Genomic DNA, 57671 nt, shown 5'->3' on the forward strand with positions numbered 1-57671 from the left:
TTTTTTTCTAGTATGGTCATGCGGATTTCCTTAAGTCTCTGTGATATCTAAATTGATTTTATTGTTTTTTTCACTAAAACGATACACCAAGCCATCACAAGGGTAGCTTATGCTTTTGTTTTTCCATTCTTTTTTAGAATCAGATTCAGATAAAACTTTTTCAAGTATACAAGGAAGTTCTTTGGAAATCAAAGTTTTTATAGACATTCCCATACCATGATCTAAACTTTTGATAAATTTACCATCAATTTGATCTGGATTTTTTATCATATGAAGCTCGGCATCAAAATCAAATTGTTTTAAATATTTATAAAGTTCTAATTTCTCATCAGGTGGAGCTATTTCCTTATCATAAAAAGAATGGTAGCTTACATAATAAGGTTTTGGATAATTTGCTTGATTTTCTATATGATTTAGCTCTAATATATATCTTATCATTCTCCTTGGTATGGAAAAAAAGTTATTTGAGCTCGAATTGCTCGTCCAAAAAGTTTTATCTGAACAATAAATATGGATATGTTTAAAAAAGATACCCGTTCCAAAACAATAGTATTTTGTAAAATCAATTTCCTTGCCAAAACCTATAAGACGCCAAAGAAACTTAGCATAACTAGAATTATCTATCACTCCATTTATAAGCCAAGGTGCAAATTTAGCTGCTAAATGAGCCAAATATCCTCCATGAGAACTACCTATCATGATAACGGGTATACCCCCCCCCATAGTATCAAAAGGTGCATGAGCCTTAAGATAAAGAGCTGCATTTAACAAATCTTGCGCCTGCATTACTCCAAAATTTTGATATTCGTTTTTTGTTGGTTGCAAACTTAGATGAATGCTTAATTTAAAATTTGGATTAATTAATTTTTGGTTTTTTTGTTCTTCTAAGATGTGATCAACTTCTTTGAGTGTTGAGCTTAATTCTTCTAAAGAATTTAACTTATCTAAATTAACTTGTATATTTAAAGCTTCACAACTTGTTTTTAAAATAAGTTTGTCTATATCATCCATAAAAAAGCTTGATCCAGTTTGCGGGCGATTACCTATACAATGATAATTCACACTTACTACAGCCACATTAAATTCGCCTGCTACAAATTCAGCTAAGTGTTCACGGTAATTTTCATCCACATCTCCACCAAGCCCAGGGATGATAAACACTAAAGCTTTTATTTCTTTTTCATCATCAAAACAAAGCTTAAATTCAAGCTTTGATTCTCTTTTTATATCAAGTTCTACATCATCACAAGAGTCAATCTCATAAGTTTTACTCACTATCATTACATTCCCCCTATTAAAAGATAAGTTTTACTCGCTAGGTTTTTAAAATTTTCATTCTTACTTAAGATCACGCAAGCTTTATTACTAGAAGAGCTTGTAAAGTCTATATTTTCTAAATCTTCATGGCTTTGATTGGCTGCGTTAATGATAGCATTTTTACTTGCTTCATTGCTTGAAATTCCCATGAGTATAAAATCAGCTTTATTTATAAAAACAAGTTTTAAGCATTCTTTATCATCGCCTACGCGAAAATTTACTTCTTTTGTGCCATTAAAATTGCCAAGATCGACATTTTCAACCCCACTTACATTACTCATCGTTTTTATAGAGCTTAAATGATCATTTTTTAAAGTATAAATGCTTATATCATTAATCAAAGTTTTAAGGTTGTTTAAAGACTTACTAACTTCAGCTTCATCCTTGCTTGAACTCATTTTTGGTAAAGCAATAGCGGCTAAAATTCCTAAAATAACAATCACAAAAACAAGTTCTAATATAGTAAAAGCTTTTTTCATCTATATCCTTGAAAAATTTTTATTTTTAGGGCTTAAAATATCTTCTTCTATGCTTACAAATTCCTTTTTTTCATAAGCATCAACCGCAGCTCTTGCTATCATCAAAGCATTATCAGAGCAGAATTTTAAAGGAGCTAGTTTTAAATTTGCATTATATTTTTGACATAAATTTTGCAAACGCGAACGCAAGTTAAGATTTGCACTAGCTCCTCCTACAACGCCAAAATTTTTAAATTTATAAAGATTAAAAATTTTTTCTAATTTATCCATGATATGATCACAAGCTGTATTTTCAAAGGCATAAGCTATTTCTGCTTTTATATCATCGCTTAAATTTTCATGCTTTAAAATTTCCAAACGCACTGCATTTTTAAGTCCTGAAAAACTATAAGCGAGTTCTTTAGAATGCTTTAAAGGTATGTTAAAAGAGATATTTTTAAGTTTGGCGTTTTTTGCTAAATTTTCTATGATGACCCCACCAGGATAACCTAAATTCATCATTTTAGCCACTTTATCAAAACTTTCTCCAAAGCTATCATCATTTGTACTTGCTAAAAGCTCTAAGTTTGCATCATCTTTAAGATAAAGCACCATAGTATGCCCACCACTAACAAGTAAAATTCCCATATCTAAAGAAATTTTTTCTTCTAAAAAAAGACTATAAATATGACCTTTAAGATGATTTATAGGGATTAAGGGTAAATTTAGAGCACTTGCTAAGGTTTTTGCCATAGAAATTCCACTGAGCAAAGAAACGCTAAGCCCAGGTTCATTTGTCACAGCTATGGCACAAAGATTTTTAAAATGCTCTTTGCATTGCTTAAGTATCTTTGGCAAAGCCTCGATATGAAGTCTTGCAGCAAGTTCAGGTACCACTCCCCCATAGATGCTATGATCTAATTCTTGGGAAATTTTTTTATGAAATTTACATTCTAAGGTATTTTTATCAATGATAGCTATAGAACTATCATCACAAGAACTTTCTATAGCTAGGATAAGATTTTTCATTCAAATTCCACTAAAATAGAACCTAAGAATTTATCTTTTGATCTTGCCATTTTAAGAGTATTTAAATCCAAATTTTTAGCGTTTTTGATCAACTTGCTATTGATATTTGCCTCTAAAAGTTGTTGCAAATTCGCCCCTCTTAACTCATAAAATTCCACTCTATAAATTTTACCTGCCATGTCTAAAGAGTATTGTGTTTGCATATTTTTTTTATGAACTAAAATACCACTTTCATCTTTTCCATGATCAAAACCTATGATATTTACGCGCACATTAGCTATCTTTGGAATAAGAAAATTCTCTTTTACTTTTACCTTGGTTCCAAAAGGAACTGTGGTTTCATTGCCATCAACTTGAAAAGTTACTTCATTAAAAGCATCGCTAAATTCTAAATACTCAGGATATAATCTTGTTTGAAAACGATTGCCATACTGGATATAAAAAGAATTTCCTTCTGCGATAACAGCCGTAAGTTCATTGCTTGTGTTATAATTTAACTCTTTATTTACCGGAAAAGGCACATAGTTGATAACCTTTCTTGGATTTTTTAAAGAAAGTAAAATTCTATCATCAAAAAGTTTTACTTCAAGCTCTTTATTTATGGCTTTATCAACTCCTTGCGGAGTGAGTTCGAAATCTCTGCTAAATTCAATTCCTGCAGTTTTTAAATAATTTTCAATTGCCAAAAGATGATAATAAGCTCTTAAATTTACAGGCAGATTTTTACTTGCTTCATTTGCAAAAGCGGCTTTGTGATTTGAAATCACAAAATAAGTTAAAGCTTTAAGCATTTCCGTATCGCCAAGCTCTTGGGTTTTGGTGTTTTTAAGATGATAAGCATGCTTTGGATCAGCAAGCGAAGAATTGACACTATTTACGGTTTGAGTGGCGATATTTTCAAGATCAGGGTATTTGCTTGCATTGATTTCGCTTGTATCAATCACGCTTGAATTTCCCCAACGCTTAGGATTTTGCATCGCATCGATATAAGTGGGTTTATAAAAACCCCAACCATCGTGAAGATTGATCACCATACTAACTTCAGGAAGTAAAATAAGCTCTTTAATGCGTTGAACGGTTTTATAATCAGGATCTTTTGGGCTAATGTTTGCAAATTTACGGTTTAAATCCCCATTATTCCCACGAGAACGCTTGATAATGCTATCAAAAGCTAAATTTGGAGCCACTATAATCTTACCCTTAGTGATATTATAATCACTCAAAAGCAAACTTGCCGCATGAAATCCACCAGGCTCATCGCCTTGAATTCCACCAAAAATTAAAACTGTATTATTATCATCTAGACTTTTTCCATTTTCTCCTACGCTAAAGTCTAGCTCTAAAGCAAAAATGCTTGTTATAAAAAATAAAATTGTTAAAAAAAATTTCATTTTAACTCCTTAAATACTCTCTTGTTTTAAAATCATACTCAAAAACTTCTTCTATGCTTGAAATTTTAGGTACTCCAAAATGATCAAGGGCTTTAAAAATGCATTTAGCAATGTCTAAAAATCCACTTTTATTTTCTAAAAAATTATAAACACCAACTTCATTAGCAGCATTGATGATAACACCTAAATTTGGCTCTTTTAAAAATGTATTTTTAAGCTTAAAAATAGGATATTTTTTTGTGCTGATTGGATGAAATTTTAAAGCAGGCATTTTACTAAAATCAACAGCCTCTAAAATAGGCGTATCTTGTTTTTCAAATATAGCATCTGAAATAGCTAGTTTCATATCTGCTTTTGAAAAATACGCCGTGCTAGCTCCATTTTTAAATTCACACATTGCATGCACTAAAGATCTTGGTTCTATTAAAGCATCAATTTCTTTAAAATCATATAAATGATAAGCCTCTATAATCTCAAAAAGCTTATTTGCCATAGTCGCACTATCTATAGTGATCTTTGCTCCCATGTTCCAATTAGGATGTTTTAAAGCATCTTTGAGACTGACTTGATTTAAATCTTTGATTTTATACTTATAAAAAGCTCCGCCGCTTGCTGTGATATAAAGTTTTGCTATATTTTTTTTACCTTCGAGTAAAAATTTTAAAGCTGCATGCTCACTATCAACGGGTAAAAATTTAGCGCCTTTCAAAAAACTCCCAGCTACTACAAGACTTTCTTTGTTAGCTAAAGCTATGTTTTTGCCAAGCTCTTTAGCCTTTAAAGTGCTTTTAAGTCCTGCAAAACCTACAATGGCATTGAGTAAAAGCTTATCTTGACATTCTGTTAAAATTTGCTCTAAACCTTCTTGCCCTATAAAAACTCTATCGTGTTTAACTAAATGCTTATTTTTTGAATCTTTTATGGCAACAAATTTAGGTTTAAACCTTGCGATTTGCTCATTTAAAAGAGCGATGTTATCCCCACAAGCTAAAGCAGAAATGGGAATGTTTTTTAAAGCAGCAAGTTTAAGAGCATTTACTCCTATACTGCCCGTACTTCCAAAAAGTATCATAAAAGAGCAACCATCACAAAAGCAGCAATGATCACCGCATCGATCCTATCGAGCACGCCCCCATGACCAGGGATAAGATCTCCACTATCTTTTACACCTGCTTCTCTTTTAAAATAACTCTCAAGCAAATCTCCAATCACTGCAAAAATCGCTACAAAAAACGAACAAAGCAAAGAAAGCCAAAAACTATAAACAAAAACTCCCAAAATAGTTCCAATAACACTCGCACAAATCAAGCCACCTATAACACCTTCTAAGGTTTTGTTTGGACTTGTTGGAGAAAAAGGAGTTTTACCCATAAGTTTTCCGATAAAATACGCCCCACTATCACAAGCTGCAACGATAATGATAAGCCAAAAAAGTGCAAACATACCCTGATCTAAATACACTTGCCAAAGTGCTAAAATAGGCAAACCAGGATAAATATAAATAAGAGCTGGTTTTAAGGAAGCCTTTTTATAAACCAAATATCCAACGACTAATAACAAAGCTAAAATCCCAAAAAGCAAAGCTTTATGCGATAAACTTCCCAAAATAAAAGCTATAGCCAAAGGGATAATAGAGATATTTTCTAAAGCAAAAAGTTTTTTTGCTTCACTAAAAGATAGATACAATAAAACCGCAAAAACGATAAAATTGATAAAAAATTGATCAATCAACGCGATAATAATAATAGCCCCTATCATCACAAGAGCTGAAATAATTCTAGTTGTATTAAACATATTTTTCCTTATATACTAATATCTAAGCGATGAATGCTTTGTGCGTCTTTAAAATTTGGATCTTTAGACTCATCTTCTTCATTTTTCTCATCATCGCTGGTTTTAGCTTCTTGATTGTGTTTTTTCTTTTTTTCTTCTTGTTCGGCTTTTTCTTTGATCTCTTCTTTGATTTCATGAGTCTCATTGACTTTCTCAAGCTTGTTTAAAGTTTTTTCTTTTTCATTAAATTCAGCCATATTTAGCGTAGCTGCAAAACCTTCTTTTGCAAGCTCATTGCTTGCTTGTGTAGCTGGATAAGCCATATTCTGATTTATATAATTGATATTTCCTAAAGGGCTAACTGGCATTTTAATCCTTTGTGATATTAATACTTTTAAAATTTGTATAATTTACAAACGCCTTTTGCTGAACCTTGACAAAATTTTTTAAGGTATAATCGACCCAATACGAACCTTTCTTTAACTTAGAAAAGCTTACACAAAACCTTGCAGCAAATTCTATCACATCGAGGCTGATTTTTTGCTTGTTTGATACAATCAAAGCATGTGCGCTAGGAATATCCCTTACATGAAGCCACAAATCATCTTTTTTAGCATTTTTAAGTAAAAATTCATTGCCTTTTTCATTTTTACCCACGCAAATTTTAAACTCGTTAAAATAAAAATTTGCCACAAGATCTTCTTGCTTATGATCTTGATTTTTTTTGCTATTTTTTTTAGGTAGTAAAATTTCAAGCTCTATCTCACTCTTAGCTTGAAGCAATAATTCTTTCAAACTCAAGGTAAAATCTAACTTTTCTTTTAAATTTTGTCTTTGTATGTTTAAATTTTTAGCTTTTTGTTCTAATTTTTTAGCATTTTTATAATATAAATTAGCGCTTTGCTTAGGATTAAATTCAAGCTTAAATTCAAGCTCTTTGCCTTCAAAATCATCAAGCTTAAACTCCCTTTCATAATCTTTTAAAACACTCAAATTTGCAAACAATACATCAGCCCTTTTTCTGTATTCTAAAGCTTTTAAGAGTAAAGAATTTTCTTCATCTAAACTAGAAAAAAGTTCTTGTAAATTTTGTATTTTTTTATCCACTTGTGCAAGTTTTAAATTTTTTATTTGTTTGATTTTACTCTCATAAATGCTTGTAAATTTGCGAGAAAAATAATCTGCAAAGTCTTTAATTTCCTCAAAATTTTCATCCATTTTATAAGGCTTTAAAGACTCTAAAATCACATTAGGTTTTACAACACGATAACTTTTATCAATGTGTCTTAAAGCCTCTATGATCAAATCTTTTTCATCTGTAAGAATAACATTGGTATTTTTACCCGTAAATTCAAAATAAATTTTGCTCTCATAGCTTTTATAAGCCTTATTAGCTTTTACACTAAAACATAAAATACGATTGCCTTCAAGGACTTTAACTTCCTTTATAAAAGCATTGCTAAAATACTTTTTAAGCATAAAATCAAAAGGTGCATTATAATTTTTTGCATTAAATTTAGCTGTATAAATCGCACTCATTGCACGAGTAAGATCAAAAATAAATCTTTCTCTATCAAAGCTTAATTCCAAAATATTGTCATTGATACGCTTGATAAAATCGATTTTTTTAAACTGAGAAAAAAAAGTTTGTAATTGTAAAAGTTCTGTGTATTTCATAAAAGAAATTATAAAATATTTTGGCGAATTTTGTGGTAGAATTACATTAAAAAGGAAATTTGTGCAGCTTAATGAGCTAAATTGCGTGATTTTATGTGGTGGTAAATCTAGCCGTATGGGACAAGATAAAAGCAAATTGATTCTTAAAAATCAAAATTTAACTCAATTTCAAGTAGATAAATTTTCTAAAATTTTTAAAAATGTCTATGTGAGTGCGAAAGAAGACAAATTTGAAAACCATTTTAGCTTGATAAAAGATTCTTTAGAATTTGAAGTTTACTCTCCTATGCTTGCGCTTTACTCTATACTTTCAAATTTTAAAAATGAATTTGTTTTTGTTTTAAGTGTAGATAGTCCTAAAGTAGGTGAAAATGAACTTTTAAAAATGCTTCCTTTTTTAGAACAAAACTATAAAATAATCATAGCAAAAACCCCTTTGCATAAACATCCCTTATGTGGCTTTTATCACAGCTCTTTAGCTCAAACTTGTAAAAATTTCTTAGAAAAAAATGAACAAAAAATAGGACTTTTATTTTCTGAGATTAAAACCAAAATTGTAGAATTTGAAGATGAAGATGCTTTTTTAAATCTTAATTTTTATGAAGAATATGAAAAATTTAAAAGCAAGTTAAAATGAGAAAAATTGCTTTATTTTTAAGCTTATGCGTTTTTATATGGGCTAGTGATTTACAACAAGCTTTAGAGTATGAAAAACAAGGCGATTATAAAAAAGCTATGGAAATTTACAAAAAACTCGCTTTAAAAAATTCATCTGTTTTGATTTCTCAAGAACAAAATAACTCAAGTGAAGCAACACAAATGCAAAATTCTATCACTATAAAAAAAGAAGAAAAACAAGACTTTTCTCGCTTAGCTTTGGCTAATTATCTTGGTGAAAATGAAAGCTTTAATCCCCTTGGCATTAGCTCTTATAAGATGAATTATTTTTTACCTTTTGCTTATAGTTTTAATTCTTTAGGAGTAAATAATAATAAGAGTGAGGCGAAATTCCAACTTAGTGTTAAAAAAAGACTTTTTGAAAATTTACTAGGACTAGATGAAAAATATTATATAGCCTATACTCAAACTTCTTGGTGGCAAATTTATGAGCATTCTTCTCCTTTTAGAGAAACCAACTATCAACCAGAATTTTTTATAGATCTTCCTTTATATCTTAAAGATTATGAATTTTTTAACAATCTACGCGTAGGTATATTGCATGAAAGCAATGGCAAGGGAGATGAGAATTTACAATCTCGCTCATGGAATAGAATTTATGTATCTACTGCTATTTTATATAATAAATTTTTATTTGTTCCACGCCTTTGGTATAGAATTCCTGAAAACAAAAAAGATGATGATAATCCTGCCATCTTGCATTATATGGGAAATTTTGATGTGAATTTAGCGTATTTAGGTGATGATTATTTTATCAATCTTATGCTAAGAAATAATCTTAAATTCCACAATAACAAAGGCGCTATACAAGTTGATCTAGGATATGATATTTTTAATAACGGAATTTATTGGTATTTACAATACTTTAATGGCTATGGAGAAAGCCTTATAGACTATAACAAACACTTGCAAAGACTTTCCACTGGATTTTTGATTTCTTACTAAAATATCCTTTGTAGTTTTATCATTTCTTAAAACAAATTTCATTACAATTTCATTTTTGATAATTATTATTACTATAAGGAAAGATTTGTTTTTTAAGCATATATTGAGTTTAAAAGTGCTTATAGCTTTACTTTTATTCTTTGGAATGATAAGTTTATTTATAGGAGTTATCAGTATCAATGTAAAAGATATTCTTAATCTTAACTCCACTCAACTAGAAATCATAACTCTCACAAGAATTCCTAGACTTATAGCAATTTTACTCACAGGAATGAGTCTTAGTATATGTGGGCTTATCATGCAACAACTCACGCAAAATAAATTCGTTTCTCCAACTACAGCAGGAACTATGGATTGTGCTAAATTTGGCATACTTATTTCTTTAATATTTTTTGCTGGAGCGTCTTTTTTCACTCAAGCTATCATTGCTTCTATATTTGCACTTTTGGGTTCTTTTATATTTATCCAAATTTTAAGAAAAATCAAACTCAAAGATGTGATTTTTGTACCTTTGATAGGCTTGATGTTTGGAGGTATTATTAGTGCTATAACCACTTTTTTTGCCTATGCTTTAAATTATATACAAAATATCCAAGGTTGGCTACAAGGCAGTATGGCAAATGTTATGCAGGGAAATTATGAATTGCTCTACATTTCTTTACCACTTTTTATACTTGCTTATTTTTTAGCTCATAAAATCACCATAGTTGGCATGGGCGAAGATATAGCTTTAAATCTTGGAATTTCTTATAATGGGATATTATTTTTAGGCTTGATGATTGTAAGCATTATCACTAGCTTAGTGATTGTAAGCGTTGGAATTATCCCTTTTTTAGGGCTAATTATCCCAAATTTAGTAGCTCTTTATCTAGGTGATAATCTTAGAAAAAATCTTATCTATATAGCACTTTGTGGAGCTTTGTTTTTACTTGTTTGCGATATCATTTCAAGACTTGTCATCTTTCCTTTTGAAATGCCTTTAAGTATCACTACAGGTGTTTTAGGATCTTTAATCTTTATCTTTCTTTTGCTAAAAAGGAAAGCTTATGCGTAAAAAAATGCTGATTTTAAGCTTTTTAACACTTGGTATGATAGGGATTTTTATACTTGTGGATTTAAATGGCTTTGATGAGTATGCCTTAAAAAGTCGTTTTTTACAAATTGCAGCTATTATCATAGTAGCTATTTGTATCGCTGTTTCAACAGTAATCTTTCAAACTTTATGCAATAACAAAATTCTAACCCCTGCCATCATAGGATTAGATTCTTTATATATGTTACTTCAAAGTGCTCTTATCTTTTCTTTTGGTGCAGCTAATTTAAGTGTTTATAAAAACGATATCAATTTTTTAATCACTCTAGTTTGTATGGTGGTTTTTTCACTAGGACTTTATAAAATTTTATTTAGTAGCGATAGAAGTATTTATCTTATCATGCTTTTAGGCTTAGTTTTTGGGACACTTTTTAGCACTTTAAGCTCTTTTTTTGAAGTGCTAATCGACCCTGATGAATTCATGGTAATACAAGGAAGAATGTTTGCTAGTTTTGATAATATTGCTTTTGATGTTTTAATTCTTGCTTATATTATTAGCTTTTTAAGTTTTATATGGATTTTTCGCTATATGAAATTTTTAGATCCTTTAAATTTAGGCAAAGATTTAGCGATAAATTTAGGGATAAATTATCAAAAAATTTCAAAACAATTAATGATTATTATAGCTATTTTAACTTCTATTAGCACCGCACTTGTAGGTCCTATAACCTTTTTAGGGCTTTTGGTGGTAAATATCACTTATGAGCTATTTAAAACTGCAAAGCATAGTATTTTGCTAAGCGCTTGTATACTTATTAGTATTTTGGCTTTACTTGGAGGGGTGTTTTTTGTCTCTAGAGTTTTTGATTATAATGCCACTATAAGCGTGGTTATTAATTTCTTAGGTGGGATATATTTTATCTATCTTGTATTAAAGGGTAATAAATTATGATTAAACTAAAAAATATCACCAAATTTTATGATAATAAAGTCATTATTTCAGATCTTAGCCTTGATTTTCATAAAGGCAAAATCACTTCTATAATAGGAGCCAATGGCGCTGGAAAATCCACTCTTTTAGCTCTAGCAAGTCGTTTGATAAAACCTAGTAGTGGAGAAATTTATATCGATGGAATGAATTTAAAAAATTATAAAGAGCAAATCTTAGCACAAAAAATTTCCATTCTCAAGCAACAAAACAATATCAATTTAAGATTAAAAGTTGAAGAATTAGTCGCTTTTGGGCGTTTTCCGCATTCTCAAGGAAGACTTAATACAAACGATAAAATCAAAATCAATGAAGCTTTAGAATACATGGAACTTAACAACTTAAGAAATGAATTTTTAGATACATTAAGCGGGGGACAAAAGCAAAGAGCTTTTATAGCCATGATCATCGCTCAGAATACTGAATTTATAATGTTTGATGAACCTTTGAACAATCTTGATATGAAGCATAGCGTACAAATCATGCAACTAATGAAAAATTTAGTCAAAGACTTTAACAAAAGTATAGCTGTTGTATTACATGATATTAATTTTGCTTCGATTTATTCTGATGAAATCATAGCCTTAAAAGATGGGAAGCTTTTAAAACAAGGCTCAAAAGATGAAATCATCAATCAAGAAAATTTAAAACAAATTTATGATATGGATATACCCGTAAGTCAAATTAATGGTAAGAAAATTTGTATTTATTTTTAAAAAGGAGAAAATATGAAAAAATCTTTAGTTTTTGCATTTTTTGCATTTTTTTTAAGTCTAATCTTAACAGCTTGTAATTCAAACTCAAATGAAAACAACGCAAGTTCTACAACAAAAACCAACACTGCTACGGTGAAAGTTTTGCCTATTAGTATGAGCGATGAGGGTGATAGTTTTTTAGTGAAGGATAGTCTAGGAGAAAATAAAATCCCTAAAAATCCTTCTAAGGTAGCGATCTTAGATCTTGGAATTTTAGATACTTTTGATGCTTTAAAATTAAATGATAAAGTCGTTGGCGTTCCTGCTAAAAATTTACCAAAATACCTACAACAATTTAAAAACAAACCTAGTGTAGGTGGAGTACAACAAGTTAATTTTGAAGCCATTGATGCTTTAAAACCTGATCTTATCATCATTTCTGGACGCCAAAGTAAATTTTATGATAAGTTAAAAGAAATAGCTCCAACTTTATTTGTAGGTCTTGATAATGCAAATTTTTTAAGCTCTTTTGAAAACAATGTCTTAAGCGTTGCAAAACTTTATGGTTTAGAAAAAGAAGCTTTAGAAAAAATTTCAGATATTAAAAATGAAATTGAAAAAGCCAAAAGTATAGTTGATGAAGATAAAAAAGCTCTTATCATTCTTACAAATTCTAACAAAATTTCAGCCTTTGGTCCTCAATCTCGCTTTGGGATTATTCACGATGTTTTAGGGATTAATGCAGTAGACGAGAATATAAAAGTAGGCACACACGGAAAAAGTATCAACTCTGAATTTATATTAGAAAAAAATCCTGATTATATTTTTGTTGTTGATAGAAATGTCATCGTAGGCAACAAAGAACGCGCTCAAGGCATACTCGATAATGTGCTTGTCGCTAAAACCAAAGCAGCACAAAACAAAAAAATCATCTATCTTGATCCAGAATACTGGTATTTAGCAAGTGGAAATGGACTAGAGTCTTTAAAAACTATGATTTTAGAAATCAAAAACGCTGTAAAATAATATAACTTCGCAAGGGCTAGTCTCTTGCTTCGATACTTAATAAAATACTTGGGATTTTCAAGAAAGTTTTAGTGGCGGACAGAGAGGGATTTGAACCCTCGAGACCCGTTAAGATCTGCACCCTTAGCAGGGGTGTGGTTTCAGCCACTCACCCATCTGTCCAATAAAGTAAAGTATGATTATACAAAAAAATAAATAATACCTAGCTTAAAAAGCTAGGAAAAATCAAAGGCTAAGATAAGCCAAAAGCAAAGTTACAACAACCCCTACTCCAAGAACTGCAAATTGCTTACTTCTATCTTTTTTATTTGCAAACAAAGTAATCATAAGCCCTGAAATATAAAGCATAAATAAAGTAATACCAAAGCCTACACTAAGCACAGAAAAATACCAAGCACCCTTATCTTTATGAAGCATAATCATATCGCCAAGTAAAGATCTTGTTTTTAAGGTAATATTGTATTCATTAGTAGATTTTTGAGTTATATTAGCACTATAATGAGTTCCACCTATTGTTATACCTTTATCTTTACTTTTAATGATATCTGTATTAGATGGTACTTTTAAACCATTTGTTTTTAAAAACTCTATTAAAGCTTCTCTTTCTTTACCACTTTCTATAACTTTTGACAATTGATACTGCTCAACTTTTAAGCCCACATCTTGATTAATACCAAAAATATACGCTATACCCGTTAAAGCAAAAAGCAAAGCACAAGGCAAAAAGAACAAACTAAGATAGATATGAACCTGTCTAAACAATTTATTTTTATTGATCATTTTAACTCCTTTTTGATTATCAAAATTTGTGATATTTTGACAAAACAAAGTGAAGCAAAAGTGAATTTTAAATAAAAAGTTTATATTTTTTAAAACAAAGAAAAGAAAAAGCCCTATGATTATAGGGCTTAAGAATTATTTTTTATCAATCACTTGATAATTATAAGGAGCAAGCTCTTTATCATGCTCTAAAAGTTCTTTTGGAGGATTGCCATTAACATCTTTTTCATCTGCATAGTAACGCTCTCCAGCTTTATGATTATTAACATCTACTTTATAATAAAGCTCTCCTGGATTAAATTTTTGAATATCTTCAAAACCTAAATTTGAAGTTTTAAAATCTTTAATTCCATTTGCCGCTGCAATTTCTACAAGTTTAGTTTGTCCCATTCTTGCCATATCAACAGCTTGCAATAACATTCTTGAAGCTTCGCGAGGATTATGAAAACCAGTTGAGTTTTCAGCATTAACAAAATCTGCTCTCATTTGAGCTTTACGATGAAGTTCTAAAACTTCTTTTAGCTCTTCGCTAATTTTTTTCGCATCAGCTTTTCCATCGCTTTGGAATTTTTCCATATTGCCTAGTTCATCGCGTAATTTTTTAGTATCCATAATCAAACTAACAATTGCATACTCTGCCGTTCTTTGATCATGCGCAACGCTATTTTGTATGTCAAGCACTTGAGCTTTTAAATAATCTTCGCTTTGTTTATGACAAGACTTGCAAGCAGAGTTAATATCTCTTAAAGGAGAGGTGATATTGTGTTGAGTAACCTTTTTAGCCCCTTCTCTAACATAAGGCATATGACAATCCACGCAACTTACTCCATTTACAGCATGCACACCGCCACTATAAAGTTCACTTTCTGGGTGTTGAATTTTAATAATTTGTGCCCCTGTTAATTTATGAATAAAATCAGCTCCAAATACTCCACGAACTTTATCATAATAATCATCTAACATTTCAATTCTAAATGGTTGCCCTTTTTTCCACTCACTCCAAGGAAAAGTTAAAACTATACCATCGGTTTCAATCTCTTTAGCTTTATTACCATCTCTCCAAAATTCATACTCATCATAATTTTTCTGAGTTCCATTCCACCATTTTTTAGAACTATCATCTACAATAGTTTCACCCATTACTTTTACTTTTTCCCCTGTTGGTTTAAAATAGTATTCAACATGGCATTGAGAGCAAACTAAAGTTCTCATTTCTTCTCTTGTAGCTTTTACGCCTTGCACTGGATCTTTTTCATATCCTCTAGAAACTAAAGCATTAATAGCTGCTGGACGAGTAAGTCTTAAACTCATATCATTTGGATTGTGACAATCTGCACAAGTTACACCCATTCTTTTACCACCATGTGGACCTGCATGTTCAGGTGAATTTTCCACTATACCATCAACGGCTGGGATATTTTTAATCATAGTCCAATAATTTGTAGAGTTAAAAGCAGTAAAATCTCCTTTAGCAACATTTTTTATAAGCCATGGAGTCCATCCACTATGACAATTCATACAAGCTGCGGGCTGGCCTTTAAAAGCAGCAAGGCCGTGAGCATTAAGAAAATCTTTGTTGTTTCTTGCTGTTTTCATTTGATCTACTTGAACCCAAAAATGCCCTCTTTCTTCATTGAAATCAAGACTAAAAGGATATCCTGCCCAAAGTATGGTTAATTGAGGAAAGCGAATTAATTTTGAATAAGCTAAATTACCACCAAATTCAGTAGCTTTAGGCTCTTCTTTTTCAACTGTTAAATACATTTTTAGCTGCTCTGGAAAAACCTTACCCCATTTTTCAAAATTTGGATCATCATCACTAAGCAAAGAAAAATCAGCATTTGCTGCAATGGCATTTTTATTTGCTTCATCTTCTTTTTTTTGATTGATATCATTATTTAGCCATAAAACTCCCACTATAAGTAAAACCAAAACAACAATACCCAAGCGTAAAATATTTTTTTTCATTCATCTTCTCCTTATTAAATTCCGTGTTTATGTCCAACATCTTTATGACAAGAAGCACAATTTAATGACTTGTCTGCATGTGGATTTGTTGTAGCATTGATAGCTGTTTGAGCAAAATCTGCATGACAGCGTATGCAGTTTTCTTGCACCATTTTTCTGCTTTTTTCAGTCGCACTCAAATTTGTAGGCAACTTATCAAGTTTAAAAGTAAAAGCATAAGCATGTCCTAAACCACTTTGCGCTTTAGCTATCCACTTAGCTACAAAATTATGTGGCAAATGACAATCCACACAAGTTGCTCTTGGTTCGCCTTTGACTTTTTGAGAGTGTGGTCCTGCCATGTATTCGTTATAAACTTCATTCATAATATGGCAGTTATTACAAGATTCACTTGCATTGCTTAAATAAGATGTGCCCTTAGCGTTATAAAAAGTATAAAACCCAACCGCAAAGAAAACAAAAAGCAAAACAAGAAAAATAGTAAAAAGATTCGAAGTTTTCTTCAAAATTTTCCTCCTTAAAATTATCATTTCTTAAAATCTTCAATGAAACAACAATGTCACAGAATTTCCCAGAAATAAATTTTTTAATTTTAACATAGATGAATTTAATATAATTTTAAAGATATATTTACTCTTAATTAACCTAAAAAATTTAAAACTTTTATTCAATAATTTCAAAATAAATGATAAAATACAACTAAAAAAGGAAAAATTAATGCAAACAAGTCCTGATATGTTTATCAATCGCGAACTTTCTTGGCTTCGCTTTAATTCTCGTGTTTTAGACCAATGTTCTAAAAATTTACCCTTGTTAGAAAAATTAAAATTTATAGCTATATATTGCACTAATTTAGATGAATTTTATATGATACGCGTCGCAGGCTTAAAACAACTTTTTTCAGCTGGAGTTAATGCAAGCAGTAGCGATGAAATGACACCGTTGCAACAATTAAAAGCCATACGCAAATACTTACACCAAGAAAAAGAGCTTTTGGAGCGTTATTTTAATGAAATCACAAGTGAATTAGAAAAAGAAAATCTTTTCATAAAACATTATGAGAATTTAGATGAAAATTTAAAACAAAAATGTGATGAGTATTTTTTCTCCAATATTTTTCCTGTTATTGTTCCAATAGCTGTTGATGCTACTCACCCTTTTCCGCATTTAAACAACTTATCTTTTTCACTAGCGGTTAAAATTTGCGATAAAGCGCATCCTGAACTTGTAAAATTTGGAATGATTAGAATTCCAAGAGTTTTACCTCGTTTTTATGAAGTAAGTGCAAATATTTATGTTCCTATAGAAAGTATAGTCCATCAACACGCAGAAGAAATTTTTCCAGGCTATAAACTCTTAGCTTCAGCAGCATTTAGAGTGACTAGAAATGCAGATATGGTAATAGAAGAGGAAGAAGCTGATGATTTTATGATGATTTTAGAACAAGGCTTAAAACTTCGCAGAAAAGGAGCTTTTGTAAGATTGCAAATTCAAAAAGATGCAGATGAGCAAATCGTAGAATTTCTTAATACTCACATGAAAATTTTTCATAAAGATGTTTATGAATATTCTATTTTACTCAATCTCCCTAGCCTTTGGCAAATCGCAGGAAATAAAACCTTTACGCATCTTTTAAGCCCACTTTACACGCCTAAAACTTTACCACCTTTTGATGAAAATTTATCTATTTTTGACGCTGTAGAAAAAGAAGATATACTCATCATACAACCTTTTGAAAGTTTTGATCCAGTTTATAAATTTATCAAAGAAGCAAGCAAAGATCCTGAAGTAATTTCCATAAGAATGACACTTTATAGAGTTGAAAAAAATTCCAATATAGTTCAAGCTTTAATTGATGCTGCAAGTGATGGAAAACAAGTAACTGTGATGGTAGAATTAAAAGCACGCTTTGATGAAGAAAATAATCTTCATTGGGCGAAAGCTTTAGAAAATGCCGGAGCTCATGTTATTTATGGCATTACAGGTTTTAAAGTCCACGCTAAGGTTTCTCAAGTCATACGCAAACAAGGAGATAAACTTAAATTTTATATGCATTTAAGCACAGGAAATTATAATGCAAGCAGTGCTAAAATCTATACTGATGTGAGTTATTTTACAAGCAAAGCAGAATTTGCAAGAGATACGACAAGCTTTTTCCACATCTTATCGGGCTTTAGTAAAAATCGTCGCCTTCAAACTCTTTCAATGAGCCCAAATCAAATCAAAGAAAAAGTTTTAGAAATGATACGCATTGAAACAAGCAAGAAAAATGAAGGTGTGATTGTAGCTAAAATGAATTCTCTTGTGGATAGTGATATCATACAAGCGCTTTATGAAGCAAGTATGGAAGGAGTGCAAATCGATCTTATCATACGCGGAATTTGTTGCTTAAAACCTGATGAAGAATACAGCAAAAACATACGCGTTAGAAGCATCATAGGAAAATACTTAGAACATGCTAGAGTATTTTATTTTAAACATAGTGAGCCAAATTATTTTATATCGAGTGCAGATTGGATGCCAAGAAATTTAGAACGCCGTTTAGAACTTATGACTCCTATATATGATGAAAGAAGCAAAGCTAAATTAGCTCAATTTTTACGCTTGCAACTTAGTGATAATGTTTTAGCTTATAAGCTTAAAAATAATGGAGAATATGAAAAAATTCCTTCTTCTGAAAAAATCATAGATTCTCAACAAACCTTAGAAGAATATGTAAGTAAAATTTATAAAACACTTAAAAAAGATACAGATCAAAGTCGTGCAACGCACTTAGCTTCCAAACTTTTCAAAGAAAACTAAAAGTTTTTAGGGTTTTTTAGTCTAAAGACTTATTTACTTGTTTGTTATAAAAAAGGGCTTTAAGATAAAGCCCTAGGAGATTTCCCATAGAAATAAACAATCATTTCTAAACTATAAAAAGATTTAGAAATGATTTTTAAGATTAAAATTTATACTTAAGTCCTACTTGACCACTTAAGTAAGTTTCATTTTTATTATCTACTTTACCTGCTAGTATTTGTTTAGCACCAAAGCCAAGATTCATACTGAGTTGATTTGTAAAATCTACATTACCCCCTACGATAATTTGTCCGTATGTTTTTTTCTTGTTGTTAGCTTCTACACTAGAAAGAAAGCATTATTTACAGCTAGGTTAGCTGTGTAATCATCACCACTATTGATAACAAATTGTTCTATTTTTGGAGTTACAAAAATATAAGAGTTTTCATTCATATATTTTCTAAATTCAGCACCCACTTCAATACTTACAGAATTGTTTTTCATAGAATCAATATCTTTAGCAATAGCACCATTTTCTGTATGAGATGGAGTATAACTAAAATAATAATACTCCCGCAAAAGGTTTAATAAATAAAGTATTATCACTAAAGTCAAACACACGACCTGCATTAGCACTAAGTCCTAAGAATTTACTTGTATAATCTGAGTTATATGCACCATCTATTTGAACATTGTCTTGTTTAGTTGGAGAAACTTGAGCATAAGCTTTAAGATTAAGTTCCCATTGTGGAGCTATATTGATAGTAGAATACATACCTAATTGGAAGTTATCACTTTTTTGTTCTAGATTATTGTCTTTGATTTTAGCATTTGTATAAGTAAAATAAACACCCCATAAAACATCATCATTAGCTTGTTTATCTACACCTATAGTAGCACCATACATTGCACCACTATCTCCATCGATAATGTTAGCACCACCAAAAGCATTAGCCCAAACACTATTGGTATATTCATTTACATAGCTTGGTCTCATATCGCTATCTAAAGCAGCAAATTTAAGGCCATTCATTTTAGAAGCATAAGTTCCAAAAGGATTGTTTAACATTGCTACACGAGAACCTATAGAAACATCATTAGAAATATTCATAGTGGTATTTACTGCACTAGAAGCTGAATTTAGATTAGATACAGATTTACCTGTATTGTCTGTATCTTTTTTGATATCTAAAGCTAGTTTTACACCTTCTCTACTTGCTAAATCTGCTCCTATACTTCCTAATTGTTCTGTGATAGAACGAAGTGCTAGGATAGAAGCTTTATCATTAGAGTTAAGATTTCAATTTGAATTTTTATTTACTAAATCAATGTATTTTTCATCATCGATTTTACCGCCGTTTTTCTCAGCTTCTTCTAACATTGTTTGAAGTTCAGTTTTTTGTTTTTCAAGAGCTTCTTTGGCTTTTGCCCATTCTTCATCTTGATCGGAATCAAATTCATTTTCAAGCAATTTATCGATAGTATCTATATCTACTTGAAGTTGAACTAGCTTATCTTTAGCCGCTGCAGTAACACCTCCATTGATCACTAAGCATTTATTGCCACCGCAGTTTTGAACGCTAAGTTTATAATCTACTAAGCCTTTTTCTCCATCGCCGTATTTATCTTCATCGCTAATATCTATTATAGTTCCTGCTTCCAAAGGATCTTTGCCTTGAACATCGGTTGAGATATAATCACTTGCGAATTTTAAAAGTAATGCACCCGCGTTATTATTTGATTTTTCTTCTAAGATATCTTTGTTAAAATCTTTAGCTTGAACTATTACTACATTATTTGCTTCTAAGTCTGTATAAGAGCGTTTCATAAGTCCAAAATTTGAATTTGTAAGATTTGCAGCTCCATTTACCTTAACAAAATTTCCATAAGTAGCAAAAAGAGTTTTATCGGCAGTAAAATTTCCATTTATAGTTAAACTACCATTAGCACTTTTTCCTTCAACTGTTCCATTATAAAGAATTATACCCGAGCCTTTTTTCATCCTCGGTAATGGCTTCATCTAATGAACTAGTCATAGTTAAATCTCCATTAATCACCGAAGGTGCAAAAGCTTGTAAAACTATATCTGTTGTTTTAACCTCTTTAGCAGTAGCGTTTAGATTTGTTACATAAGCAGGATGTTCGCTATTATTGTGTTTAAAGCTTAAAGTATTGTTTTTGCCGATACCAATGTTAAATCGATAATCAGCGCTATCATAATCATCGTTTGGTAAATCCCAAACACTCATTTTGATACTTAAATCTTGCCCTTTGTAATTATCAGGATTTTTGAGATTGATATCCTTACCATTTTCTTCAAAATAATTTCCTATATCTGAAGACTCTGTAAGATTGATTTCTTGCGCAAAAGCACCTGAATAAAGCAAAGTTGCTACACCTAAGCTTAGCAATATCTTGCTCGAAGCATTTTTCTTCATAAGTTTCTCCTTCAATAAATTTAAACTGAAGGAAAATTATACCCCCTAAAAATAAGCTTAAAAATAAAACTATAAATTTTTAATGAAAAATTATAAAACTTAATATATCAAAGTTTTAAGGGTAATAAATCGATCTTAACTTCATATAAAAAATTCTAAAAATTTGAAATAAACTTATGATTTACTTAAAATTAGCGTGATGGTGGAAGCGAGGGGAATCGAACCCCTGTCCAAAAATAATCCCACAAAGACCTCTACATGCTTAGCAAAGATGACTACTTCACCCTACTTCGCTCATCTTCCAAAACTCAAAAGCAAGGCTAAGACTTTATTTCACCTCAACGCTTGTCAAACGCAAGGCTACACTATCAAAGATGACCGAAAATTAAGCTAGATAGTATGACTTAAATTTCAGGCTCAACTGAACTTACGCAGCTTTAGCGTAAGCAGGAGCGAATTTAACGTTGTTTGCGTTTAATTTTATTTGGGCTTTTTACGCTTTGCCCAAAGCGACATGCCATCTAAGCAGACTTACTCCTGTCGAAGCCAAGTCGCTCCCTTATTTAGAAATAATATTTGGAACATTAACAATTAAAGGATTAAAAACCGCTAAAACAGAATCATCATTTTCATATGAACGACAATATTTTTCAAACTGATCACTCATCAAAAGCATCCAATCCGTAAATTCATCACTAGCAGGCCCATTAAAGCGATTTGCTTGCGCCATCATCTCTTCACAAAATACACAAAAATCAGTCACTTCTTCAAGATTTAAGCGTCTTGCTGCCCAAGCGGTATTGTGTGCTAAAGTTTCAAGCTCTTTTATGGCTTCTTTATAACGCACGCTATCGCTTCCAAGCTTGATGATTAAAGGTTCAAACCTATCGCACATGGTTCTAAAAAATTGTAAAAATTTTTCTATATCGTCAATTTCATAATCTAATTCTAATTTTGTTAAAATTCCCATTTTTAAACCATAATCATTAAAGTTTAATGTAAATTCTAGCAAATTTTAGCTAAAATCTTATTTTAATTTTTCCAAAATATAAGCAAAGATATGGATAGAATAGTAGAAATAGAAAAATACTCCTTTGATGAAACTTACGAAACTTCGTTGCGTCCTTCAAATTTTGATGGTTATATAGGTCAAGAAAGCATTAAAAAAAATTTAAATATCTTTATAGCTGCAGCCAAAAAACGCAATGAATGTTTAGATCATATACTTTTTAGTGGTCCTGCAGGACTTGGAAAAACAACACTAGCTAATATCATCTCCTATGAAATGGGTGCAAATATCAAAACAACCGCCGCTCCTATGATAGAAAAAAGCGGAGATTTAGCCGCTATTTTAACCAATCTTAGCGAAGGAGATATACTTTTTATCGATGAAATTCATCGCTTAAGTCCTGCTATCGAAGAAGTGCTTTACCCTGCAATGGAGGATTACCGCCTTGATATTATCATAGGTAGTGGTCCAGCTGCTCAAACCATAAAAATCGATTTACCAAAATTTACTCTTATAGGGGCTACAACGCGTGCAGGTATGCTTAGCAATCCTTTACGCGATCGTTTTGGTATGCAATTTAGATTAGAATTTTACAAAGATAGCGAACTTGCCCTAATCTTGCAAAAAGCAGCTTTAAAACTTAATAAAACTTGCGAAGAAAAAGCCGCACTTGAGATCGCTAAAAGAAGTCGTTCAACTCCTAGAATAGCTCTAAGGCTTTTAAAAAGAGTTAGAGATTTTGCCGATGTTAATGATGAAGAGATTATCACAGAAAAAAGAGCTAATGAGGCCTTAAATTCTTTAGGAGTTAATGAGCTTGGTTTTGATGCGATGGATTTAAGATATCTTGAACTTTTAACCGCTGCCAAACAAAAACCTATCGGACTTGCAAGTATTGCTGCGGCTTTAAGTGAAGATGAAAATACCATAGAAGATGTAATCGAGCCTTATTTACTAGCTAATGGCTATATAGAACGCACTGCAAAAGGGCGTATAGCAAGTGCAAAAAGTTATAGTGCTTTAAAACTAAACTATGAAAAAACTTTATTTGAGGAGTAAATTTTGCAAAATGGAAAATTCTTTCTTATAAGCTTTATTTTAGTTATTTTATTTCTTTTACTTTACCTTTTTAAAGGTTTTTTACTTGTAATTATCATAGCTAGTTTAATGGCGGTAGCTACCTCAAACATCAATGCAAAATTTTTAAATCTTACTAAAGGACATAAATTTTTAGCTTCCATTCTTACAACAGCTTGTATGGTTTTGCTTTTCTTTGCACCTTTTGTTTATGCTATGATAGAACTTGCCAAAGCTTTAAAGAATTTTGATATTAATTTAGTTACACAAACACTTGATTATGTCAAAAACTATCAATTCACCTTGCCTGAAAGCTTTAATTTTTTAGAACCTAAAATTAAAGAATTTTTAGCTTCTATAGATTTAAATAGTATTTCTAAACAAATTCTAAGTTATGCTTCAAGTTTTACAAAATCAGGAGCTAAATTTCTTATAGATATGGTTTTAATTTGTGTGTTTTATTTCTTTGCAAATCTATATGGAACGGAACTTGTTATCTATCTTAAATCCATCATTCCTATTGATAAAAAAGAACTCGATGATGTTTTAAGCGAAGTGGGTAATGTTATGGCTGTTGTGCTTTACTCTATGGTAATTGTAGCAATATTTCAAGGTGCACTTTTTGGTTTAATCACAATATTTTATGGTTATGATGGAATTTTAATGGGAGTAATTTTTGCTGTAAGTTCTCTCATACCTGCTATAGGAGGAGCTTTAATTTATGTGCCTGTAAGTCTTTATGAATTTGCCTCAAACAATCTTAACTCAGCTCTTGTTATTTTTATTTATTCTGTAATTGTAATTTCTTTTATAGCAGATACTTTAATCAAACCTTTAATCATCAAATGGATCAACAAAAAACTTGTAAAAACTCCCACTAAAATCAACGAACTTTTAATTTTCTTGGCCATGATAGCAGGAATTTCAACCTTTGGTTTTTGGGGTATTATACTAGGTCCTGCGATTTTAACTTTTTTTGTATCAACTTTAAGAATGTATGTGATTTTAAAAGATAAGAATTTAATTTAACTTGCCTTAAAAAAGGCAAGTTTTATGTTCTAGGCTTTTGGGCCTATCATTTTAGTAGGATCAACAAATTTATTGAAATCTTCTTCGCTAACCAAACCAAGCTCCATTGCGCTTTCTTTTAAAGAAATACCTTTTTTATGGGCATTTTTGGCTACTTTAGCAGCGTTTTCATAACCTATGTATGGGTTTAGAGCGGTAACTAGCATTAAAGAATTATGAAGATTATGATCGATTTTTGCACGATTTGGTTCTATGCCTACAGCACAATGGATATTGAATGAATGCATAGAATCAGCCAACAAATCAAGACTTTGCAAGAAATTATAAATAATCACAGGCTTAAACACATTAAGTTCAAAATTTCCTTGACTTGCTGCAAATCCGATAGCTGCATCATTTCCCATCACTTGTACAGCAACCATAGTAACAGCTTCACACTGGGTAGGATTTACCTTACCTGGCATAATCGAACTTCCTGGCTCATTTTCAGGGATGATAAGCTCACCAAGACCGCATCTTGGGCCTGAAGCTAACCATCTTATATCATTTGCAATTTTCATTAAATTTGCAGCCAAACCCTTCATAGCTCCATGAGTAAAATTGATCGCATCATGACTTGTTAAAGCATGAAATTTATTTGGACTTGAAACAAATTTCGTACCTATAAGTTGAGTTAGCTCTTCACTTACTTTTTGGCTTAATTCTGGATGCGCATTAAGCCCTGTTCCTACTGCGGTTCCTCCTATGGCAAGTTCTCTTAAAGTTGGTAAAGAAGCGATGATTTGCTCTTTTGAATGCAAAAGCATAGAAAGATATCCACTAAATTCTTGTGCTAGAGTAAGTGGAGTAGCATCTTGTAAATGCGTGCGTCCTATCTTGATAATACTATCAAATTCTTTTACTTTTTTTTCAAAAGTTGCAATAAGCTCATCAAGCGCAGGGATAAGCTTTTTCTCTACTTGCTCAACCGCAACGATACTCATAGCTGTTGGAAAAGTATCATTTGAACTTTGACTCATATTAACATGATCATTTGGATGTACAAGCTTTTCTTTGCGAAAATCCCCGCCCATGATTTCAGTGGCACGATTTGCAATAACTTCATTCATATTCATATTGCTTTGTGTGCCTGAACCTGTTTGCCAAATCGCAAGTGGAAAATTATCATCAAATTTACCTGCGATAATCTCATCGCAAGCTTGAACTATAGCATTTTTCTTAGCATCATCAAGTTTGCCAAGTTTGTTATTGACCAAAGCTAAAGATTTTTTAAGATTTGCAAAAGCATAGATTAAAACCTTTGGCATTTTCTCGCAACCGATTTTGAAATTTTCAAAACTTCTTTCAGTTTGAGCTCCCCAATATTTGTCATTTGGGACCTTAACTTCACCCATGGTATCATGTTCAACTCTGTATTCCATAATTTTTTCCTTTGATTAAAATTTTATTTATTATAAGCTAAAAAAATAAATACTTTCAAAAACGTTTTCCTACTGAACTCATTAAATGCAATTCATAGGCATTATGAGAAAATCTATTCATTAACATAAACTGCCAAAATACATTGTTTTTATATAAAAATTCTGAATTAAAACCTTGACTTAAAATATTATCTTTTAATTTATATTTTTGAATAAAAGTAATAGGAAAATCAACAAAACTAGCCTTATTTTCTAAAGTTCTTCCATAAATTCTTTTTTCAAAAATTACAAAAGTAGAAAAAGAAGCTTGATAATCATCTTGCTCTATATTTTTAGCAAGATTAAAACCTAAATTTGCATTTATGCTATGATGTTTTAAACTTTCATAATTTTTAGCAAAAGGACTTTTATTTTCTTTAAAATCTTCTTGATAAAAAAAACTATGTGTAAAATACATTAAAGGATTAAAAATAAAATCTTGACCTAAAATAATATCTTTAGTTACACCAAGCTGGGCTGAAGTTTGCAATGTTTTATATTTGCCTTCAATTGGCTGCTCTACTACAAAACGATTAAGAGTATTAAATCCTACACCTATACCTAATCCACTTAATATTTTTATAAAATCTAAATCATGGTTATAATTAAGCAATAAATCCATGTTATAACTCTTCAAATCACTACCATTATTAAAATTAAATTTAGCGCTAGAAAGAGATAAAGCATAAGCTAAAAAGCCTGATGAGAAATTTTCTCCTAAAGAGATATTAGCACCTGTTTTTTGACCTGAAAAATCTTTATCTTTATAGTATTTATAACTTGGAGTAAGATGCCAAAAATATTCTTCATTGCTAAAAATTCTAGGTAAATAAGTACTAGCAAGTAAGATATTATTGTTTTGTGCAAAATTATTAATATTAAGAGGATGAAGGGTAAATAACATATTATTTTGCATTAAATTAGATTGATTATGATTACTAAAAGTGCTTAAATACCCTGAACCTTCTATTCTATTTAATTTAGTCTTTACATCTATTCCATTATCTAAAGAAGCAAAAAATTCCTGATAAGTCTGACTCAAGTCTGCCCTAGATCGCAATTGTCTTAAAGCATTTCCCAAGCTTGTATTAGGAATTTCATAAGCATTTGGCTTTAAATTAGGTTTTATTAAGGTTTTATTAATACTCACTAAATCATCACTTAAAACAAAATCAAAATTTAAAGCATAGGTATTTTGTATCAAAACATGATTAAAAGATGATAAACTTTTTTCCAAATCTCCTAAATTAATTTTCACTGGCTTATTTAAGATATAGTATTTAGGTAAAGGAATATATTCTAAATTCCCGCTCTTAATATCATAAGTTTTTGCAATCAGTTTAGAATTTTTATAATTACCAAAATCAAGTTGCAATTTAGAATCAACTCCTTCTTGAGTATAAGTTCCTTGCACGGTTAAATCATTCAAATCTTCATTTCCAGGTCTAACTATGCCTTTATTGTTTAAATTTTGCCCTACAATACCATTACCGCTTAATATTGCTTTTTGTTCTACATAAGCATTATTTTTAACTTTTCCTTTAAGCTTTAATTCTCCTTGTTTGATTAAAGTTGCACCCTCGTAAGTATTTTGACCACTGATAATCAAAATACCTTCACCTTCTTTAGATAATCCTATGTTAAGATTAGCTAAATGTGTAGGTTTATTAATAGCACTTGATAAATGAGTACTTTCATCCCATTTTCTTTGACTAATATCATTAGAAAATTCAGCATCATAACCTGCAGTGTTTATAGTATAATAAGCTGTATTAGGTTCTTGCTCATATTTTAATACATCCTGATCACTGAGTCTGTTTGCATCTAAAATACTCAGTCCTTTTAACGCCTTTTGTGCATCTAAAATTCCTTGTCCAAATAATTCTTCTTTCTCAACTCTAACTACTCCATTAATAGAACTAATAGTAGAAGTATTAAGTTTTTGTGACTGCGCACTATCTCTATTATCCCAAATATAATCACTATAATCAATCCATTGTCCATTAACTTGAACTTGTATTCCATTGTAAAGCTGTTTTAAATCCCGTTTTATTTCATCTTCTATCCTAGGTGGATCTTGCGAAATATACACAATAAGAAATTTAGGTTGATTTGTTCCATCGGTTACTTGTTTAACAGTAAATTTTGGAGCCTTATAATTTTTATTTGCTGTACTTAACAGTATATCAGCAATTTGCTTACCATCCAAAAAGGGGAAATTTTGCTTGACCAGTGCCGCTGTTCCACTTACCATAGGTGCTGCCATAGAAGTTCCACTTTTTTTTGTAAACTTATCATTAGTGCTTGAATCAACATTATTAATATTTACTCCAGCAGCAACTAAAGAAAAATTCGTAGCTCCCTTAAAACCATTACTAAAATCAGCCAAACCTTGACTTTTAATTATTAAAGTCCCATCTGATTCTAAAGTAATCTCATTTGCATCCAAAGCTCCAACAGCCAACCAAGCTCTTAAAGATTCATCATAACTTGGTAAAATCGCATGCAAAGCAGGGCTAAGAATTCCTTCATTACCAGCAGCAAATACATTTAATACCCCCTTGTCCTTGCTAAGCCTCATCATATCATTAGCAACCTTATCTGCTTTCATAACATATTCCAAAGGAGTATTACAGATATTATAGCTTGTCCCTTGATTAGTTTGAGTACAATCTACTAATCCAGAATTTGAAGCCTTAAGATTAAAATAAGGATAAAAATTAATACCCCAGCTATTATTAATAATACTCACATCTTTGAAAAAATTATAAATATCAGGAATTTGAGTGTAAGAGCCATTTGGAAACACCCCAGCTCCATAAAATTTTGCCCCATAAGCCACTCCATAAGGTTTGCTATCGCCTATCTTTGCTCCAACAGCTATACCTGCTACATGACTTCCGTGTGTTGATTTTTTCAAATCAGGTATAAGCTGTTTCCCAGCTGTATCAGTAGGATAAGTAGACTTTAAAATCTTATCCTTTAAACTAATATGATCTTGATTAAAAGCATCATCGGCTACACCTATTATAATAGTATCTCCACTATACCCTAGCTTATGTACTTTATCAATATGATGAAGTTCAAATTCGCTTAAAGCAAAAAGTTTACAAACTAAAGTTAAACAAAAAAATTTTTTCATTTCTATTCTACCGTTACGCTTTTAGCCAAATTTCTTGGCATATCCACATCATTGCCAAGTCTTATGGAAATTTCCATCGCCAAAAGTTGAGTAATGACCATCATTTGAAAAAATTCACACATATAATGATCTTGCTCATTGGTTTTTATAATATCATCACTTAAATCAAATTCTAAAGGTGAAATGCTAAGCACTGTAGAATCCCTAGCAATAAGCTCTTCAACATTTGATTTTGTTTTTTCATAAAGCATGTGCTTTGGCATTAAAGCTATAGTATAAAGCTTAGAATCAGCCAAAGCAATAGGGCCATGTTTCATCTCTCCTGCAGGATAACCCTCAGCGTGAAGATAAGATAATTCTTTAAGTTTCAAAGCTCCTTCTAAAGCCAAAGGATAAAACACATCTCTGCCTATAAAGAAAAAGCCATGTCCATCTAAATAACGCTTGGATAAACGATGAATTTTTTCATGTAAAGCCTGTTTTACACTCACGCAATTTGGAGTATGCAAAAGTGCTTTAATTTCAGCAGAAACATTTAAATTTCTTTTTTGTGCCATAAAAATAGCAAGCATCCAAAGTGTTAAAACCTGAGTAGCAAAAGCTTTAGTTGAAGCAACTCCTTTTTCTATGCCCGCACGAGTTAAAAGACTTAGATGTGCTAAACGCACTATATTAGAATTATCCACATTGCAAATTGCAAAAGTCTTAGCACCCTGCTCTTTTGCAATCTTTAAAGCCTCTAAAGTGTCTGCTGTTTCTCCACTTTGAGAAATAACGATAAATAAAGAATCTTTTTTTATAATTGCTTCACGGTATCGAAATTCACTTGCAATTTCTACTTTAGCTTTAACTTTAGCAATTCTTTCAAACAAATAAGCACTTGCCATTGCAGCATGATAGCTTGTTCCACAAGCACAAAGCGTGATTTCATCTACTTGACTTAAATCTTCATTGTTTAGCTCATCAAAAACGACTTCATCGCCTTGAATACGCCCCATTAAAACTTCACTCATCACGCGACTTTGTTCATAAATTTCTTTTTCCATAAAAAAACGAAAGCCGTCTTTTTTTGCATAAGCCTTATCGCCTGAAAGCTTAGAAAAACAAAGTGATTTTAAAATATCATTTTCATAAACGACAAGCTCATCTTTACTCGCGTATCCCAAGCTTAAATCTTCAAGATACATTACCTCATCACAACTTCCTATCAAAGGCGCATCACCTGAAGAAAAATACCATTCTTTATTTGCATTTTTACCTATAATCAAAGGAGCAGCATTTTTTGCAAAATACACATGATTGGGATCTTTTTTTGTTACTAACAAAGTAGCAAAAGCACCGCGAAGTTCTTTGATGGTTTTTTGCCAAGCTTCAAAAACTCCCAAATTTCTTGCATAAAATTCAAAAAGCTGAACAATCACTTCTGTATCGGTTTGACTTAAAAAACTCACGCCTTCTTTTTCAAGTTTATCTTTGATTTCTTTATAATTTTCTATAATACCATTGTGAATCACACAAGAATACTGTCCTAAATGAGGATGTGCGTTGATTTCAGTAGGCTTACCATGAGTTGCCCATCTTGTATGACCTACAGCAAAACCATAACCTTGACTTTCAAAATCTGTGCATTTATTCGCCAAATTTTCAAGCTTTCCTACAGCTTTAAAAAAACTAAGTTCGCCTTCTTGCATCACTGCCATACCCGCACTATCATAGCCACGATATTCCAATTCTTTAAGTCCATTTAGTATAATTTGTTTTTTTTCATTATTTCCTATATAACCTACGATTCCACACATTTTTTTACTCACTTATTAATAAATTAACTAACTTTTGCTCGCTATGTTCTAATTTTTCATTCTTTTGAAAAATAAAAATATTACGCGTCCTTTGTCTTATGGTTTGAATTTTTGCTGCACATAAAACAAGTTCAAGTTCATTAAAAACATTCATCAAATACGCCATTAAACCCTGCTGATCTTTAGTATTAAGACCTAATTTGGCATACATTTTAGAATAGTTTAAGTCTAATTTTAACTCATCTTTTTTAATGATTGGCTTTTTAATTTTTTTCAAATTAAAACCAGAAAGATTTGAATTTAAAAGCTCGCAAAGTTTTAGTTTTTGCTCATCACTGATAATATTATCATATTCAAATCTTAAATAAATTTTATTATCAAAAAGTTCAAAAAAATTCATGAAAATAAGATTTAAATTTGTTAAAGAACTTAAAATAATGGCAATATTAAAATGAAGTGGTGCAACAATTTGCAAACTAAGATTTGTTTCATTATTAAACCAAAATTTAAAATCATTTTCTTTGGCTAATTTAGAAATCATAACAATATCTTCAAAAGTATTTTTTATAATAAAAAGATTTGATTTGATATGTATGATTTTATCTTGCAAAATTTCATCTTGCTCTAAAAAAATCTTACTTCTTTTAAGTGTTAATTCTTTTTTTACTCTTCTTGCGCTTTCTTCAAGTAGATTTTCATCTTCAAAACCTTGTTTTGCATTTTCTAAAAGTTTATCAAGAACTCTAAAATAAAAAGCATTATAATTTAAAGCCTTAGCCTTTAGCCAAGTTAAAGTATATAAAAGCTCTAAATTTTCTAAATTTTCTAGCTTAGAAACCAAGCTACTTACAACAATAGGATTGTATATATCTTCTTTTTCTACAAGATCTTTTAAGGCATTATTGTTTTTAAATATCTTAAGACCCCATTCTAAAATTTCATTCTTTAAATCAAATTTAGAGCAATACGCTCTATATATGCCTGCTAAAGAAATTTCATTTTCACTTTCTATAGCGCTTAAAAGTATCACAAGCTTTAAAATCATTTTTTCATCGGTTTTAAGTTTTTGGAGTATCTCAAGCTCATCTTCGTATTTTTCAAATTCACTTAACATAAGAAAAACTTGCTCATCAAAACTATAATTTCCTTCTTCATCGCTTAAAAAACGAACTGTCCAAAAAGGCTTACATAAATCTTTTAAAATTCCACTATCAAGCAAAAGTTTTAAAACACAAAAACTATGCCTTTTATAAAAAATTTTCTCAAAAAGTATTAAAGCTTTTTCTATATCTTTTTTACCGTATTTCAATCTTCTTAGGGCAAAAACCAAGTTAAGATCGAAAATAACATGTTTATCTTCAAGTTTTAATAAGTATTCTAAAACTTCCACAAGAGTTTTAAATTTATATTCTTGTTTAAGAGTATGATTTAATCCATCTTGAATTTGCTTTGCTAAAAAGTGTGTATAAAAACCTATAGTATGCATACTTTGCAAAGCCTTTTGAACCAACAACTCATTTGCTCCAAAATGTTTTTTAGCTTTTTTATACATTAATTCACTCAAATCATGAACATTAATAAGTAAAAATTCATCCTCATCTTTAGCACTTAATAAATTCATCGCTGATTTTAAAGAAAGTAAAAAATCTCCAGCTAAACGCAACTCGCTTAAATTTTTTTCATCTATAAAATTTAAAGCATAATTTTTTGGAGAAGTCTTAAAAAGAACAAGCAAACTCTCTAAGGATCTTAAATGATTTAATCCGCCAAAATCTTTTAAGATATTAAATTCTTGCTTTATAAATGGAATGTCAAATTCTTTAAAATTTTCTAGCAAAAGCTTGGCAAAATCATTTTTATTTTCTTTTAAAATACTCTCAAATTTTGTCTTAATCCCTTTAAATAAAATCCTAGAACCACATATGAAACGAGTTTGTATTATAGAAGTCTTAAGCTCATTGCTAGCATTATAAAGTCCATTAAATTCTAAGATAACCGAATCAATTTGCAAATGCGCATCATTTAAAATTTCGATAAAAGCCTTAATCATAGGTTTTAAATGAAAAGCCTTAATATCTTTATAAACAAAAATCAAAGAAATACTTTCATTAAAACAAAGACTATTATTTGCATATGCTTTGCTTGCTAAAACACAAAAAGGGATATTATCACTTGGAGGTGAAAAATCATCAAAATAATCTTTAAGAACTATATCATAAGCTTTTTTTATGAAATTATCCATATTTTTAGAATGATATAAGCTAAACGCCCCTTGCTTAAGAAAAAATTTTCTACAACTTTGAGTATAGGAACTAAGATTTTTTTTAAAAATTTCTAATTCTTTATTTAACAAAATTTCTACTCTCTTTAAAATTTTAATATTTTAATAATAATCTTAACAAAAATATCTTTTATTTTGGCTTTTTCTATAAACTCTTTTTCAGTAAGCAAAAATTATAATGCTTTATTTAAAAACAGCAAAAGAGTAAAATTAAAATGAAAAATTTAATCACCAAACTAGAAAATGAAGAAAGATTAAACCAAGAAGAAGCCAATGCACTTTGGGATCTAGATCTTTTTACCTTAGGCAAATACGCTCACAAAAAACGCACTAAACTTCATGGAAAAAAAGTCTATTTTAATATCAATCGCCATATCAACCCAACTAATATCTGTGCAGATACCTGTAAATTTTGCGCCTTTTCAGCGCACCGAAAAAATCCTAATCCTTATTTGATGACTCATGAAGAAATCATGAAAATCGTCGATGAAACTGTAAAACGAGAAACCAAAGAAGTGCATATCGTTTCAGCTCACAACAAAGATACAACTTGGCAATGGTATTTAGAAATTTTTAAAATGATAAAAGAAAAATATCCTAATCTTCATGTAAAAGCTATGACTGCTGCTGAAATTGATTTTTTACATCGTCGTTTTAAAATGAGTTATGAAGAAGTGATAGAAAAAATGCTTGAATACGGCGTTGATTCCATGCCAGGCGGTGGAGCTGAAATTTTTGATGAAGAAGTGCGTAAGAAAATTTGTCATGGAAAAGTTAGCAGTGAAAATTGGCTTAAAATTCATAAACTTTGGCATGAAAAAAGCAAGCAAAGTAATGCTACCATGCTTTTTGGACATATAGAAGAAAGACATCACAGGATCGATCATATGTTAAGACTGCGTGATCTTCAAGATCAAACCGGTGGATTTAATGCTTTTATCCCTCTAGTTTGGCAAAGGGATAATAGCTTTATACAAACTGATAAAATCATGGATAGTGAAGAAATTTTAAAAACCATTGCCATTTCTCGTTTAGTGCTTGATAATATCAAAAATATCAAAGCTTACTGGGCAACAATGACTTTAAATTTAGCCATGGTAGCACAAGAATTTGGAGCTAATGATTTAGACGGCACTATAGAAAAAGAAAGTATACAAAGTGCAGGTGGTGCAAAGTCCGCCAAAGGCACAAGTTTAAAAACTTTTATCGATATGATAAAAACTTCAAATCTTATTCCTGTAGAACGCGATAGTTTATACAATGAGCTAAAAACCTACTAAGGAGAAAAAATGAGCTTTTTTAAACTCAAAGAAAACAATACGAGTTTTAAAACCGAAGTTATAGCAGGACTTACTACTTTTTTAGCTATGGTTTACATTATCCCCGTAAATTCTAGCATAGTAGGAAATACAGGAATGCCTATAGAAGCTTTAATCACCGCAACAGCTTTAATTACCATAGTTGCAAGTGCTTTTAATGCTTTTTTTGCCAATACTCCTGTAGCTATGAGTGTAGGAATGGGTTTAAATGCTTATTTTACCTTTGCGGTTTGTTTAGGTCAAAACATAGCTTGGCAAAGTGCCTTAGGAGCTGTTTTTATTTCAAGTATTATTTTTCTCATACTTTCTTTTACGCATTTTCGCCTTTGGGTAATCCGCAATATCCCAAAAGATTTACGCCTTGCAATTTGTGCGGGCATAGGTTGTTTTATTGCATTTTTAGGCTTAAGTCAAATGGGTGTGATAATGCATAATAAAGATACCTTAGTCAGCATAGGAAATTTCAAAAGCCCTCATGTGCTTTTTGGAATTTTTACTCTAGCTTTAATCATCTTTTTTTGGGCTATAAAACTTCGCGGAGCTTTTATTTTGGGGGTATTAGCAAGCTCTATTATTGCTTGGATTTTCCATTTAGACAATGCAAGTTTTCCTGTGCAAATCTTTTCTTGGCCAAATTTTAGCATGGAAAATGGTTTAGGAGCCATCTTTTTACAACTTGATATCAAAAGCGCCTTAAATATTACTATGATACCTATAATTCTTACTTTTTTTATCACTCAACTTTTTGATAGCATAGGAACTATCACAGGTGTGGGTGAAAGAGGAAAGATTTTTGATGATCCCAAAAATGGAGAAAAAAAACTAAGCAAAACCTTAATGGCAGATGCAACAGGATCAGCCTTAGGAGCTATGACAGGCACTTCTACAGTTACAGCCTTTGTTGAAAGCACTACAGGGGTTGAAAGCGGAGGAAGAACTGGGCTTACAGCTTTAGTTGTAGCTATTTGTTTTGCTTTTACACTTTTTTTACTGCCACTTTTTAAAGCCATTCCTGCAAACGCAATATACCCCGTACTTGTAATGGTTGGAATTTTAATGTTTATGGAAGTTAAAAATATAGATTTTAAAGATAGTGCTATAGCTGTAGCAAGCTTTTTTACTATCATCATGATGCCTTTTACTTACTCCATCACCACAGGTTTTGCTTTTGGTTTTCTTTCTTATTTACTTGTAAGAATTTTTAAACGCGAATGGGATAAAATCAATCTTGGCATTATAGTTTTAAGTTTATTATCTTTGGGTAATTTTTTACTTATGGCACTACAATAAATAAGGATATATAATGATATTTTACTCCTATGAAGAATTTAAAGAAGATGTAAAAATTCTTGCTAAAGAAATTAAAGAAGATTTTAACCCTGATGCACTTTTAGCTATAGCAAGAGGGGGGATGAGTTTAGGACACTCTTTAGCAGTGGCTTTAAAAACGCGTCAACTTTTTGCTTTAAACTCAATTCATTACGATAATACGAAAAAACTTGATACTATTGAAATTTTTAACATTCCTGATTTAAGCAAGCACAAAAAAATTCTACTCATTGATGATATAGTAGATAGTGGAGAAAGTTTAGCAGAAATAAAAAAAGTTTTGCTTGAAAAATTTCCTCATATAGAACTTAAAATTACAACCATTTTTTACAAAAAAACCGCTCTTTTAGAGCCTGATTTTAAAGTAAAAGAAGCTACTGAATGGGTGGATTTTTACTGGGATATAAACCTTGATTAAAAATTTGCTATAATTTTACTTTTAAAATTTTTAGGAGTTTTTGCTTGAGAATAAAATTTATATCTTTTATTTTAATTTTTTTTGCTATTTTTGCTTTTGCTAAAGAACAAAATTTAGATGATTTCGAACAAGAATACCAAAACTATCAAGCAAACGATCCACTTTCAGGATACAACAAAGCTATGACAAGTTTTAATGTGGCTTTGTATGATTATGGTTTGCGTCCCGTTCTTAAGGGCTATAACACTATCACTCCTGAATTTATAAGATTAGGGGTAAGAAATTTCTTTGATAATTTACTTGCTCCTTTGCGTTTTGTAGGCAATATTTTGCAGTTTAAATTTGAAGAAGCGGGAGAAGAATTTAAAAGATTTACCGCCAATACCATTATGGGCTTTGGTGGACTTATGGATGTGGCATCAAAAATGGGTCTTAAAAAACATCCCGCGGACTTAGGAACCGTTTTGGCTCACTGGGGTGTAGGAAGCGGTTTTCATATTGTCTTACCTATACTCGGCCCTAGTAATCTTAGAGATACTCTTGCTTTACCTGCAACTTGGTATGCAAGTTTTACTGCTTACATTGATCCTACTTGGGCAAGTATAGCTATAAGTGCTTATGGATTTGGTAATGAACTTAGTTTTAGACTTGATGAAATTGATGAAATTTATCACAACACGCCTAATTTATATCCATTCTTGCGTGATGCTTACGAGCAAAGACGCAATGAACTTAGCAAATAAAGGAAAATAATGAAAAAAATATTTTTAATCTTGGCTTTATTTTTTAATGCTTTTGCCTTGCAGCTAGATGAAATTTCTAGTACTATGCAAAAAAACATTGATGCAAGCTTAAAACTTTTACAAGATAGCAAAGAAGACAAAAAACAAGCTGCTGATGGAATTTTTAAACTTTTTGATAGCATAATAGATTATAAACTCATGGCAAAACTCAGTCTTTCGAAAAATTATTCTAAATTAAATCCAAAAGAACAAGAAAAATTTACCACAGCCTTTGAAGCAAGTCTTAAAAAAAGTTTTACCGATAAACTCAGTCTTTATAAAGATCAGGTTTTAAAGGTCAAAAATGGTGAGTTAAAAAATGAAAAACGCTATTTTTTAACCACTTCTATGGTAGTAGATGGGGAAGAAAAAAATATCATTTTCAAATTTTACAATGATAATAACAACTGGCTTGTTTATGATGTAGATGTTTTAGGTGTGAGTATAGTACAAACTTATAGATCACAATTTGGAGATATTTTAGCCAACCAAGGCTTTGATGCCCTACTTCAAAAACTTGAGAGTATTGTCATAGAATAATGTTTGCAAAGCTTTTAAAGTTTTTTATTTCTCGTCCAAAAAGTACTTTTTTTGGAACCTTGTTTATATGCCTGTTTTTAAGCTTTTTTGCTTTTAAGCTTAGCGTAGATGCAAGTGCTGAAAGTTTACTTTTAGAAGATGATGCAGATTTAAAAACTTTTAGAGAAATTTCAAAACATTATAAAAGTGATAATTTTTTACTTTTAGCCTTCAAACCCTATGATGAAAAACCTTTTTCAAATGAAAATTTAGCCAAATTAAAAAAACTTCATGAAGAATTAGAAAAGGCCCCTTTAGTAGAGCGCGTTTTTAGCATCATCAATGCCCCTTTGCTTCAAAGTTCACAAAATACGGATTTAAAAGAACTGTTAAAAAATATCCCAAACATAGAAAGCCAAGATATAAACCGCACAAAAGCCCGAAACGAAATTTTAAATAGTCCCTTTTATAAAAATAATATCATCTCAAAAGATGGAAAAGTAACAGGGCTTATTATTTACTTAAAGCCTGATACAGTTTATAATGATCTTGTAGAAAAACGCGATCTTGCTACCGATGAAAAAGATCAAATTCGTCTTGCCATAAAAGAACATCAAGACAAGCAAAAAGTTATCACGAAACAAAGTCTAGATACTATTAAAAGCATAGTTCGAAATTATGAAAAAAATAAAGATACGCTCTACCTTGGTGGCGTAAGCATGATCGCTGATGATATGATAGCTTATATAAAATCTGATCTTGTGCTTTATGGTGTTTCTCTTGTATTTTTACTAGGACTTGCACTTTATTATTTTTTCCGTTCATGGCGCTTTGTTTTTTTACCTCTTTTTATTTGTTTTATAAGCTTAAGTGCAGCTAGTGGAGTTTTTGCACTTTTAAATTTTCAAATCACGGTTATTTCATCAAATTACATTGCTTTGGTTTTAATTATCACCTTAAGTGTAGTTGTTCATTTGATCACGCATTTTATCGAAAATACCCAAAATCATCCCAAAGCTAAAGTTGAGCGCATAGTGCTTGAAACCTTACTAGCCAAAGCAAATCCTAGCCTTTATGCCATTGTTACAACGATGATAGGATTTTTTTCTTTAATGCTTTCAAATATCGAACCTATCATAAAACTTGGTATTATGATGAGTATAGGTATAGGTTTAGCTCTTATCTTTAGTTATTTATTTTTAGCAAGTATCTTGGTTCTTTTAAAACCAAAAAATTATCATAAAAAAGAGTTTAAATTTAATCTTTTAGCCTTTTGCGCTAAAACCGCTCTTGATCCTAAAAAACGTCACATGATTTATGGAATTTCAGTTCTTGCTATAATCTTAGCTTTAATAGGTATTTCAAAACTCAGAGTTGAAAATTCTTTTGTCAATTATTTCAAAGATGGCAGTGAAATCAAAAAAGGACTTTTGGTTATTGATAAAAATCTAGGTGGAACCTTGCCTTTAGAAGTCATCATTCGTTTTCCAAATAATAAAAACGATCAAAATACAAGCAATACTCTTGATAGTTTTGAAAGCGAATTTGAAAATTTAGCCACACAAGAAACTTATTGGTTTGACTCTAAAAAAACACGCATTGCAAAAAAAGTTCATGAATTTTTAGAAAATAAAGAATTTGTAGGCTCGATTTTAAGTCTTAATAGTCTTTTAACCCTAGGGAAAAATATCAACGATGGAAAAGAGTTAGATGATTTTGCTCTTGCGTTTTTAAATGAGAATTTACCTGCTAAATTTAAACAAGACTTGCTTTCACCTTTTGTAAGTATAGAGAATAACGAGTTAAGATTTAGTATGCGTATTGTTGATTCTGATCCGAATTTAAGACGTAATGAATTTTTAATAGATCTTAAAAAACAGCTCAACGAGCTTGTAAAAAATGATGGAGTAGAAGTTCAAATCACAGGTATAATGGTACTTTATAATAATATGCTCCAAAGTCTTTTTTCATCGCAATTTGATACTCTTATATTTGTAATTTTAGCTATTTTTATACTTTTTATCATTGTTTTTAGAGATTTAAAATTTTCAGTTGCGGCTATATTGGTAAATGTTATTCCTTTAAGTGTGGTTTTTGCTCTTATGGGGCTTTTAGGTATTCCTTTGGATATGATGAGTATTACTATAGCTGCTATTGCTATAGGTATAGGCGTTGATGATGCTATACATTATATTTATCGTTTTAGGGAAGAAATTAAAAACAAAAGCCTAGAAGAAGCCATTATGATTTCTCACCTTAGTATAGGTTCGGCACTTTATTATACTACCATTAGCATAGTTTTAGGTTTTAGTGTTATGATGAGTAGCAATTTTATTCCAACAATTTATTTTGGAATTTTAACCGTTTTTGTAATGATTTTGCTTTTAAGTGGAAGTTTGTTCTTATTACCAAGCTTTTTAATCACTATTTATTCTAAGAAAACCAAGTTTCCAAACCAACATAAAGAGCATATATTAAAACAATAATAGCTATATATTTTAAAAAATTTTTCATTTTTATCCTTTATTTAAAATCTTTAAAATGATTTTTGCAAGCTCTAAAGCTTTAAAGCGATGAGAGATATTATTCTTCTCATCCACACTAAGCTGGGCTAAGGTTTTATCAAAACCCTTTGGAATAAAAAGGCTATCATAGCCAAAACCATTTTCACCTTTTTCTGTATCTATTACTTTTCCATGCATGGTTCCATGCGTACTAAATTCCCCCATCAAACCCACTATAGCAATAGCAGCAACATAATACGCCTTACTTTGTTTAAAACCTTTTTTTACCATTTCATTGACAAGTTTATCACGGTTACTTTTATCATCGCCCTTACCGCTAAATCGAGCAGAATAAATTCCTGGATTTCCTTCTAAAACATCTACACAAATGCCACTATCATCACTTAAAGCGATAAAATCTTTTTTTTGCTTTTCATCCAAAGCATTAAAAACCGCTCTTGCTTTAATCAAGGCGTTTTCTTTAAAAGTTTTTCCATTTTCTTCAATCTCAAAAGGCATTAAAACTTCATCAAAAGCATAAATTTCAAAATCTTTTAAAATTTCTTTAAGTTCTAAAACTTTATGTTTATTGCTCGTAGCTAGGATAATCTTCATAACAAAAGCTCCAAAATAATATCAAAAACAAAAATATGATTTTATAAAATTTATCCTTGTGCGTAGCTTTTAAATATCAAATGATAAAACGATGTTAATCAATGCTTAATCCATTTCATAGTAAAATTATCCTAATTTAAATTTCAAATTTAATAGGAAATTGATAATGCTAAACAATGTCTTACCCTTATCTTTCATAGTTGGAACAAGATTTTTTGGGCTTTTTATAGTTTTGCCAGTTTTAAGTCTTTATGCTTTAAAACTTGAAGGTGCTAATGAATTTTTAGTGGGACTTTTAGTTGGTGTTTACGCCTTAACCCAAATGATTTTACAAATGCCTTTTGGGATTTTAAGTGATAAAATTGGTCGTAAAAAAACCATGCTCATTGGACTGATTATTTTTATAATAGGCTCTTTAATCTGCTCTTTTGCGGAAAATATTTACACCATGCTTTTAGGAAGAATGCTCCAAGGTGCAGGAGCTATTGGAGCTGTGGCTACAGCAATGATAAGTGATTTTATCACAGAAGAAAATCGTGGTAAAGCCATGGCGGTAATGGGTTCTTTTATAGGACTTAGTTTTGCAGCTTCTATGGTGATCTCTCCTTTAATGAGTGCAAAATGGGGTTTATCTAGCCTTTTTGATCTTAGTGCAGCTTTGTCTCTTTTATGTATAATTTTGCTTTATACTATTGTACCTAAAGAAAACAAAATCACTCATGAAAATGAAAAAACTCCTTTTTTTCATCTTATTAAACAAAAAAATTTAGCCCTTATGAATCTTACTAATTTCATGCAAAAAATGCTTATGAGTATAGCATTTTTAAGCATTCCTATCATTCTAGTAAAACATTTAGGCTTTGCTTCTGATAAACTTTGGATTGTTTATAGCGCTTCTATGGTAGCAGGTTTTATCGCTATGGGCTTTGCTGGAAGTTTAGGCGAAAAAAGAGGTTTAGCTAAACAAATTTTACTCTTAGGAATTGTTTTTTTCATACTTTCTTATCTTTTCTTTGCTTTTAGTAATTCTATAGATTTTTTTATCATAGCAGTTGTGATTTTTTTTATAGGTTTTAATTTACATGAGCCTATTATGCAAAGTTGTGCATCAAAATTTTGTAAAGTTCATGAAAAAGGTGCGGCATTAGGGTTGTTTAATGCTTTTGGATATGGTGGAAGTTTTATAGGTGGTATTATCGGAGGGATATTTTTACATCTAGATGCCTTAAATCTTTTAGCTATTATTTTAGTAATTTTAGCTCTAATTTGGCTTGTAGCATTATTTTTCTTAAAAAATCCAGCTGATTTTAAAAACCTTTATCTACCTTTAGAAACACCTTTAAATTTCAGTACTTTTAGTGAAAATTTAGGGGTTGTAGATATTTATAAAAACTCTAAAAATCTTGTTGTTAAATTTGATAGCAAACTTACAAATAAAGAAGAATTAGAAGGCAAAATTAAGATCTAATTTTGCCCCGCAAAACCCATTGCTTTTATCATCACTTTTGCCTTGCAATCTGCACAGCAATAAAGTGTTTTGATTTTATTTTCATCATTACCAAATTTAGGTTTCATTAAATTGGCTATTTTTTCTACAGCTTTTTTGGTCGCAAATTCTTTACCGCATTCTATACAGGAAAAAAGCCCATCTTTTGCCATGGTTTGATATTCAAAATAAGAAGCTCTAAACTCCATTCCACTACGAAATAATTTTAAAGTATCTTTTTCAGCACAACTTAACTCACAATACCCACAAGTCGTACAAAGAGAAGCATTGAATTTCAAAGCATTTTCTTGTTTATCAGCGATTAAAGCTCCTACATTACAGGCACCCACACAAGAAAGACAAAGCGTACAGGTATTAGGATTGATTTCTACCTTACCATAACGCAACCATTCGCCACTTTCTATACTACCAAAATCTTCATTTTTTATCATTTCTTGCATTCTTTTGGCAAAATTTTCTCTTGTAGTTAAGGTGTTATTATGAAAATCATATTTTAAATCTTGTATGAATTCTTGCTCTTTTAAAACATTTTGCAATTCTTTTTCATCTTTAGCAACAAAAATAGCTTTTTTTTGAAATTTTCTCTCAAAAAAAGTATTTAAAAGCATAATGGCTTCATTGCTACCACGAGATACAAAGTCCGTATAAAAAACCAAATTTGCACCACTATTTTGCAAAAGTGTTAAAAAATGCATAGAAGAAAGCCATTTTTCACCCTCTATCATAAAGGGTAAAACATCTTTTGGTAAAGCAAGGTTTAAATTTTCTAAAGACATTTTTTTAGGAATAATCAAAATTTTTTTATCTTTATAAAACTCACAAAGGGTAAAAAAACTTTCTCTTGGCATAGGAGCATAATCAAGCGATCCGCTAGGACACACACTAATACATCCTCCACAACCCAAACAATCCACTTGAGAAAATTCTAAATGCTTTTTTTCATCATCTTTTAAAATCGCTACAGTAGGACAAATTTCAGCACATTTTGCACAATGTTCACTGCGTCTTTCGTGGTATTGACACACGCTAGCATTATAGCTAATATAAGTTTTATAAGGATATTTTGGACTTTTACTTTGCAAAAACTCAAGCAATACTTCAAGATTTTCAAAATTTAAAAGATTATAACATCCACTTTGTCTTGTAAAATCTTTACGCACAACGCTTAAATCTTCAGCTTTAAAAAGTAAAAAATCAAAATCTATTTCCACTTCTTCGCCTTGATTTTTAACCACAGCACAAAGCTCCCCTACACTTCCAAAAACAGCTAAAATTTCTGCACTGCTTAAAGCAATAACCTTAAATCCATGTTCTTTTAAAAACTCGACAGTTTGAGTATCACTATCTACTAAAATCAAACGATTTTGCACTTCTTTGCTTTGTTCTAAATCAAGCCCTAAATCATAAACGCTAGCTCTTGCTTTATAAAGCGTTAAAACATTTTTACTTTGATCTAAAATTTCATCTTGAGAATTTTTAAGATAAAAATTAATCTCAGGGGCATAAATTTGTGCTTTTTGATTTTTATCATTGCAAATTAATGCTTCTTTATCATTTGCCTGATCTAAAATTTCAATAGCATCAGGCAAAGGGATTAAAACATCATTTTTTATATAAACAAAATCTTGCATTGTCTTCCTTAATCTCTTTAAAACATCATTTTATAAATTCTATGTTAAAATAACCAAATATTTTCTTAAGGCTTAAGATGAACAAATTTAGAACTTTTCCACAGATTAACACTCTTATTGAAGATGAGAGTTTAAAATCCTATCCTTTTTATATCAAAGCATTTTTTTGTAAAAAAGTTGTCGCAAAACTAAAAGAAAATTTTTCCCAAGATGAAATTTCTAAAGATAAACTACTTTTAGAAATCAAAAAAGAAATCAAAACTTTTTACCGCAAAGATTTACAAAGTGTGATTAATGCAAGCGGAGTGGTTATACACACAAACCTTGGCAGAAGTGTAATCCATGAAGAACTTTATGAAGCGTGTAAAGATATCATTTGTAATTATTCTAATGTAGAGTTTGATTTAGAAAATGGAAAAAGAGGCTCTCGCTATGCTTTGGTATTGGAAAAACTTAAAATGCTTTTTGAATGCGAAGATGCTTTAGTAGTCAATAACAACGCTGCAGCAGTTTTTTTAGTGCTTAATTCTCTTTGTTATGATAAGGAAGTCATAAGCTCAAGAGGAGAACTTATAGAAATTGGCGGAAGTTTTCGTGTGCCTGAAGTGATAAAAGCTGCAGGTGTAAAGCTTTGCGAAGTTGGAACTAGCAACAAAACACACTTAAAAGACTATGAACAAGCTATCAGTGAAAATACCGCTCTAATTTTAAAAACCCACAAGTCTAATTTCGCTCTTATGGGTTTTTATAGTGAAGCAAATATAAAAGATCTACATGAACTAGCAAAAGAAAAAGGGCTTTTGAGTTATTATGATCTAGGTTCTGGCTGGTGTGAAAATTTAAATGAAAAGCTGATTAAAAATGAACCTAAAATCAAAAAACTCGTACAAGAATGTGATATTTTAAGTTTTAGTGGAGATAAACTTTTTGGTAGTGTGCAAGCAGGCATTATACTTGGAAAAAAAGAACTCATAGAAAAACTTAAACAAAATCAACTTTTAAGAATGCTAAGAGTGGATAAATTAACCCTATCTTTTTTAAATGAAAGCTTAAAAGCTTATTTACAAAAAGATTATGAAAAAATTATTACCTTAAAACTTTTAAATGATGACTTATCCTTTATAGAAGAAAAAGCTTTAAGAGTGCAAAAAGAATTAAAATTTCAAACCCAACTCAAAAAAAGCAAAAGTTTAGTAGGAGGAGGTTCTATGCCTGATAAAAGTTTAGATACTTATATACTAACTTTTCAAGGAGATGCTTTAAAACTACAAACTCGATTTAGAAAAGAAAATATCATAGGACGCATTGAAAATGATGAATTTGTTCTTGATTTTAGAACTATACGAGAAAATGAACTTCAAAAACTTATTCTTACAATTAATCAAATGGAAAACTTATGAAATCTGTTATTATAGGAACCGCAGGACATATTGATCATGGAAAAACTTCACTCATTAAAGCTTTAAATGGTTTTGAAGGCGATAGTTTAAAAGAAGAACAAGAAAGACAAATCACCATTAATTTAAGTTTTTCAAATCTTAAATTAAAAGATAAAAACATTTCTTTTATCGATGTTCCAGGACATAAAGATTTGGTTAAAACTATGGTAAGTGGAGCTTTTGGCTTTAGTGTTTGTTTATTTGTCGTAGATATTAACGAGGGTTTAAAAGAACAAAGTTTAGAACATTTAGAAATTTTAAAAATTCTTGATATTAAAAATATCATTTTAGTACTTAGCAAATGCGATCTTTGTGAAAATATAGAGCAAAAAAGTGTAGAAATTTTAGAAGAGTTAAAAAATTTAGATTATCCCATTTTAAAAGTATTTCATACCAGTATAAAAAATAATCAAGGCATAGAAGAATTAAAAAATTATCTTTATACCATAGAAAACAAAGAAAATGATGAAGAACTGATTTTTCATTATTATATCGATAGAGTTTTTTCTCTAAAAGGTATAGGAACTGTCGTTACAGGCAGCTTGAATGAAGGAAGTATCACTTTAAATGAAAAAATCATCTGTTTAGACACTCAAAAAGAACTCATTGTTAAAAATATACAAAATCACGATACCAATCTAGAGCAAATCAAAGCTTGCAATCGTGTGGCTTTAAGTTTAAATTGTGATTATAAAGAGTTGAAAAAAGGTTATTTACTAAGTAAAAAAGGTTATTTTAAAGCCTTTAAAGAATGCGATGCTTTAGTTAAAGCAAAAAATTTACAAAATAGCAAAATGATTTTTTGCGTGGGTTCAAGACAAATAGAATGCAAAATAAATATATTAAAAAAACTAGAAAATGATGAATTTTTTGTGCATTTTAGTTTTGATAAAAATGTATTTTTAAGTTTTGATGAGGCTTTTATTTTATTACAAAACAATCGTGTTATAGGCGGTGGTAAGGTTTTAAATCCTTTAAGCGAACCTTTAAAAAAAGAACAAAAAAATAAATTTTTAATGTTTTTGAAAAATAAAGATTTTAAAGCGGCTTTTTCTTTCTTAAAAGACGCACACAAATACGGCTTTGGCTTGCTTTCAAGTTATCAGAGATTTAAACTTTCTCATCAAAAAGCATTGAAATTAGCAAAAGAATTAAATCAAGTATTTGTTGATGAAAAAAATCTTAATGTATATCATTTACAAAGTCTAGAAGAAATTAAAAATTTCATCAAATTCATACTTGAAAAAAATCCTTATGCCATGCTTTCAGCACATTCTTTAGCTTTAAGGATTACTTGGGCAAGTGAAAATTTTTGCGAACTCGGACTTAAAGAAATGTCAAATTTATTGGATTTTCAAAATGGAATTTATTTTAAAAAAGGCATAGATTTTGAAAAACTTCGAGAAAAAAACAATAACCAAATGTATGAAATTTTAAAAAAACAAGGTATTAAACCCGAAGCTCCTTATAATCTTTATGATTTTTTAGAACTTGATAGAAAAAGCGGGGATAATATACTCAAAAAACTTACCCAAAAAGGCTTGGTTGTAAGACTTTCACACAATCTTTTTATAGAAAAACAAGCTCTTGAAAAACTTATGCAAGAATGTTTAAATTTATTAAAAAATCAAAGTCTTGATGTGCAAAGTATGAAAGAATATTTTAATCTTTCAAGAAAATATGCTATTGCTTATTTAGAATACTTAGACAAATTTCCTCAAGTAAGCAAAGAAGCTGAAAAAAGATTTTTAACAAACATTTAGAAAATCATTATAGAATTAAACATAATTTATTTAAAGGATTTATAAACTATGAAAAAATTAAGTTTAATTCTTGCCTGTTCAGCATCTTTGTTTGCTGCAAGTAATTCAGAAATTAGTGATTTTTATTCAAAAAGCATTAAAGCACAATTTCCAAATGCTACCGTTAGTGTATCAAATCGTCAAAAGGTTGGTAATACGGGTTTTGAAAGTGTTATTGTAAGCGTTGAATTAAATGGACAAAAACAAGAAAACATTCTTTTTACAAAAGATAGTCTTATTACCCCTGATCTTATCGACTTGAAAACGGGAATTTCTTATGCTCAAGAATATGAAATGAAAAAATTTCAAGAAGCAAGAGAAAATTTTACAAAAAATGCTAAAGCTGTAGCACAAAAAGAAACCATGGTAATAGCTTTGGGAGATAAAAATAAACCTGCAATTTATGTTTTTTCAGATCCTGAATGCCCTTATTGTAGAGAACATTTAGCTCAAATTGATGATGAACTTAAAAACTATCAAGTTAATTATATTTTAACTCCAGTACATGGAAAATCTGCTTTTGAAAAATCCGCTCTAATCTACAAGGAAGCAAAAAAAGCAAAAAATGATAAAGAAAAAATCGCAATTTTAAACAAATACTATGATGCAAATATCAAAAATTATCCAAAAGTAAGTGATGCAGAATTAAAAGAAGTTTTTTCCTTATATGAAAAATATCGCTCATTAGGTCTTAGCGCTACTCCAACTATTATTAAATAAACCTAATGTCTAAAATTACTTTAATTTTAAGCTTTTTTATAGCACTCTTTATGAGTGCTTGCACCAATGCAACTTTCATACAAAGCTTTATTCAAACAAGCAATGAAGGCATTTTTATCAGATCACAAAAACAACAAAGTTTTAAAATTTCCTTTCAAAATCCTAGCCAACTTCGAACTACTTTGGATAGAGATTTGGCTTTAAAACTTAAAAATTTAGGCTTAAAAGAAGTAAAAGAGAATGCAGATTATGAAATTTTAATCAATCTTGTAGATATGAAAAAGCATTCTTATGCTCAAAAAATCACAACTTCAGCAAGATTTTTTTATGATTTTGATCCTTTGGAAAGTGATGGAGAATGGATGGTAGAAAACTACTATACTATGCAAGTTAATTTACAAATCAACTCTGAAAATCACAATTCTCAAAAAACAAGTCTTCTTGCAAGAACAGCTTATCTTGGAAATAAAGAACGCTGTCAATTATCTTTAGAAAATAAAATTATAAATCAAATAGTGAGTTTTTTTTATTTTTAAGAAAAGACAATCAAGAGTATAAAAACTCTTGATTTTAAGAATTATTAAGTAAAATAAGGTTTGATTTGTTCTATCCAAGCATCAATTCTTGATTCAGTTTGATCCTCTTGATTATCATTGTCAAGAGCAAGTCCAACAAATTTACCATCTACAACCGCATCACTTGCTTCAAATGTATAACCATCAGTTGAAACTTCTCCTACCAAATTTGCGCCTGCATCTTTTAAATTTTGAGCTAATTTACCCATGCCACCACAAAAAGTATCAGAATAACTTTCACTATCACCCATACCAAATACAGCTACGGTTTTTCCACCGAGACTAAGCCCTGAAAAATCAAAACCATCCCAATCATCTTGTAAATCACCACTTCCCCAAGTTGAAGTTCCACAAATTAATTTATCGTAAGAATTCATTTTAGCCGCATCAATATCTGAGATATTAAAAACATCGCTAATTCCAAGTTTTGAAGCAATTGTATTAGCCGCTCCTTCTGTATTTCCCATAGCACTACCATAGATTACTGCTACTGACATTATTTTCTCCTTATAATTTGATTTGATATTTTATACGGAACTAATTTTAACATAGTTTTGTTTAAATCACACAAAAAATGTTTTATTTCAATAAAATGTGTGAAATTTTTGTTACGCGGACAAACAATATAAAATTTTTCAAAATTGTTTTCTTTTATTAAATTCAATAATCCATGAATTTCATTTTCAATTTTTAAATTATGTGTATTAATCTCTTTGCAAAGTGGTAAAATTGCAAATTTCTTATCTATTATAATAAGATCACCATCTTGATCTATATTTTTTTCATTATTTTGAAAAGAAACCTTATCATAAACATAAGAGCTAAATAAAATTTGCGCATCAAAACAAATGCCATAAAGATAAATTCTTAAAAGTCTTAAAAAATCGACATTCTTAGATATTTTAGTATTAAAAATCAAGCTTTTTCTTTTTTGAAAGCAAAAAGCGTATGCATTAAGCTTGATATTTATATTTTGAATCTTACCAAATGAAACATGCATTATATCATGTAAAAAATTTTCAAATATCATTTTTAAACTCTTGGTATTTTTTGCATATAAAAGAGGAATTTTTAGATCGCTATCAACGCTCGCATTATATTGAGTTAAAAAAGTCAACATAAGCTCTTGATTGTTTAAATAGCGATAAATTTGCGGTATAAATTCTTGCTTATCATCAAATCCAAATAACATCTTTAACCTTTATAGCAAGAAAATTCTTTATTAAGATTAAAAATTTTACAATATTCACAATACACACAACTTACACTTCTTTTTGCACAAACTAATGGAATTTTACGCTTTTTAGCTTCATTTTTGATTTTTTTCATAGTATTATGATTTAAAAAGCTTGTTAACATTACTATACATTCTGTATCACAAGGAATTGGCTTGCGATTAACTCTATTTTCATTACGCGCATCCCAGTGTTCTATTTTTTTAGCACCTAAATCATGTAAAACAGCTCTAATAGGAGTGATTTCATCTGCACCAATAACCAAAACTGACATAAATTCTCCTTTGTGATTTTTAAAATATATTTTGATAATTATTATTATAATATAAAAAAACTAAATTTATTTTGAAATTTATTATCAATAAAATGCAATTATTCAGTTAATTTTAATTTTTAATAGATATAATTTACTAATTGATAAAATTTATTATTTTAGGAGAAAACAATGAAAAAATTGACTAACGATTTTGGAAACATTATAGCCGATAACCAAAATTCATTAAGTGCAGGCGCAAAAGGACCTTTGCTTATGCAAGATTATCTTTTGCTTGAAAAACTTGCTCATCAAAATAGAGAAAGAATTCCAGAAAGAACCGTTCATGCCAAGGGAAGTGGGGCTTATGGAGAAATAAAAATCACCGCTGATTTATCTGCTTATACTAAGGCAAAAATATTTCAAAAAGGAGAAATAACTCCTCTTTTCCTACGCTTTTCTACTGTTGCAGGTGAAGCAGGTGCAGCAGATGCTGAGCGTGATGTACGTGGATTTGCCATTAAATTTTACACCAAAGAAGGAAACTGGGATTTAGTAGGAAATAATACTCCAACTTTTTTTATCCGTGATGCGTATAAATTTCCTGATTTCATTCATACTCAAAAAAGAGATCCAAGAACTCATCTAAGAAGTAATAATGCTGCTTGGGATTTTTGGAGTTTATGTCCTGAAAGTTTACATCAAGTAACCATTCTTATGAGCGATAGAGGAATTCCTGCAAGTTATCGTCATATGCATGGATTTGGAAGCCATACTTATAGTTTTATTAATGATAAAAATGAAAGATTTTGGGTGAAATTCCATTTTAAAACCCAACAAGGGATTAAAAATCTTACCAACCAAGAAGCTGCCGAGCTTATAGCAAAAGATAGAGAAAGTCATCAAAGAGATCTCTATAATGCTATAGAAAATAAAGATTTTCCAAAATGGAAAGTTCAAGTTCAAATTCTTGCTGAAAAAGATATAGAAAAACTTGGATTTAATCCTTTTGATTTAACAAAAATTTGGCCTCATAGTCTTGTGCCTTTGATGGATATAGGCGAAATGATTCTAAACAAAAATCCTCAAAATTATTTTAATGAAGTTGAACAAGCTGCCTTTAGTCCAAGCAATATCGTTCCTGGAATTGGCTTTAGCCCTGATAAAATGTTGCAAGCTAGAATTTTTTCATATCCTGATGCACAAAGATATAGAATAGGAACTAATTATCATCTTTTACCAGTAAATCGTGCAAAAAGCGAAGTGAATACTTACAATGTCGCTGGTGCTATGAATTTTGATAGTTATAAAAATGATGCTGCTTATTATGAACCAAACAGCTATGATAATAGCCCAAAAGAAGACAAAAGCTATCTTGAACCTGATTTAGTCTTAGAAGGCGTAGCACAAAGATATGCTCCACTAGATAATGACTTTTATACTCAACCAAGAGCTTTATTTAATCTTATGAATGATGATCAAAAAACTCAACTTTTTCATAATATCGCCACTTCTATGGAGGGAGTTGATGAAAAAATTATCACTAGAGCTTTAAAACATTTTGAAAAAATTTCACCTGATTATGCAAAAGGAATTAAAAAAGCTTTAGAAAAATAATTTTTACTTGCCACTTTTGGTGGCAAACTAAAGATTATAATAATTAAGGAAAAACAATGACAACTCTTAGTTTAGAAGAAGAAAAAAGATTTGAAGAGCTTTGTAAAATGGCTTTTAATTTTGCAAGAAATAATGAATATGAAAATCTTAAAATCATGATAGAAGCAGGTTTAAATGTAAATTTAAAAACTCATAAAGGCGATAGCTTGCTTATGCTTGCAGCTTATAATAATTCTTATGAAAGCGCTAAAATGCTTTTAGAAAAAGGTGCAAAAGTAGATGAAAAAAACGATCGTGGACAAACCCCATTAGCGGGAGTTTGTTTTAAAGGATACTTACCTATGTGTGAACTTTTAGTTAAATATGGAGCAAATATTGACGAAAACAATGGTTTAGGAATGACACCTTATACCTTTGCTATTATGTTTGGACGCAAAGATGTGGCAGAATTTTTACTCAAAAAATCTAAAAATAATTTTTTAAAGAAAATGAGCCTAAAAATACTAAAATTTATCAAAAAATTTTAGTTATTTTTTAAATTTCTTCAGATACCTATAAACACTAGGTTCTGAAATTTTTAAAAATTTTGCTACGATAGGAACCGCTCCTTTTATATTAAAAATACCTTTTTCATATAGCTTTTCAGCAATTTCTTCTTTTTGAGCAATGCTTAATTGATAATCAGAATTTAAATAACTAGAATCTACACTTTGAACTAAAATATCCTCTATCGAGTGACTTAATGTTTCTATGCTTGAATCATTTTGAGAAAAACTAATATTTCCTAAAATATCACCCATATCTCCAATTTTTTCTAAATCAATCATCTTGCATATTAAATCTCTCATAATGCTAGTATCATGATTGATACACAAAATACCTACTAATTTGTCATGATTTTTAATAAAAAAAGTAGACCCTCTAATTAATTTTGATTTTCTAACAAGAGCCTTATAATCACATAAAAAATCTTTTTCTAAATATTTTTTATTTTGCATAAGCTCACTTGCAAAAGCAGTCAAGGGAGAATCTAAACTTCTTCCACTAATGTGACTGTTAGCAATTGCTGCAATATAGGCCCCATCTTCAGTAATTACATGAAAAACTATCTCATATTGCTCACCTAAAACTTCTCCTAAAAAATATGTCAACTTTATAAATTGTTGTTTTTGTCCCTCATCCATAAAACTGCCTTCAATAAAAAATTAATATAATATTAAATTCTACTCTTTATACTTTAAAACATTTCTTAAAAATAAAATTTTATTATTATGATAATAAACTATTGACAAATTATTATTGTAGTGATAAAATGCATTCTGTTTAATCTATATTTAACAAAGGAGAATTCATGTCAAACTATCCAAAGGCCATTGGTCCATACTCAGCTTATAGGGAAGCAAATGGACTTTTATTTATATCAGGACAACTTCCTATCAACCCTGCTTCAGGAGAAATAGAAAGCTCTGATATCAAAGAACAAACCAAACAATCTTTAAAAAATATCGGTGCTATCTTAGAAGAAAATGGTATCAGTTATGATAAAGTGATTAAAACCACTTGCTTTTTAGCTGATATTAATGATTTTGTAGCATTCAATGAAATTTATGCTGAATTTTTTAAAGCTCCTTATCCAGCAAGAAGTGCTTTTGCAGTAAAAGATCTGCCAAAAAAAGCTAAAGTAGAGATAGAGATCATCGCTCAAAAAGGATAAAACATGCTAGGTATTGTTTTTTCTTTATTTAGTGTTTTTTTACTTGTTTTTATGCTTTATAAAAAAATCAATGCTCACATGGCATTGCTTTTAAGTGGTTTACTTTTACTTTCCTTAGCTGCTATTTTTGGACTTTCTCCACACATTGTCGCTAAAGGTTCTTTAAATTTAGGTTTTTTTGATATTTTTCAAGTTTTTAATCAAACCATGTCAAGTACATTAGCAGGACTTGGACTTACACTTATGACTATAGCAGGTTTTTCTGCTTATATGGATCATGTAGGGGCTTCTTATGCACTTTTTAAAGTTTTTGAAAAACCTTTAAAAGCCGTAAAATCTCCTTATGTTTTACTCATAGTTGCTTATTTTATCGTGCAACTTTTAGTTCTTTTCATCCCTTCTCACGCAGGCTTGGCACTTTTACTTATGGTTACTATGTATCCTATACTTGTACGCTCTGGTGTTTCAAAACTTTCTGCCTTAAGTGTGATTGCGATTTGTCAATATATCGATCATGGACCTGGAAGTGGAAATGTGATCATGGCGTCAAAAGTAGCTGAAGTTGATCCTGCAATTTATTTTTTTCATTATCAACTCCCTACAACCTTGCCTATCATTATAGCTGTAGGTATTGCGATATATCTTTGCAATAAATTTTTTGACAAAAAAGATAATTTTGTCTTCAATGCACAAGAAATTGAAAAAGAACTAAATGAAAATGAAGGCAAAGAAAAAGAACTTAAAAAGCCTCCTAGAATTTATGCGATTTTACCTATAATTCCTTTGGTTTTAATCCTAGGATTTAGTTCCGTGCTTGATAGCATCTTGGTTTTAATGGGAATAAGTAGTGCCCAAGAAGTTAAAGCAGCTGCTAGTACTGCCATTAAAATGAATGTTCCAGTAGCAATGGTGATTTCAACTTTTGTGGCTATTATTTTTGAAATGATACGCTATAAAAGTATAGTAGAAACTCTTAATTCTATTATGATTTTCTTTAAAGGAATGGGACATTTATTTGTTATCACAGTTTCACTCATCGTTTGTGGTCAAGTATTTGCAAGCGGTCTTTTATCTGTAGGTTTTGTAGATACTTTAATAGAATTTTGCAAAAATGCAGGATTTGGAGTTTTGGCTATTATTATCGCCGTTTCAATCTTGCTTGCAGTTTGTGCTTTCTTAATGGGTTCAGGAAATGCGGCATTTTTTAGCTTTGCTCCACTTATCCCAAATATAGCAAAACACTTTGGAGTTGAAACTATCACCATGATAGCACCAATTCAAATTATGACAGGCTTTGGAAGATGTGTTAGTCCTATTGCACCAGCGATTTTAGCTATCTCAGCTATTGCAAAAGTAAGTCCTTTTGCCGTGGTTAAAAGAACAGCTATTCCTATGCTTGTAGCGGCTATTGTAAATGTTATTATGACTTATATCTATCTTTAAAAAGGAGAAAAAATGAACTCAAAAACTAAACTTATTCATTGTGGCAGAGGCGATCAAGGCGCTGAAGTAAGATCAGTCAATCCTACACTTATGCGTGCATCAACCATACTTTTTAAAGATCACGCAACTTGGCAAAAATACAGAGAATTAAGAAAAACAGATCGTGTTTTAAGCTATGGGGCTAGAGGAACAACAACCAATTTTGAACTTGAAAAACTTATTTGCACTCTAGAGGGTGGTTATAGAGCACAACTTTTCCCAACAGGACTTGCAGCATTAGCTATGGTGCTTTTAAACTATGCAAGCAAAGATGCGCATTTTTTAATCACCGATGCAATTTATGGTCCTGTAAGAACGATTTGCGAATTATTTTTAGAAAAAATGGGTATTGAAATTGATTTTTTAAAAGCTGATGCAAGTGATGTAGAAGAAAAAATCAAACCTAATACCAAGCTTATCCTATGTGAAAGTCCAGGTTCTATACTTTATGAAATCATAGATTTACCAAAACTTTGCAAAATTGCCCATGCGCATAATATCCCTGTAGCTATTGACAATACTTATTCTAGTGGATATTTTCTAAATCCTTTAGAACTTGGAGTGGATATTTCAGTTATCGCCGCTACAAAATATCTTAGCGGACACTCTGATGTAACCATGGGTATAGTAGTAATCAACGAAAAAGAATGGAAAAATTTTGACAAACTTCCAGAAGCTTTAGGCTTTACAACAAGCCCTGATGATGCTTATTTAGTTCTTCGTGGTATGAGAACTTTAGATGTAAGAATGAAAGCTCATGAAAAAAGTGCAGATGAAATCGTAGAGTTTTTACAAACAAGAAAAGAAATTAAAACTATTTTCTATCCAAAACTCAAAACCCATCTAAACCATGAAATTTTTATGCGCGATCATAAAGGTGCTAACGGTATGGTTACTATCGAATTTGCAGAGGGTTATAGTAAAGAAGATGCTATTAAATTTGTAGATGAGTTAGAATATTTTTCTATAGGTGCTAGCTGGGGTGGCTATGAAAGTTTAGCAACTGTAACTACTCCACCAAGAACTGCAACAGACTGGAGCAAAAGAGGTCCATTTGTAAGATTTCATATAGGACTTGAAGATACTAAAGACTTGATTGCTGATTTAGCTAAGGCTTTTGATAGTATTAAAAAATAAGGAAATAAAATGACTGGAATTAGCGTATTTGATCATAAATTATTAGCAGATTCATGGAGCACGCAAGATATGCGTGCTGTTTTTTGTGAAGAAAATCGCGTACAAAAATGGCTTGATGTTGAAGCAGCATTAGCAAAAGCACAAGCAAAACTTAATATCATCCCCCAAGAAGCAGCAGATGAAATTGCAAAAAAAGCTTATTATAAATTTATGGATATGGATTTTATTTTTAATGAATTTAAAAAAACCAAACATCCTTTAGTTCCTACTGTTAGGGGATTAGAAAAAGCTTGCGATAATAATCTAGGCGAATATGTACATTTTGGGGTAACCACTCAAGATATCATTGACACAGGACTTGTTTTGCAATTTAAAGAAGCTATGACTCTTGTAAAAAGCGAATTAAAAGCTATCGCAAAAGCCTTAGCAAAACTTGCTAAAACACACAAAAATACTGCTATGATGGGAAGAACTCTTGCTTTACAAGCTTTACCGATTACCTTTGGGCATAAGGTAGCCATCTGGCTTAGCGAGCTTGATCGTCATTTTGAAAGAATACTTGAACTTGAAAAAAGACTTTATGTAGGCAGCATAGTAGGAGCTGTTGGAACCAAGGCTAGCTTAAGTGATGAATGTAATGAAGTAGAAAAACTGACTTTAGAAAATTTAGGACTTGAAGTACCTAATATCTCTTGGCAGCCTGCACGCGATCGTTTTATAGAGCTTGGTTTTGTACTAGGCAATATCAATGCAACTTTTAACAAAATCGCTCATCAATTACTCATACTCTCACACAATGAAATCGATGAGGTAGCAGAACCTTTTGGCAAAGGACAAGTAGGTTCTAGCACTATGCCACACAAAAGAAATCCTGCAGTAAGTGAAAATGCTGTAACCGTAAGCAATGCCTTTAAAGCAAATTTAGCCATTTTGAGCGACATAGAAAGACATGAGCATGAAAGAGATGGACAAGTTTGGAAAATGGAATGGAAACTTTTACCTGAAATGTTTTTAATGCTTTCTGTGGTTTTAGCAAATATGAAATTTGCTCTTAGTGACTTAGAAGTTAAAAAAGATAAAATGCTTAAAAATCTTGACACTCTTAAAGGCTTTGTACTAGCAGAACGCGTTATGTTTGCACTAAGCGATCATTATGGTAAGCAACACGCCCATGAAATTGTTTATGAAAATGCTATGCTAGGCATTGAACAGCAAAAAACTTTCAAAGAAGTATTGCTTGCGGATACAAGAGTATCTCAAGTTTTAAAAGAAAAAGATATCGATGCTTTACTTGATGCAACAACCTATGTAGGATATGCACCTAAACTAGTAGATGAATTTTTAGAAAAAATTCAAAATCATGCTATTTTACAATAGGAAAAACGATGTTGTATAGCGAAATTTTGGCGGATTTTATTTTCAATCTTCAGTATGAAAATATCCCTGATGCAGTCGTTCAAAGAGCTAAAGAGCTTATGCTTGATAGCCTTGGAACGGCTATAGCAGCAAGCAAGGAAGAATGCGTTTTAAACGCCTTTAAAGCTTTTGAAAATTTAAGCACAGAAAAAAATACCCCTGTATGGGTAAATGATAAAAAACTAGATCCTATTTATGCAGCCATGCTAAATGGTATTGCTTCCCATGCACTTGATTTTGATGATACACATACAGAAGCGATTTTGCATGCAAGTGCGATTTTAACTCCTCTTTGTTTAAGTTATGGTTTTCATATCAGTAAAGATGCTAAAAAAATTATAAAAGCTTTTATTGTTGGCTGGGAAGTTGCTGCTAGAGTAGGCATTGCAAGCAAAGGAACTTTCCACAAGCGTGGTTTTCATACCACTGCTATTGCAGGAATTTTTGGAAGCGTAAGTGCAAGTGCAATCTTGCTAGATCTTAACAAAGAACAAATCATCAATGCTTTAGGACTTGCTGGAAGTTTTGCAAGCGGAATTAATGAGTTCTTATCTAATGGTTCTAATTCAAAAGTCTTGCATATAGCAAATGCTATTAAAAATGGAATTTTAGTCGCTAACTTTGCTAAAAATAACATGAGTGGACCTTTGAGTATTTTTGAAGGTAGAGATAATATCTTTAAATGTTTTGGTATAGAACAAGAATGTGATAAAACAGAACTTGATAAAGGCTTGGGTGAAATTTGGCAAAGTATGCAAGTTTCGATAAAACCTTATCCAAGTTGTCACTTTGCTCATGGTCTTATTGATTGTGCCATAGCTTTAAAAAATGATGGCTTACAAGCAGATGAAATCAAAAGCATTCGTTGTTTTGTAGATGAAGT

The 57671-nt window shown here is 30.6% G+C and carries 53 protein-coding genes, 1 tRNA gene and 1 other RNA gene (1 of these 55 running past the window's edge); 27 read left to right on the top strand and 28 right to left on the bottom strand.

The genetic code is table 11. The features are described 5' to 3' along the window. Positions 1 to 30 precede the first annotated feature (30 nt). From FBF10_RS01910 to FBF10_RS01945, 8 genes are read right to left on the bottom strand one after another with little or no spacing between them, the layout of a single operon-like run. On the bottom strand, positions 31 to 1281 hold the full coding sequence (locus tag FBF10_RS01910) for a DUF2920 family protein (protein ID WP_002888105.1): 1251 nt from the start codon (positions 1279 to 1281) through the stop codon (positions 31 to 33). Next, on the bottom strand, positions 1281 to 1796 hold the full coding sequence (locus FBF10_RS01915; RefSeq protein WP_002888104.1) for a prepilin-type N-terminal cleavage/methylation domain-containing protein: 516 nt from the start codon (positions 1794 to 1796) through the stop codon (positions 1281 to 1283). Before FBF10_RS01915 ends, FBF10_RS01910 begins: the two co-directional genes overlap by 1 nt. Further along, positions 1797 to 2804: a tRNA (adenosine(37)-N6)-threonylcarbamoyltransferase complex transferase subunit TsaD gene (tsaD, locus tag FBF10_RS01920; protein WP_002868457.1), complete on the bottom strand. Its 1008-nt coding sequence runs from the start codon at positions 2802 to 2804 to the stop codon at positions 1797 to 1799. After that, a complete protein-coding gene (locus FBF10_RS01925) occupies positions 2801 to 4195 on the bottom strand; it encodes a M99 family carboxypeptidase catalytic domain-containing protein (protein ID WP_002888103.1) in 1395 nt (464 codons plus the stop codon). The genes tsaD and FBF10_RS01925 overlap by 4 nt, the downstream gene beginning before the upstream one ends. Position 4196: 1 nt before the next feature. Continuing rightward, complete coding sequence (dxr, locus tag FBF10_RS01930) at positions 4197 to 5267, bottom strand: 1-deoxy-D-xylulose-5-phosphate reductoisomerase (RefSeq protein ID WP_002867315.1); 1071 nt, start codon at positions 5265 to 5267, stop codon at positions 4197 to 4199. Then, entirely contained in the window at positions 5264 to 5989 is a 726-nt protein-coding gene (locus tag FBF10_RS01935; protein WP_002888102.1) for a phosphatidate cytidylyltransferase, read from the bottom strand. Before FBF10_RS01935 ends, dxr begins: the two co-directional genes overlap by 4 nt. Positions 5990 to 5997: 8 nt before the next feature. Next, positions 5998 to 6336, bottom strand: a complete 339-nt coding sequence (locus FBF10_RS01940) for a hypothetical protein (RefSeq protein WP_002852397.1) — start codon at positions 6334 to 6336, stop codon at positions 5998 to 6000. 1 nt (position 6337) lies between these two features. Next, positions 6338 to 7645, bottom strand: a complete 1308-nt coding sequence (locus tag FBF10_RS01945; protein ID WP_002888101.1) for an NFACT family protein — start codon at positions 7643 to 7645, stop codon at positions 6338 to 6340. A 61-nt stretch (positions 7646 to 7706) separates the two neighbouring features. On the opposite strand from FBF10_RS01945, the gene FBF10_RS01950 reads away from it, so the two are divergent. The 6 genes from FBF10_RS01950 (at position 7707) to ceuB (ending at position 13010) form a co-directional block, all read left to right on the top strand. After that, positions 7707 to 8282, top strand: a complete 576-nt coding sequence (locus FBF10_RS01950) for a molybdenum cofactor guanylyltransferase (RefSeq protein WP_002884175.1) — start codon at positions 7707 to 7709, stop codon at positions 8280 to 8282. Next, entirely contained in the window at positions 8279 to 9268 is a 990-nt protein-coding gene (locus FBF10_RS01955; RefSeq protein ID WP_002860788.1) for a phospholipase A, read from the top strand. Before FBF10_RS01950 ends, FBF10_RS01955 begins: the two co-directional genes overlap by 4 nt. An 85-nt stretch (positions 9269 to 9353) precedes the next feature. Then, a complete protein-coding gene (locus tag FBF10_RS01960) occupies positions 9354 to 10322 on the top strand; it encodes an ABC transporter permease (protein WP_020247096.1) in 969 nt (322 codons plus the stop codon). Further along, on the top strand, positions 10315 to 11253 hold the full coding sequence (locus tag FBF10_RS01965; RefSeq protein WP_002884174.1) for an iron chelate uptake ABC transporter family permease subunit: 939 nt from the start codon (positions 10315 to 10317) through the stop codon (positions 11251 to 11253). The genes FBF10_RS01960 and FBF10_RS01965 overlap by 8 nt, the downstream gene beginning before the upstream one ends. Beyond that, on the top strand, positions 11250 to 12005 hold the full coding sequence (locus FBF10_RS01970) for an ABC transporter ATP-binding protein (protein ID WP_002884173.1): 756 nt from the start codon (positions 11250 to 11252) through the stop codon (positions 12003 to 12005). Before FBF10_RS01965 ends, FBF10_RS01970 begins: the two co-directional genes overlap by 4 nt. Positions 12006 to 12017: 12 nt before the next feature. After that, the gene (ceuB, locus tag FBF10_RS01975) at positions 12018 to 13010 is read left to right on the top strand and encodes an enterochelin ABC transporter substrate-binding protein CeuB (RefSeq protein ID WP_002884171.1); all 993 of its coding nucleotides are present in this window, start codon (positions 12018 to 12020) and stop codon (positions 13008 to 13010) included. A 72-nt stretch (positions 13011 to 13082) separates the two neighbouring features. Here ceuB and FBF10_RS01980 read toward each other — a convergent pair. The 4 genes from FBF10_RS01980 to nrfH all read right to left on the bottom strand — a co-directional run bounded on the left by FBF10_RS01980 (position 13083) and on the right by nrfH (position 16288). Beyond that, a tRNA-Ser gene (locus FBF10_RS01980) sits at positions 13083 to 13172 on the bottom strand. 63 nt (positions 13173 to 13235) lie between these two features. Continuing rightward, positions 13236 to 13790, bottom strand: a complete 555-nt coding sequence (locus FBF10_RS01985; protein ID WP_002884169.1) for a membrane protein — start codon at positions 13788 to 13790, stop codon at positions 13236 to 13238. A 135-nt stretch (positions 13791 to 13925) separates the two neighbouring features. Next, on the bottom strand, positions 13926 to 15758 hold the full coding sequence (locus tag FBF10_RS01990; protein WP_002884168.1) for an ammonia-forming cytochrome c nitrite reductase subunit c552: 1833 nt from the start codon (positions 15756 to 15758) through the stop codon (positions 13926 to 13928). Between the two features lie 14 nt (positions 15759 to 15772). Continuing rightward, the gene (gene nrfH, locus FBF10_RS01995) at positions 15773 to 16288 is read right to left on the bottom strand and encodes a cytochrome c nitrite reductase small subunit (RefSeq protein WP_050552387.1); all 516 of its coding nucleotides are present in this window, start codon (positions 16286 to 16288) and stop codon (positions 15773 to 15775) included. Between the two features lie 163 nt (positions 16289 to 16451). Between nrfH and FBF10_RS02000 the strand changes: the two genes are divergently transcribed. Continuing rightward, positions 16452 to 18560: an RNA degradosome polyphosphate kinase gene (locus FBF10_RS02000; protein WP_223209795.1), complete on the top strand. Its 2109-nt coding sequence runs from the start codon at positions 16452 to 16454 to the stop codon at positions 18558 to 18560. A gap of 318 nt (positions 18561 to 18878) precedes the next feature. Here FBF10_RS02000 and FBF10_RS08855 read toward each other — a convergent pair whose 3' ends face one another. From FBF10_RS08855 to FBF10_RS02015, 6 genes are all read right to left on the bottom strand, one after another. Further along, on the bottom strand, positions 18879 to 19154 hold the full coding sequence (locus FBF10_RS08855) for a hypothetical protein (protein ID WP_278184494.1): 276 nt from the start codon (positions 19152 to 19154) through the stop codon (positions 18879 to 18881). Beyond that, a complete protein-coding gene (locus FBF10_RS08860) occupies positions 19096 to 19650 on the bottom strand; it encodes an autotransporter outer membrane beta-barrel domain-containing protein (RefSeq protein ID WP_002859646.1) in 555 nt (184 codons plus the stop codon). Before FBF10_RS08860 ends, FBF10_RS08855 begins: the two co-directional genes overlap by 59 nt. A gap of 189 nt (positions 19651 to 19839) precedes the next feature. Then, a complete protein-coding gene (locus tag FBF10_RS08865) occupies positions 19840 to 20541 on the bottom strand; it encodes a toxin (RefSeq protein ID WP_100621194.1) in 702 nt (233 codons plus the stop codon). After that, the gene (locus FBF10_RS08870) at positions 20510 to 20977 is read right to left on the bottom strand and encodes a hypothetical protein (RefSeq protein ID WP_002860417.1); all 468 of its coding nucleotides are present in this window, start codon (positions 20975 to 20977) and stop codon (positions 20510 to 20512) included. The genes FBF10_RS08865 and FBF10_RS08870 overlap by 32 nt, the downstream gene beginning before the upstream one ends. A gap of 200 nt (positions 20978 to 21177) precedes the next feature. Then, positions 21178 to 21536: a transfer-messenger RNA gene (ssrA, locus tag FBF10_RS02010) on the bottom strand. Continuing rightward, positions 21537 to 21947, bottom strand: coding sequence for a hypothetical protein (locus FBF10_RS02015; protein ID WP_002783915.1), 411 nt, complete (start codon positions 21945 to 21947; stop codon positions 21537 to 21539). It abuts the tmRNA gene before it with no gap. A 90-nt stretch (positions 21948 to 22037) separates the two neighbouring features. Between FBF10_RS02015 and ruvB the strand changes: the two genes are divergently transcribed. Continuing rightward, the gene (gene ruvB / locus FBF10_RS02020) at positions 22038 to 23045 is read left to right on the top strand and encodes a Holliday junction branch migration DNA helicase RuvB (protein ID WP_002859650.1); all 1008 of its coding nucleotides are present in this window, start codon (positions 22038 to 22040) and stop codon (positions 23043 to 23045) included. Positions 23046 to 23048: 3 nt separating this feature from the next. After that, positions 23049 to 24092 (top strand): AI-2E family transporter, encoded by a 1044-nt coding sequence (locus FBF10_RS02025; protein WP_002859651.1) that lies wholly within the window; start codon positions 23049 to 23051, stop codon positions 24090 to 24092. Between the two features lie 29 nt (positions 24093 to 24121). On the opposite strand, the gene fumC is transcribed toward FBF10_RS02025, so the two are convergent. The 4 genes from fumC to FBF10_RS02045 are packed head-to-tail and all read right to left on the bottom strand — an operon-like array spanning position 24122 to position 32846. Further along, positions 24122 to 25513, bottom strand: a complete 1392-nt coding sequence (gene fumC / locus FBF10_RS02030; protein WP_002859652.1) for a class II fumarate hydratase — start codon at positions 25511 to 25513, stop codon at positions 24122 to 24124. Positions 25514 to 25568: 55 nt separating this feature from the next. Further along, entirely contained in the window at positions 25569 to 28694 is a 3126-nt protein-coding gene (locus tag FBF10_RS02035; protein ID WP_002898702.1) for a S8 family serine peptidase, read from the bottom strand. Between the two features lie 2 nt (positions 28695 to 28696). Beyond that, the gene (glmS, locus tag FBF10_RS02040; RefSeq protein WP_002887924.1) at positions 28697 to 30493 is read right to left on the bottom strand and encodes a glutamine--fructose-6-phosphate transaminase (isomerizing); all 1797 of its coding nucleotides are present in this window, start codon (positions 30491 to 30493) and stop codon (positions 28697 to 28699) included. A 4-nt stretch (positions 30494 to 30497) separates the two neighbouring features. After that, positions 30498 to 32846 (bottom strand): nucleotidyltransferase, encoded by a 2349-nt coding sequence (locus tag FBF10_RS02045; RefSeq protein WP_002868467.1) that lies wholly within the window; start codon positions 32844 to 32846, stop codon positions 30498 to 30500. Positions 32847 to 32989: 143 nt separating this feature from the next. Here FBF10_RS02045 and mqnE point away from each other — a divergent pair, with 143 nt between their 5' ends. The 6 genes from mqnE to FBF10_RS02075 are packed head-to-tail and all read left to right on the top strand — an operon-like array spanning position 32990 to position 39627. Next, complete coding sequence (gene mqnE / locus FBF10_RS02050; protein WP_002856525.1) at positions 32990 to 34054, top strand: aminofutalosine synthase MqnE; 1065 nt, start codon at positions 32990 to 32992, stop codon at positions 34052 to 34054. A gap of 9 nt (positions 34055 to 34063) precedes the next feature. After that, positions 34064 to 35383, top strand: coding sequence for an NCS2 family permease (locus FBF10_RS02055; RefSeq protein ID WP_002856518.1), 1320 nt, complete (start codon positions 34064 to 34066; stop codon positions 35381 to 35383). A 13-nt stretch (positions 35384 to 35396) separates the two neighbouring features. Further along, complete coding sequence (locus FBF10_RS02060; RefSeq protein WP_002852389.1) at positions 35397 to 35840, top strand: phosphoribosyltransferase family protein; 444 nt, start codon at positions 35397 to 35399, stop codon at positions 35838 to 35840. A 44-nt stretch (positions 35841 to 35884) separates the two neighbouring features. Then, complete coding sequence (locus tag FBF10_RS02065) at positions 35885 to 36583, top strand: VacJ family lipoprotein (protein WP_002887927.1); 699 nt, start codon at positions 35885 to 35887, stop codon at positions 36581 to 36583. A gap of 9 nt (positions 36584 to 36592) precedes the next feature. Continuing rightward, the gene (locus tag FBF10_RS02070) at positions 36593 to 37162 is read left to right on the top strand and encodes a phospholipid-binding protein MlaC (protein ID WP_002856450.1); all 570 of its coding nucleotides are present in this window, start codon (positions 36593 to 36595) and stop codon (positions 37160 to 37162) included. Next, a complete protein-coding gene (locus FBF10_RS02075) occupies positions 37162 to 39627 on the top strand; it encodes an RND family transporter (RefSeq protein WP_002887929.1) in 2466 nt (821 codons plus the stop codon). The genes FBF10_RS02070 and FBF10_RS02075 overlap by 1 nt, the downstream gene beginning before the upstream one ends. A 30-nt stretch (positions 39628 to 39657) precedes the next feature. Here the strand turns inward: FBF10_RS02075 and rdgB are convergent, their stop codons facing one another. Next, positions 39658 to 40260 carry an RdgB/HAM1 family non-canonical purine NTP pyrophosphatase gene (gene rdgB, locus FBF10_RS02080; RefSeq protein WP_002887930.1) on the bottom strand — a complete coding sequence of 201 codons (603 nt, stop codon included), beginning with the start codon at positions 40258 to 40260 and terminating at the stop codon, positions 39658 to 39660. 166 nt (positions 40261 to 40426) lie between these two features. On the opposite strand from rdgB, the gene FBF10_RS02085 reads away from it, so the two are divergent. Then, on the top strand, positions 40427 to 41728 hold the full coding sequence (locus FBF10_RS02085) for an MFS transporter (protein WP_002887931.1): 1302 nt from the start codon (positions 40427 to 40429) through the stop codon (positions 41726 to 41728). Here FBF10_RS02085 and FBF10_RS02090 read toward each other — a convergent pair. Continuing rightward, a complete protein-coding gene (locus FBF10_RS02090; protein ID WP_002887933.1) occupies positions 41725 to 43398 on the bottom strand; it encodes a 4Fe-4S dicluster domain-containing protein in 1674 nt (557 codons plus the stop codon). The two genes, FBF10_RS02085 and FBF10_RS02090, sit on opposite strands and share 4 nt — an antisense overlap. Before the next feature lie 77 nt (positions 43399 to 43475). Between FBF10_RS02090 and selA the strand changes: the two genes are divergently transcribed. The 4 genes from selA to FBF10_RS02110 are packed head-to-tail and all read left to right on the top strand — an operon-like array spanning position 43476 to position 47895. Next, positions 43476 to 44798, top strand: coding sequence for an L-seryl-tRNA(Sec) selenium transferase (gene selA, locus FBF10_RS02095; RefSeq protein WP_020247104.1), 1323 nt, complete (start codon positions 43476 to 43478; stop codon positions 44796 to 44798). Further along, the gene (gene selB / locus FBF10_RS02100) at positions 44795 to 46600 is read left to right on the top strand and encodes a selenocysteine-specific translation elongation factor (RefSeq protein ID WP_002887934.1); all 1806 of its coding nucleotides are present in this window, start codon (positions 44795 to 44797) and stop codon (positions 46598 to 46600) included. The genes selA and selB overlap by 4 nt, the downstream gene beginning before the upstream one ends. 48 nt (positions 46601 to 46648) lie before the next feature. After that, positions 46649 to 47359: a DsbA family protein gene (locus FBF10_RS02105; RefSeq protein ID WP_002855861.1), complete on the top strand. Its 711-nt coding sequence runs from the start codon at positions 46649 to 46651 to the stop codon at positions 47357 to 47359. A 5-nt stretch (positions 47360 to 47364) separates the two neighbouring features. Continuing rightward, complete coding sequence (locus FBF10_RS02110; protein WP_002887937.1) at positions 47365 to 47895, top strand: hypothetical protein; 531 nt, start codon at positions 47365 to 47367, stop codon at positions 47893 to 47895. Between the two features lie 44 nt (positions 47896 to 47939). Here FBF10_RS02110 and fldA read toward each other — a convergent pair whose 3' ends face one another. From fldA to FBF10_RS02125, 3 genes are read right to left on the bottom strand one after another with little or no spacing between them, the layout of a single operon-like run. Beyond that, complete coding sequence (fldA, locus tag FBF10_RS02115) at positions 47940 to 48431, bottom strand: flavodoxin FldA (RefSeq protein WP_165433889.1); 492 nt, start codon at positions 48429 to 48431, stop codon at positions 47940 to 47942. Then, positions 48431 to 49126: a hypothetical protein gene (locus tag FBF10_RS02120; RefSeq protein ID WP_165433890.1), complete on the bottom strand. Its 696-nt coding sequence runs from the start codon at positions 49124 to 49126 to the stop codon at positions 48431 to 48433. The genes fldA and FBF10_RS02120 overlap by 1 nt, the downstream gene beginning before the upstream one ends. A gap of 2 nt (positions 49127 to 49128) precedes the next feature. After that, on the bottom strand, positions 49129 to 49443 hold the full coding sequence (locus FBF10_RS02125) for a DUF2325 domain-containing protein (protein ID WP_002855637.1): 315 nt from the start codon (positions 49441 to 49443) through the stop codon (positions 49129 to 49131). Positions 49444 to 49614: 171 nt separating this feature from the next. Here FBF10_RS02125 and FBF10_RS02130 point away from each other — a divergent pair, with 171 nt between their 5' ends. Both FBF10_RS02130 and FBF10_RS02135 read left to right on the top strand, forming a co-directional pair. Continuing rightward, a complete protein-coding gene (locus tag FBF10_RS02130; protein WP_020247106.1) occupies positions 49615 to 51039 on the top strand; it encodes a catalase in 1425 nt (474 codons plus the stop codon). 56 nt (positions 51040 to 51095) lie between these two features. Next, on the top strand, positions 51096 to 51566 hold the full coding sequence (locus FBF10_RS02135; RefSeq protein ID WP_002855628.1) for a Cj1386 family hemin-binding protein: 471 nt from the start codon (positions 51096 to 51098) through the stop codon (positions 51564 to 51566). Here the strand turns inward: FBF10_RS02135 and FBF10_RS02140 are convergent, their stop codons facing one another. Continuing rightward, positions 51567 to 52223: a transcriptional regulator gene (locus FBF10_RS02140; RefSeq protein ID WP_165433891.1), complete on the bottom strand. Its 657-nt coding sequence runs from the start codon at positions 52221 to 52223 to the stop codon at positions 51567 to 51569. It abuts the gene before it with no gap. Between the two features lie 167 nt (positions 52224 to 52390). Between FBF10_RS02140 and FBF10_RS02145 the strand changes: the two genes are divergently transcribed. The 5 genes in view from FBF10_RS02145 to FBF10_RS02165 are tightly spaced (at most 12 nt apart) and all read left to right on the top strand, a layout consistent with a single transcriptional unit that may run on beyond the window. Further along, the gene (locus tag FBF10_RS02145; RefSeq protein ID WP_002779137.1) at positions 52391 to 52753 is read left to right on the top strand and encodes a RidA family protein; all 363 of its coding nucleotides are present in this window, start codon (positions 52391 to 52393) and stop codon (positions 52751 to 52753) included. Positions 52754 to 52756: 3 nt separating this feature from the next. Then, positions 52757 to 54196 carry a C4-dicarboxylate transporter DcuC gene (gene dcuC / locus FBF10_RS02150; protein WP_002887942.1) on the top strand — a complete coding sequence of 480 codons (1440 nt, stop codon included), beginning with the start codon at positions 52757 to 52759 and terminating at the stop codon, positions 54194 to 54196. A 12-nt stretch (positions 54197 to 54208) separates the two neighbouring features. Further along, positions 54209 to 55372 (top strand): PLP-dependent aspartate aminotransferase family protein, encoded by a 1164-nt coding sequence (locus FBF10_RS02155; protein WP_002887944.1) that lies wholly within the window; start codon positions 54209 to 54211, stop codon positions 55370 to 55372. A gap of 9 nt (positions 55373 to 55381) precedes the next feature. Further along, the gene (gene purB, locus FBF10_RS02160; protein ID WP_002887946.1) at positions 55382 to 56749 is read left to right on the top strand and encodes an adenylosuccinate lyase; all 1368 of its coding nucleotides are present in this window, start codon (positions 55382 to 55384) and stop codon (positions 56747 to 56749) included. A gap of 8 nt (positions 56750 to 56757) precedes the next feature. Beyond that, on the top strand, positions 56758 to 57671 hold the 5' portion of the coding sequence (locus FBF10_RS02165; RefSeq protein WP_002887947.1) for an MmgE/PrpD family protein. 427 nt of this gene lie beyond the right edge of the window; the window shows 914 of its 1341 coding nt (coding positions 1-914); it begins with the start codon at positions 56758 to 56760; its stop codon lies beyond the right edge, outside the window.

It is taken from the genome of Campylobacter sp. CFSAN093249, from assembly GCF_011067895.1.
In the GTDB taxonomy this organism is placed as follows: domain Bacteria; phylum Campylobacterota; class Campylobacteria; order Campylobacterales; family Campylobacteraceae; genus Campylobacter_D; species Campylobacter_D jejuni.

Bases quoted from the DNA above. Each gene is read 5' to 3' on its own strand.
- nrfH (WP_050552387.1), bottom strand. From the start codon at position 16,288: ATGATAATTTTAAGGAGGAAAATTTTGAAGAAAACTTCGAATCTTTTT.
- FBF10_RS02015 (WP_002783915.1), bottom strand. From the start codon at position 21,947: ATGGGAATTTTAACAAAATTAGAATTAGATTATGAAATTGACGATATA.
- purB (WP_002887946.1), top strand. From the start codon at position 55,382: ATGACTGGAATTAGCGTATTTGATCATAAATTATTAGCAGATTCATGG.
- FBF10_RS01970 (WP_002884173.1), top strand. From the start codon at position 11,250: ATGATTAAACTAAAAAATATCACCAAATTTTATGATAATAAAGTCATT.
- dxr (WP_002867315.1), bottom strand. From the start codon at position 5,267: ATGATACTTTTTGGAAGTACGGGCAGTATAGGAGTAAATGCTCTTAAA.
- FBF10_RS02070 (WP_002856450.1), top strand. From the start codon at position 36,593: ATGAAAAAAATATTTTTAATCTTGGCTTTATTTTTTAATGCTTTTGCC.
- fumC (WP_002859652.1), bottom strand. From the start codon at position 25,513: ATGGAATACAGAGTTGAACATGATACCATGGGTGAAGTTAAGGTCCCA.
- FBF10_RS02130 (WP_020247106.1), top strand. From the start codon at position 49,615: ATGAAAAAATTGACTAACGATTTTGGAAACATTATAGCCGATAACCAA.
- FBF10_RS01985 (WP_002884169.1), bottom strand. From the start codon at position 13,790: ATGATCAATAAAAATAAATTGTTTAGACAGGTTCATATCTATCTTAGT.
- FBF10_RS08870 (WP_002860417.1), bottom strand. From the start codon at position 20,977: ATGAAGAAAAATGCTTCGAGCAAGATATTGCTAAGCTTAGGTGTAGCA.
- FBF10_RS02125 (WP_002855637.1), bottom strand. From the start codon at position 49,443: ATGTCAGTTTTGGTTATTGGTGCAGATGAAATCACTCCTATTAGAGCT.
- ceuB (WP_002884171.1), top strand. From the start codon at position 12,018: ATGAAAAAATCTTTAGTTTTTGCATTTTTTGCATTTTTTTTAAGTCTA.
- FBF10_RS02135 (WP_002855628.1), top strand. From the start codon at position 51,096: ATGACAACTCTTAGTTTAGAAGAAGAAAAAAGATTTGAAGAGCTTTGT.
- FBF10_RS01955 (WP_002860788.1), top strand. From the start codon at position 8,279: ATGAGAAAAATTGCTTTATTTTTAAGCTTATGCGTTTTTATATGGGCT.
- fldA (WP_165433889.1), bottom strand. From the start codon at position 48,431: ATGTCAGTAGCAGTAATCTATGGTAGTGCTATGGGAAATACAGAAGGA.
- FBF10_RS02035 (WP_002898702.1), bottom strand. From the start codon at position 28,694: ATGAAAAAATTTTTTTGTTTAACTTTAGTTTGTAAACTTTTTGCTTTA.
- rdgB (WP_002887930.1), bottom strand. From the start codon at position 40,260: ATGAAGATTATCCTAGCTACGAGCAATAAACATAAAGTTTTAGAACTT.
- FBF10_RS01945 (WP_002888101.1), bottom strand. From the start codon at position 7,645: ATGAAATACACAGAACTTTTACAATTACAAACTTTTTTTTCTCAGTTT.
- FBF10_RS01940 (WP_002852397.1), bottom strand. From the start codon at position 6,336: ATGCCAGTTAGCCCTTTAGGAAATATCAATTATATAAATCAGAATATG.
- dcuC (WP_002887942.1), top strand. From the start codon at position 52,757: ATGCTAGGTATTGTTTTTTCTTTATTTAGTGTTTTTTTACTTGTTTTT.
- FBF10_RS02155 (WP_002887944.1), top strand. From the start codon at position 54,209: ATGAACTCAAAAACTAAACTTATTCATTGTGGCAGAGGCGATCAAGGC.
- FBF10_RS02140 (WP_165433891.1), bottom strand. From the start codon at position 52,223: ATGGATGAGGGACAAAAACAACAATTTATAAAGTTGACATATTTTTTA.
- selA (WP_020247104.1), top strand. From the start codon at position 43,476: ATGAACAAATTTAGAACTTTTCCACAGATTAACACTCTTATTGAAGAT.
- FBF10_RS02085 (WP_002887931.1), top strand. From the start codon at position 40,427: ATGCTAAACAATGTCTTACCCTTATCTTTCATAGTTGGAACAAGATTT.
- FBF10_RS01915 (WP_002888104.1), bottom strand. From the start codon at position 1,796: ATGAAAAAAGCTTTTACTATATTAGAACTTGTTTTTGTGATTGTTATT.
- FBF10_RS02075 (WP_002887929.1), top strand. From the start codon at position 37,162: ATGTTTGCAAAGCTTTTAAAGTTTTTTATTTCTCGTCCAAAAAGTACT.
- FBF10_RS02145 (WP_002779137.1), top strand. From the start codon at position 52,391: ATGTCAAACTATCCAAAGGCCATTGGTCCATACTCAGCTTATAGGGAA.
- FBF10_RS01935 (WP_002888102.1), bottom strand. From the start codon at position 5,989: ATGTTTAATACAACTAGAATTATTTCAGCTCTTGTGATGATAGGGGCT.
- glmS (WP_002887924.1), bottom strand. From the start codon at position 30,493: ATGTGTGGAATCGTAGGTTATATAGGAAATAATGAAAAAAAACAAATT.
- FBF10_RS02110 (WP_002887937.1), top strand. From the start codon at position 47,365: ATGTCTAAAATTACTTTAATTTTAAGCTTTTTTATAGCACTCTTTATG.
- FBF10_RS01990 (WP_002884168.1), bottom strand. From the start codon at position 15,758: ATGAAAAAAAATATTTTACGCTTGGGTATTGTTGTTTTGGTTTTACTT.
- FBF10_RS02055 (WP_002856518.1), top strand. From the start codon at position 34,064: ATGAGCTTTTTTAAACTCAAAGAAAACAATACGAGTTTTAAAACCGAA.
- selB (WP_002887934.1), top strand. From the start codon at position 44,795: ATGAAATCTGTTATTATAGGAACCGCAGGACATATTGATCATGGAAAA.
- FBF10_RS02120 (WP_165433890.1), bottom strand. From the start codon at position 49,126: ATGTTATTTGGATTTGATGATAAGCAAGAATTTATACCGCAAATTTAT.
- FBF10_RS02105 (WP_002855861.1), top strand. From the start codon at position 46,649: ATGAAAAAATTAAGTTTAATTCTTGCCTGTTCAGCATCTTTGTTTGCT.
- ruvB (WP_002859650.1), top strand. From the start codon at position 22,038: ATGGATAGAATAGTAGAAATAGAAAAATACTCCTTTGATGAAACTTAC.
- FBF10_RS01910 (WP_002888105.1), bottom strand. From the start codon at position 1,281: ATGATAGTGAGTAAAACTTATGAGATTGACTCTTGTGATGATGTAGAA.
- FBF10_RS01965 (WP_002884174.1), top strand. From the start codon at position 10,315: ATGCGTAAAAAAATGCTGATTTTAAGCTTTTTAACACTTGGTATGATA.
- mqnE (WP_002856525.1), top strand. From the start codon at position 32,990: ATGAAAAATTTAATCACCAAACTAGAAAATGAAGAAAGATTAAACCAA.
- FBF10_RS01925 (WP_002888103.1), bottom strand. From the start codon at position 4,195: ATGAAATTTTTTTTAACAATTTTATTTTTTATAACAAGCATTTTTGCT.
- FBF10_RS08860 (WP_002859646.1), bottom strand. From the start codon at position 19,650: ATGAATATTTCTAATGATGTTTCTATAGGTTCTCGTGTAGCAATGTTA.
- tsaD (WP_002868457.1), bottom strand. From the start codon at position 2,804: ATGAAAAATCTTATCCTAGCTATAGAAAGTTCTTGTGATGATAGTTCT.
- FBF10_RS02090 (WP_002887933.1), bottom strand. From the start codon at position 43,398: ATGCAAGATTTTGTTTATATAAAAAATGATGTTTTAATCCCTTTGCCT.
- FBF10_RS08865 (WP_100621194.1), bottom strand. From the start codon at position 20,541: ATGAAAAAAGGCTCGGGTATAATTCTTTATAATGGAACAGTTGAAGGA.
- FBF10_RS02060 (WP_002852389.1), top strand. From the start codon at position 35,397: ATGATATTTTACTCCTATGAAGAATTTAAAGAAGATGTAAAAATTCTT.